This window comes from Micromonospora sp. AP08, assembly GCF_008085935.1.
In the GTDB taxonomy this organism is placed as follows: domain Bacteria; phylum Actinomycetota; class Actinomycetes; order Mycobacteriales; family Micromonosporaceae; genus Micromonospora; species Micromonospora chersina.
Window position 1 is genome coordinate 1 of sequence record NZ_VSEZ01000027.1, and the last position, 51804, is coordinate 51804.

Below are 51804 nucleotides of genomic sequence, written 5' to 3' on the forward strand. Positions count from 1 at the left end.
ACACGGCACCTCCCGGACCGTCCCGTGATCGGCGCCGTTCGGGTCCCACTCCCCCCGGTCCCGGCCCTCCTCACCCTTCTTGTCCTTGTCCTTGTGCTCCTCGCCGGCCTTCTTGCCGGCGTCGCCGGCGTTCTGGGGCGCCGCGCGGTTCTCCGCGACCCGCTGCGGTTCGCCGGACTTGTCGTCGCGAGCGGCGAGGCCACCGAGGGCCGCCAGGCCGACGACGCCGGTCAGCCCGGCCACGCCGGTGGCGACCCAGAGTGCCCGCCGCCTGCTCGTCGGCGGGGGCGTCGGCGCCCCGCCGTCGGAAGTCGTTACGTCGTTGGACATCAGAGCCTTCCGCCCTTTCGGTTCTTCCCAAAGGGGTCGCACCGGTCTCAGCCGCGCGACCAGCTACAAATCGGTTTGCAGCCTCTGATCGCCACCGTATGAGAAGGATCCTCGCGACGCGGACGTATCCGAAGAAATCGCGCATTTGGCTCACCTTGCCGCTGGGCGGTGCAGCCGGGCGGAGCGACACCAGGAGGACCGTGAGCAGCGCAAACGACGACGGGCCCGGCGTCGGCGTCGTTACCGCGAGAAACCTCGCAAGACGCCGGCGGCGGGCCCGTCGGGGCTCGTGCCGGTCGGATCAGCCGGGCAGGCGGGGGCCGGCCTCGCGCTGCTCGGCCAGCCAGGTCTCCACCTCGTCCGAGCGGCGCGGCAGCCCGGCCGAGAGGTTCACCGAACCGTCGGCGGTGACCAGGATGTCGTCCTCGATCCGCACGCCGATGCCCCGCAGCTCCTCGGGGACCAGCTCGTCCTCCGGCTGGAAGTAGAGCCCCGGCTCGACGGTGAGCACGTAGCCCTCGCCGAGCGGTCCGTCCCGGTAGGTCTCCTTGCGGGCGTTGGCGCAGTCGTGCACGTCGATGCCGAGCATGTGGCTGGTGCCGTGCAGCGTCCAGCGGCGGTAGACCGTCGACGCCGGGTCCATGGCCTCGTCGACGCTCACCGGCAGGAGGCCCAGGTCCTTCAGCGCCTCGGCGAGCACCCGCATGGCGGTCAGGTGCACGTCGCGGAACGCCACGCCCGGCTTGATCACGTCGATGCCGGCCTGCTGGGCGGCGTAGACGGCGTCGTAGACCTGGCGCTGGAGCGGGGTGAACCGGCCGTCGACCGGGAGCACCCGGGTCACGTCGGCCGTGTACAGGTTGCGGTTCTCCACGCCCATGTCCATGAGCAGCAGCTCGCCCGGGCGGGTGGCCCCGTGGTTGTGCACCCAGTGCAGGATCGTGGCGTGCTCGCCGGCGCCCACGATCGAGCCGTAGCCGACGTCGTTGCCGTCGTGCCGGGCGCGCAGCGCGAAGATCCCCTCCAGCAGCCGCTCGGAGACCGCCCGGTCGGCCGGGAGCGCCCGGGCCACGTCCTCGAAGCCGCGGACGGTGGCGTCGCACGCCTCCTCGAGCTGGGCGATCTCCCACTCGTCCTTGACCAGCTTCAGTTCCGAGATGGCGATGGCCAGCTCCCGGTCCCGGCCCGGCTGCCCCTCCTCCCGCGCGCCGTCGTACGGCCGCACCGCGGCGTCGACACGGGCGTCGAAACCGCGCAGCACCCGGGTGCGCCCCGGCGCCAGCTCGGCCAGCGCCGCGTCCAGCTCGGTCAGGTCGGCGGTGGGCAGGCCCAGCTCGGTCGACTTCTCCTTCAGCGTCGGCCGCCGGCCCACCCACAGCTCGCCGTGGCGGCTGCGGAAGAACTCGTCGGTCGCCCGGGACGAGCGGGGCCGCATGAACAGCGTGGCCTCGCCGCCCGGCCGGAGCACGAGCACGCTGTCCGGCTCCAGGTCACCCGTCAGGTACGCGAAGTCGCTGCCCGGCCGGAACCGGTGGTCGGTGTCGTTGGCGCGTACCTTCTCGGTGCCGGTCGGGATGACCAGCGTCTCGCCCGGGAACGCCTCGGCCAGCGCGGCCCGCCGCTTGGCGTGGTTGGGCACCTCCGGTCGGGGACCGACCGGCAGCTCCGTGTCCCGCCAGCCCTGCCGCATGAAGGACAGGAACGCCTCCGGGAAGTCCGGGTCGTGGGACTCGGTGCCGTCCGCCGGCTTGCCCTGCTGCGTCCGCTCCTCGGCCATGTCCGCCTCCTTGCGCCTCATCGCTGGTCCCGACGGTACCGCGCGCGCGGGAGCGGGGAGTGCCTGCGGTGCCGCGACGGCGGCTTCCGGCGCGTGGAAAGATGGCCCCCATGTGCGGACTCCTGGCCTTTTTCAGCGCGCGCGGTGACGCCGCCGCTCACCGCGACCACATCGCCGGAGCACTGGAGTGCCTGCACCACCGCGGCCCGGACGAGACCGGGGTCGAGGTGGTCGGCGACGCCTCCGGCCGGTACGCGGACGGAGTGTTCGCCCACAAGCGGCTGGCGATCATCGACGTGGCGCTCAGCCACGAGCCGCTGCCCTACGCGAACGGCCGCTACCTGCTCACCTTCAACGGCGAGATCTACAACTACATCGAGCTGCGGGACGAGCTGATCCGCGACTACGGCGCCCAGTTCGCCACCAACGGCGACGGCGAGGTGATCGTCGCCGGCTACCACTACTGGGGTGAGCAGGTGCTCACCAAGCTGCGCGGCATGTTCGCCTTCGTGATCTGGGACCGGCAGGAGCGGCGGGCCTTCGGCGCCCGGGACTACTTCGGCATCAAGCCGCTGCACTACCTGGAGACCCAGGACGGGCTCTACCTGGCCTCGGAGAAGAAGGCGCTGCTGCCCTTCGCGCACTCGGCGTACCAGGGCGACGCGGGCATCGACACCGCCAACCTGAGCCACTACCTGACCCTCCAGTACGTGCCGGAGCCGGGCACCCTGCACCGGGGGATCAACCGGATCGGGTCGGGGGAGTACCTGACCTGGACGCCGGGCGGCCGGATCGAGGTGCGCCGCTGGTACCGGCCGGTGTTCCGCCCGGCCCCGGTCTCCGACGAGCAGAAGCTCTACCACGAGATCCGGGAGACGCTGCGGGAGAGCGTCCGGATGCACATGCGCTCGGACGTGCCGGTCGGCTCGTTCCTCTCCAGCGGCATCGACTCCACCGCGGTGGTGGCCCTGGCCCGGGAGTTCAACCCGAACATCCTGACCTTCACGGTCGGCTACGACGTGCCGGGCTACTCCGAGATCGACGTGGCCCAGGACTCGGCGCGCCACCTCGACGTGACCACGATCCCGACCAAGATCGGGCCGCAGGACATGATCGAGGCCCTGCCGAAGATCGTCTGGCACCTGGACGACCCGGTGGCCGACCCGGCCCTGGTGCCGCTCTACTTCGTGGCGAAGAAGGCCGCCGAGCACGTCACCGTGGTGCTCTCCGGTGAGGGCGCGGACGAGTTCTTCGGCGGCTACACGATCTACCGGGAGCCGCTGTCGCTCAACGCGGTCAACAGCCTGCCGGGCGGCGTGCAGAAGGGCCTGCGGGCGGTCTCCAAGGCCATCCCGCAGGGCGTGAAGGGCAAGAGCTTCCTGGAGCGGGGCACCACCCCGATCGAGGAGCGCTACTACGGCAACGCCCGGATGTTCACCGAGGAGGAGAAGCAGCACCTGCTGCGCCGCTACGACCCCTCGGTCCGCTACACCGACGTCACGGCGCCGATCTACGCCGAGGCCACCGAACTGGACGACGTCACCAAGATGCAGTACGTCGACCTCTACACGTGGCTGCGCGGCGACATCCTGGTCAAGGCCGACCGGATCTCGATGGCGCACTCGCTGGAGGTCCGGGTGCCGTTCCTCGACCGCGAGGTGTTCAACGTCGCGGCGGGCATCCCGGTCGACCTGAAGCTGCCGCCCCGCTCCGAGGCCACCAAGTACGCGATGCGCCAGGCGCTGCAGGGCGTGGTGCCGCCGGCCATCGTCAACCGCAAGAAGCTGGGCTTCCCGACCCCGACCCGGGTCTGGCTGCGCGGCGAGATGTACGAGTGGGCCCGGCACGTGCTGGCCACCTCCGGCGCGGGCGACCTCATCGACCTGTCGTACGCCATGCGGCTGCTGGACGAGCACAAGCGGGAGGAGGCGGACCACTCCCGCAAGGTGTGGACCGTGCTGATCTTCTGCATCTGGCACGCCATCTTCGTGGCGAAGACCCTCGACCCGGGCATCCAGCGCAACCAGTCGGCCCTGCTCACCAAGCCGGTGGTCGGCAGCATGGTCCGCTGACGCGGGCGTGACGAAGGGCCCCCGGGGTACGCCCCGGGGGCCCTTCTCAGTCCGGGTTCACCGGCCGGTGCAGGTGACCGTGGGCAGGGTGTTGGTGCCGGAGACGTTCGCCGTGAAGCCGAACGTGGTGGTGCCCTCCGGTGGCACGCTCCCGTTGTAGGGGGCGTTGGTGACCGTCACAGCCGCGCCGCTGGTGCTGACCGAGCCGTTCCAGAGCTGGGTGATGGTCTGGCCGCTGGGCCAGGTCCAGTTCGCCGTCCAGCCGCTGTAGGTGCGGGTGCTGTGGTTCATGATCATGACCTCGCCCTGGAAGCCGCCCTGCCAGGCGCTGACCACCTTGTAGACCGCCATGCAGGCCCCGCCCGGCATGGTCGGGGTCGGCGTCGGGCTCGGCGAGGTCGGGGTGGGCGTCGGGCTGGTCGGGCCCGGCGTCGGCGTGGTGGGGTTCGGTGACGGCGTGCCGCCGTTGCCGATCCCGGTCACCTCGCCGTTGCCGCCGTCGAAGGTCACGTCGGAGCAGCCGAAGAAGTTCTCCTGGCTGTCCGAGCGGACCCAGCGGGAGTAGATGATGTGCCGGCCGCTCTTGTTGGCCGGCAGGGTGCCGGTGAAGTAGTAGTGCCCGTCGTTCGTGCCCGGCGAGCCGATCGCCGGCGGGTTGGTCACCTGGAGGAACGGCTGCTCCTCCAGGTCGCTCCAGGCCAGCGGCCGGGTCGGGCTCCAACTGTCCTTGGTCACGTAGAAGTAGAAGGTGCCCGGGTGGTGGGCCCAGTTGCTGTAGCGGAACTCCATCGACCGCCCGGCCGTCAGGTGGGTGACCGGCCAGTCGGTGCGGGCCAGGTCGTAGCCGCTGAAGTTCGCGTTGCCGCCGCTGCACAGCTTGCCGTCGGGAATGAACCCGACGGTCCGGCCGCCGGCATCCGAGCGCAGCACGCTGAACCAGTTGTAGAGCGAGTTGGCCCCGCTCTGGGCGACCGCCGCCGCGCAGGCGGGGTTGTTCGGCCGGATCTCCCCGGTCGCGGTGAGGCCGTCCTTCCAGCACAGGTAGGTCCGGGCGCCCGGCGTCATGGCCGCGCCGTGCGCGGCGGCCGGGTCGGGGCCGGTGACCAGGGCGAACGCGCCCAGGGCCAGGGTGGCGGCCGCGGTGAGCAGCGCGGCCGTACGGGATCGGTGCACGGGATCTCCTGACTCGCGGGGCGCGACCCGCACGGGCCGCCCCGCTGCGACGAGCGGATGCGACGATCGCGGTGCCACGCCCGGCGGTCGGAGTGCGGCCGGGGCCGTCGGGAGACGCGCACCGCCTGCGGTCCGTGCCACGGACCGGTGAGTGCCCTCGCGTCGGCTCGACCCGGCGGCCGGCGGCGCGGCAGCCCCCGCGCCCTCCCGGCAGGCGCAATCCCATCACGTCCGGGCATCCCGCGCAATAGCCGCCCGTCGATGCGGGAGTCACGTCGCGCCGGGCCTCGGCATACGACAGGATCAGGGGTACGACGGACGGAGGGAGCCAGGATGGGCTACGCGGTGGTGCTCGGCGAGGCGCTGGTCGATCTGCTCGACGCCGTGCACGAGGGGGAACCCGTCTACCGGCAGGCGATCGGCGGCGGGCCGCTCAACGTGGCCGTGGCGGTGGCCCGGCTCGGCGGGGACGTCCAGTTCGTCGGGTCGCTCGGCGACGACGCGCTCGCCGCGCGGATCCGCGCCTTCCTGCGCGCCGCCGGGGTGGGGCTGGACGGGGCGGTCACCGTGCCGGCGCCGACCGCGCTGGCCGTGGCCACCTTCGCCGGCCCGGAACCCGACTTCCGCTTCTACGGCGAACCCCGCTCGTACGCCCTCCTGACCGCCGACGACCTCGACGTGGCCCTGGTCGAGGGCGCGCAGGTGCTCTACTGCGGCTCGATCGTGCTGCTCGCCCCGCCCGTGCTGGCCGCCGCCCGCCGGGCCTGGTCGATCGCCGGGGCGCTGCGGGTGTTCGACCCGAACGTGCGGCCCACCCTGCTCACCGGGCCCGGCGCGCTGGACGACCTGCGCGGGGTGGTCGCCGAGTTCGCCGCGAGCGCCCACCTGGTCAAGCTGAGCGCCGCCGACGCGCGCCTGCTCTACCCGCACGAACCGGTCGAGGGCGTCGCCGCGTACCTGCGGGAACTCGGCGCGGCGACCGTGGTGGTCACCCTCGGCGCGGACGGCGCCCTGGTCGCCGCCGCCGGCGACGTGGTACGCGTCCCCGCGCCGAAGGTCGACGCGGTGGACGCCACGGGCGCGGGCGACTCGGTGATGGGCGCCCTGATCGCCGACCTGCTGCACCAAGGCGAGCCGACGGACCCGACCGGCTGGCGGGACCGGGTGGCCTTCGCCCTGCGGGTGGCCGGCCTGGTCTGCGAGTCACCCGGCGGGGCCACCGCCATGCCCAACCGGGTGGCGGTGGCCGAGCGCTTCCGTTGAGGTCAGCGCGGGCGGGCGAGGGTGAGCACGGCGGTGAGGGAGAGGGCGGCGGCGGCCGCCAGCACGACGGCCATGGGCACGGCGCTGCCCTCGCCGCCCAGACCGACCAGGGGTGCGGCCAGCGCGCCGACCACCGACTGGACGCCGCCCATGAGCGCGGCGGCCGTGCCGGCGTGCCGGGCGTGCGCGTCCAGTGCCAGCGCCGTGCTGTTCGGCGTCACCATGCCCAGCGAGCCGACGAAGGCGAACAGCGTCACCGCGACGACGGCGAGGCTGCCGGCCAGCGCCCCGGTGAGCACGCCGGCCGCGGCCACCCCGCCGACCACGAGCGCGGTGACCAGCAGCCGGCGCGGGCTGAACCGGTCGAGCAGGCGGGCGTTGACCTGCCCGGTGGCCACCAGGGCGAGCGCGTTGAGCCCGAAGACCAGGCTGAACGCCACCGCGGAGACGCCGAAGACGTCCTGGAACACGAACGACGACCCGGAGATGTACGCGAACAGCCCGGCGAACGCGAAGCCCTGGGTCAGCGCGTACCCGAGGTAGACGCGGTCGGCGGCCAGCGACCGCATGGTCCGGGCGGTGGCGGCCAGGCCGCCGGTGCTGCGGCGCTCGGCCGGCAACGTCTCCGGCAGGCGCCGGGCGACCGCGACGGACAGCAGCACCCCGATGGCGGCCAGGGTGAGGAAGACCGCCCGCCAGTCCCCGACGCGCAGCACCAGGCTGCCCACGCTCGGCGCGGCCACCGGCGCGACCCCGAAGACCAGGGTGAGGCGGGAGAAGTACTTCGCGGCCTCGCGGCCGGAGTAGAGGTCGCGGACCACGGCCCGGGCGACCACCACCCCCATGCCGCCGGCCAGGCCCTGGGCGAACCGCGCGGCGGCCAGCACCGGCGCGCTCGGCGCCGCCGCGCAGGCGAGCGCCAGGACGGTGTACGCCACGACGCCGATCAGCACCGGGCGGCGCCGTCCCCACCGGTCGCTGAGCGGGCCGGTGACGAACTGGCCGACGGCGAGGCCGATCAGGCAGGTGGTGAGGGAGAGCTGGATGCCGGCCTGATCGGCGCCCAGGTCGCGGGTCATCGCGGGGAACGCCGGGAGGTACATGTCCAGCGAGAGCGGGCCGATCGCGGTGAGCGTGCCGAGCAGCACCAGCAGCGCCGCGCCACCCCCGGCGGCGGGCGGGTGGACGGTCGGGCGCGCGGCGGTCCGCACGGTCTGGCTCACGAGGTTCCCCCTGGGTCGGTGATCGCCGGGTAACCTTAGCTCTGTACTCAGAACTATTGCGATGTGAAGAAGGTGACCCGTGGCGACTGAGGAGCCCGTCGCGCGGTTCGGCGCCGTCGTGGGGGAGCTGCACCGGCTGGTGCGCCGCAAGGTCGTCGCCCGGGCCAACCGGGACGCCCTGCCCGAGGCGCAGGTGGAACTGCTGCACCTGGTCCGCGCCGAGCCGGGGATCAGCGGCAAGGAGGTCGCACGCCGGCTGGGCACGGCACCGAACACGGTCAGCACCCTGGTCCGCGACCTCACCGACGCCGGGCTGCTCGCGCGCGACCGCGACCCGGACGATCGCCGGGTGGCGCGGCTCACCCTCACCGACGCCGCCCGCACCCGGATGGCCGAGCACGCGGCCCACCGCAGCGCCCTGCTCACCGAGGCGCTGGCCACCCTCGACCCGCCCGCCCGCGACGCGATCCTCGCCGCCGCCCCGCACCTCGACGCCCTGCTCGACGCCCTGCGCGCCCGCCCCTGACCCCGCCGCGGGCGGTCAGGCGGCGCCGTCGAGCTCGGCGTAGCCCCGGCGGGCCGCGATGAGACCCGGGCGGGCGCCGAACGGCGACTCGGCCGCCACCCGCTCGGGCGGCGCGCTGCCCGTGTGACCGGCCCGGATGAGCCAGGCCTGCTGGGCGAGCTGGGCGTGCTGGGCCCGCACGAACTCCACGTCGACCGGCGCGCCGTGCCCCGGCACCACCACCGTGGCCGGCGTGGTCAGGCGCAGCAGCGCGGCCACCGCGTCCGGCCACTGCACCGGGTACGACTCCTCGAAGGCCGGCGGCCCGCTCTGCTCCACGAGGTCGCCGGCGACCAGCACGTCCGCGTCCGGCACGTGCACCACCAGGTCGGCGTCGGTGTGCCCGTGCCCGGGGTGGTGCAGCACCACCCGTCGCCCGCCGATGTCCAGCACCGCCTCCCCCTGCACCGGGTGGGTCGGGGCCAGCAGCTCGGTCCGGGCCAGCTCGGCGGCCAGGTCCGGCTGCTCCGCGCGCATCTCCTCGGCCGCGGCCCGGCGCAGCTCGTCCGGGTGGTCGCGGAGCACCGCCGCGGCCTGGGCGTGCGCGTACACCGGACGGGGCGGGTCGGCGGCCAGCGTGGCGTTGCCGAAGCAGTGGTCGAAGTGATGGTGGGTGTTGACGATCGTCCACGGGTGCGGGGTGACCGCCCGAGCCGCCTCGGCCAGCTCCCGGGCCTGACCGGCGGTGGAGAGGGTGTCCACCAGCAGCGCGGCGCCGTCGCCCACCACCAGCGTCACGTTGACGTGCAGCAGCGGGTCGCGCAGCACGTGCACGCGGTCGGCCACCTCGACGAACCGGGCGGTCATGACGCCCGCACCGCGCGCTCGACGAAGCGTTGCCGGTCGACCAGCGCCCGCTCGACCCGCCCGGTGGCCACGACCTCGTTCCCGTCGGTCACGATCACCTCGAAGGTCAGCCGCCGGCCGTCGACCTTGACCAGCTCGGCCCGGGCCGCCACCGTCCGCCCGACCGGAGTGGCCGCGCGGTGCTCCAGCTCGGCCCGGGTGCCGACGGTCGTCGACCCGGACGGCAGCCGGGTCGCCGTGGCCGCCACCGTCGCCGCCTCGGCCAGCGCGAGCACCCGGGGCGTGCCGAGCACGGGCACGTCGCCCGAGCCCACCGCCTGCGCCGTGTCCGTGTCGGTGACGGTCAGCTCGACCCGGGCGGTCAGGCCCGGGGCGAGGGGCGGCTCCGGCTGCTCCTGCATGGGCCGAGCTTACGGCGTGTTTCATAACTGAGCGGCTGGTGCTGGGCGTTGTGAGCCATTGTTGTCGGTTGGCCCGTGGGGTTTCTGGGTCTGTGCAAGTGGTGGGCTGTTTGTCGGTGGTGTGTGGCATGGTGTGCTGCCGTGGCCCGTTTCACCACGTTCCGGTTTGGTCTGAACCCGACCGCCGAGCAGGAGAGTGTGTTGCGTCGGCATGCGGGTGCGGCCCGGTTCGGCTACAACCAGTGCCTGCGGCTGGTCAAGGACGCTTTGGACGGCAGGCGTGGTGGGGCGGTCGGCACGGTGCCGTGGTCGGGCTTCGACCTGATCAACGCGTTCAACGTGTGGAAACGCTCGGGTGACGCGGGCCGGGTGCTGGTCGCCGCCGGTGACGGGACCGTCACGGTGCAGGTGACCGGTCTGGCATGGCGGGGCGAGGTATGTCAGCAGGTCTTTGAAGAAGCCGCGGTCGATCTCGGCCGCGGTCTCTCGGCGTACACGGCATCGCGCACCGGCCAGCGGCGGGGTCGGCGGGTCGGTTTTCCGAGGTTCAAGTCCAAGAAACGCGCACCGTTGTCGTTTCGCATCCGCAGTAGGACTTCTGCCGCAGGCCGGGCGGGTATCCGGGTCGGTGAGCACGCGCCGCGTACCGTGACCCTGCCCGGCATCGGCGCCCTGGCGGTACGGCAGGACACCCGCCGGCTGCGGCGCATGTTGGCCAAGGGGCGGGCGAAGGTCGTGTCCGCGACGGTCAGCCACCGGGCCGGCCGGTGGGCGGTGTCACTGACCTGCGAAGCCGCCGACCTGCACGATGCCCGCCGCCACCAGCCCAACACCAGCGCCGCAGGGTGGGTGGGTGTCGACCGGGGCCTGTCGACGTTCATCGCCGCAGCGCTCGCCGACGGCACGCAGGTCCTGCGAGTCGACGGCTGGCCACGGCCCGCCCGGGCCGCGCTCGCGCGCCAGCGCCGCCTGTCCCGCAAGGTCACCCGCAAACAACGCGGCTCCCACAACCGCGCCAAGGCCGCAGCCCGGCTGGGCCGCCACCACGCCCGGGTGGCCGCGACCCGGCGCCGTTTCCTGCACCAGGTCTCCAACCAGCTGGTCAATACCCACGACCGGCTCGCCATCGAGACCCTCACCATCACCGGCATGCTCAGCAACCGGCGCCTGGCCTCGACGGTCGCCGACGCGGCATGGGGCGAACTGGCCCGCCAACTGGCCTACAAGCAGCAGTGGCGCGCCGGCCAACTTGCCCTGGTCGACCGCTGGTACCCGTCGACCAAGACCTGCTCCGCATGCCGGACCGTGGCCCCCACAATGCCTCTGCACCAGCGCACGTTCACCTGCCAGGCGTGCGGGCATCACGCCGACCGGGACCACAACGCCGCAGTCAACCTCGCCATCTGGGCCGAGCAGCACCACGCCCAGATCCGGGACCTCCCCGCAGGGGGCCCGGTCACCAACGCCGGCCGAGGGGAAGGCACTGGCCCGCGCACACGCGCAGGCGAAACCGGCCCCGATGACGCAGGAACCGCACCCACCCCACCCGGGGCAAGGCGCGGACGCCCGAGAAGGGCGCTGTCTCACAACTCCGCCGAGTTATGAAACAGGCCGTAGTGCAGCGGCCCGGGCGGCGTCCGCACCGCCACCCCGGCCCTCCCGGGGCCCGGACCGGGGGCGCGCTGCCCCGGCGGCGGGCGGTCGGCGTCGGCGGCCCCGTCGCCCGCCGTTAACCTTGTCCGCGATGGCCGTTCTGACTGACCCCCCGCCCCCCGCCCCCGCCGGACCCACCGCGTCCCCCGACGGCGGGCGCCGTCGCGTGGTGGCGATGGCGATCTGGGGGACCGCCTTCGTGGCCGCCTGGCTCGCCATCGGGCTGCCGACCGACCCGGCGTACGCGTTCCTCTGGATCTGGGCCGGCACCATCGCCTGGCAGTCGTCCCGCCCGTGGCGCAGCCACCTGCGCTTCGCCCGGGACTGGATCCCGGTGGTGCTGCTGCTGGCCGCGTACAACCTGTCCCGGGGGTTCGCCGACAACGGCGCCACGCCGCACGCCATGGAGTTGATCGTCGCCGACCGGTTCCTGACCGGCTGGGCCACCGGCGGCGAGGTGCCCACGATCTGGCTCCAGGAGCACCTCTACCGGCCCGACCAGGTGCACTGGTGGGACGTGGCGGTCAGCTGGATCTACTTCTCGCACTTCGTGGCGACGCTCGCCGCCGCCGCGGTGCTCTGGCTGCGTGACCGCGCGCGCTGGGGCGCGTACATGCGGCGGTGGGGCTTCCTCTGCGCGGCCGGGCTGGCGACCTACTTCCTCTACCCGGCCGCCCCGCCGTGGTGGGCGGCCCAGAACGGGCTGCTCACCGACGTCGCGCGGATCTCCACCCGCGGGTGGAAGGAGATCGGCATGCACGGCGCGGGCAACCTGCTCAACGCCGGGCAGATCGCCTCCAACCCGGTCGCCGCCATGCCGTCGCTGCACACCGCGTTCGCCCTGTTCGTGGTCCTGTTCTTCCTCCGCGGCACCCGGAAGCTCTGGTGGCCGCTGCTGCTGGCCTACCCGCTGGCCATGACCTTCACGCTGATCTACAGCGGCGAGCACTACCTGATCGACGTGCTCGTCGGCTGGGCGTACGTCGGGCTGACCTTCCTGGTGGTGGGGCTTGCCGAGCGCTGGTGGGCGGCCCGCCGGGCCCGCCGCGCCGCGCTCGCCCCGGCCGGGGCGACGACCGCCGCCGCCGAGCCGGCCCGGGCGGCCGACCCCGCGCCCGCCGGCCCGGCCACGCCTGCCGCCGGCCCGGCCGATTCCGCGCCCGCCGCCGACCCGGCCACGGTGCCGGTCGAGCGCTGACCGCCCGGTCGCCCGGCCCGGGTCAGCCCGGGCGGCGCCGGTCGGTCCGGCGGGCGGCGTGCGACCGCGCGGTCAGTTCCGCCGCCAGCTCCCACGCCTCGGCCAGGTCGCGGTCCAGCGCGGCCGCGCCCGACCCGCCGGCGGTGTCCGCGTGCACGGTGGCCAGCCGCAGCCGCCGCTGCGCCGGCCCCTGGGTCACCCGCACGCTCTGGATCCGGGCGTACGGGACCAGCGTCAACCGGCGGGTGAGCAGCCCGGACCGGGCTATGAAGACCTGCTCGTCGAGGCCGGCTCCGACCCGCGCCCGGCTCAGCGGGCGCAGCCAGCGGGCCCGTCGCGGCGGCAGCGTGGCGGGCAGCGCCGCGAGCCGTACGCCGGGCAGCACCTCCGCGACGACCAGTTCGGCGGTGGGCGCGTCGCCGACGGGCAGCAGCCGGTCCGGGCGGTTCCGGTCGTCCGGCTCGGCGCCCGAGTAGCCGGCCACCTCCAGCCGCAGCCGCAGCCAGCCCTTCATCCGCCAGAGCAGCGGCCAGGTCACCCCGACGGTCTGCACCCGGTGCAGCGGCACGGTCTGCACCCGGGTCTCCAGCAGCCCGTTGCGCACCCGGAGCGCGTCGCCGTCCCGGTCGAGCCGGAAGCCCCAGTCGTCGAGCACCCGGCGGACCGGTTGCAGCACCACGCCGGCCATCGCGGTCAGCGTGCTGGCCACCGCGATGAACGACCAGGACCCCTCGGAGAGGAACTGGGCCACCACGAACGCCAGGCCGAACGGCAGCAGGAACGCCTGCGGGGTGAGCAGTTGGCTGACCAGCAGGTCCTGGTTGCGTACGGCGTGCAGCCGGCGCCCGGCCGGGGCCGGCGCGGCCGGTGCGCCGGCGGCGGGCGGGGCGGCCTCGGGCGCGTGGCCGGTCACGGGGGCGCGGCCGGCCACGGCGAGCAGCCGGTGCCGCAGGGCGGTCGCCTCGGCCACGCTCAGGTACGCCAGCGGCGCCTCGGTCTTGCCCCCGCCCACCACCTCCAGCCGCAGCTCGGCCAGCCCGGTGAGCTGCGCGAGCAGCGGCCGGACCACCTCCACGGCCTGCAACCGCTCCAGCGGGATCGCCCGGGTACGCCGCCAGAGCAGCCCCTCGTGCACCCGCAGTTCGCGGCCCACCACGTGGTAGCCGGTGTTCCACCAGCTCACCACCGAGAGGACGGTGGCGCCGAGGACGAAGATCGCGACCAGCACGGCGAACCAGCCGAAGCCGACCCGGGACAGCGTCGACCAGGAGAGCCCGGCGATCACCACGACCAGGGACTTCGCGCCGTGCAGCGCCGGGCTCAGCGGGTGCAGCCGCTGCCTTGGCTCCTCCTCGGCCCGCGGTCCGTGACCGGGCGGCGGGGCCGGTGGGCCGTAGCCGGGTGGGGGCGCGGGGTGACCGTGGCCCGGTGGGGTATGGGCGTACGCGGGCGGCAGGGCGTACCCGGGCTGAGGTGGCCACGGGTGGCCGTTGCGGGGCGGCTCGGCACCGGCTGGCGGCGGTGTCGCGGCGGGTGGGTGCGGCGGCGGGGCGGCGCGCTCCGGCTCGGCCGGGCCGGAACTCACAGGCCCTCCGCCCGGTCCTCGCCCAGCGCGGTGAGCCGGTCCCGCAGCCGGGACGCCTCGGCCGGTCGCAGGCCCGGCACGCGGGCGTCGCTGGCCGCCGCGGCGGTGTGCAGCTGCACGGTGGCCAGGTCGAAGGCGCGTTCCAGCGGCCCCGCGCTCACGTCGACGAACTGCATCCGGGAGTACGGCACGATGGACAGCCGCCGCACCAGCAGCCCGTGCCGGACCAGCAGGTCGTCCGCCCGCTCGGCGTAGCCCCAGGCGCGCACGGCGCGGACGATGGTGACCGCCCGCCAGGCGGCCAGCAGCAGCGCCACGCCCATCGCGGCGCCGAACAGCCAGTGCCCGGCGAGCGCCCAGGCCACGCCGAGCACCACCAGCGCCACGCCGAGTCCGATGCCGAGCCGGATCAGCTCCACCCAGATCAGGTCGCGGGAGATCGGCTGCCACCGGACGGTGTCCGGCCAGGGCTCCAGGGGGCCGGTCGGGGCCGGCGGCCGGCCGGCGAGGTCGTCACCGTTCACCCGGGTGATCCGCTGCGCTCAATCACCCTTCGAGCGTAGGCGATCCGGGCACCGGTACGACCTCGCGCAGGAAGCCGCGCGCGTCGAGGAAGTCGCCCAGCGACCCGCGGTGCGCGGCGCAGGCCAGCCAGGTCTTGCGCCGCTCCGGCGGGTGCAGGCGGGGATTGTTCCAGCGCAGCTCCCAGATGGCGGGAGCGCGGCATCCCCGCGCCGAACAGATCAGCGGTTCGTCGGGGGGAGTGGGAGTGGTCACCGGGGCGAGTCTAGGGCCGCACGCCGGAAGCTTTAGCGCCGGGCGGCCACGGGGGGAGCCGCCCGGCGACGGGATGAATCGTACACGCGCCGGACCCCTGGTTGTCCACCCGTGTTCAGCGTTTTCCGGGCCGCGGGACGGCGCGGCGAAAATCGTCCCTCTCCCGCCCTCGGCTCTCAGCGAGGCATGACAGTCTTGATACGCACCATCCCGCGACGACGACCAAGCTGTGGAGGACCGGTGGCCCAGCCGACCACGCCCGACGCCCCGACCCCGACCGAGGCCGTGCCGGACGCGCCGCCCCCGGCGACCACCACGCCGGCGCAGGACGCCACGCTGCTGGAGCGGGCGCTGTTCGAGATCAAGCGGGTGATCGTCGGCCAGGACCGGATGGTCGAGCGGATGTTCGTGGCCCTGCTCGCCCGGGGCCACTGCCTGCTGGAGGGGGTGCCCGGCGTCGCCAAGACGCTCGCCGTGGAGACCCTGGCCAAGGTGGTCGGCGGGTCGTTCGCCCGGGTCCAGTTCACCCCCGACCTGGTGCCGGCCGACATCATGGGCACCCGGATCTACCGGCAGTCCAGCGAGAAGTTCGACGTCGAGCTGGGGCCGGTCTTCGTCAACTTCCTGCTCGCCGACGAGATCAACCGGGCCCCGGCGAAGGTGCAGTCGGCGCTGCTGGAGGTCATGAGCGAGCGCCAGGTGTCCATCGGCGGCGAGACCCACCGGGTGCCCGATCCGTTCCTGGTGATGGCCACCCAGAACCCGATCGAGCAGGAGGGCGTCTACCCGCTGCCGGAGGCGCAGCGGGACCGGTTCCTCATGAAGATCGTGGTGGGCTACCCGACCGACGCCGAGGAGCGCGAGATCGTCTACCGGATGGGTGTCGCGCCGCCCGAGCCGGCCCGGGTCTTCGACACCCCGGACCTCGTCGCGCTCCAGCACAAGGCCGACCAGGTCTTCGTGCACAACGCGCTTGTCGACTACGCGGTCCGGCTGGTCCTCGCCACCCGGGCCCCCGCCGAGCACGGCATGCCGGACGTCGCGCAGCTCATCCAGTACGGCGCGAGCCCGCGCGCCTCGCTCGGCCTGGTCCGGGCCACCCGGGCGCTGGCCCTGCTGCGCGGCCGGGACTACGCCCTGCCGCAGGACGTGCAGGACATCGCCCCGGACATCCTGCGGCACCGGCTGGTGCTCAGCTACGACGCGCTCGCCGACGACGTGCCGGCCGACCACATCGTGCACCGGGTGATGTCGACCATCCCGCTGCCCGCGGTCGCGCCCCGGCAGCAGGCCACGCCGCCGCCACCGGCCGTCCCGCACAACGGCTGGCCCGGGCAGCGGCCGTGACCCCACCCACCCGACTGCCGGCCAGCGGCGACCGTTCCGGCGCCGTCCTCGCCCGGTTGCAGCTCATGGTCACCCGAAAGCTGGACGGGCTGCTCCAGGGCGACTACGCGGGGCTGCTGCCCGGCCCGGGCAGCGAGGCGGGGGAGTCCCGCGAGTACCGGCCCGGCGACGACGTGCGTCGGATGGACTGGCCGGTCACGGCCCGCACCACCATGCCGCACGTCCGGCGTACGGTGGCCGACCGGGAGCTGGAGACCTGGCTGGCGGTGGACCTCTCGGCCAGCCTGGACTTCGGCACCGGGCGGTGGCTCAAGCGGGACGTGGTGGTGGCCGCCGCGGCCGCCCTGGCCCACCTGACCGTCCGGGGCGGCAACCGGATCGGCGCGGTGGTCGGCACGGGGGCGCCCGCTCCGGCCGGCCGGTGGCGGGGCGGCGCCGCGCCCGCCGGGCCGGGCTCGCTGCACCGGCTGCCCGCCCGCGCCGGGCGCAAGGAGGCGCAGGGGCTGCTGCGGGCCATCGCGGGCACCGAGATCCGGCCCGGCCGCAGCGACCTGGGCGTCCTCGTCGACATGCTCAACCGCCCGCCGCGCCGGCGGGGGGTCGCGGTGGTGATCTCCGACTTCCTCGCGCCGCCGCAGCAGTGGGGCCGGCCGCTCCGTAAGCTGCGGGTCCGGCACGACGTGCTGGCCGTCGAGGTCGTCGACCCGCGCGAGCTGGAACTGCCCGACGTGGGGGTGCTGCCGGTGGTCGACCCGGAGACGGGCGAGCTGCACGAGGTGCAGACCGCCGACCCGGGCCTGCGCCGCCGGTACGCCGAGGCGGCGGCCGCCCAGCGCGCGGCGATCGCCGCCGAGCTGCGCACCGCCGGCGCGGCCCACCTGCGACTGCGTACCGACCGAGACTGGCTGCTGGACATGGTGCGTTTCGTGGCCGCGCAGCGGCACGCCCGCACCCGAGGGACGACCCGATGATCCGTTTTCTGCAACCGTGGTGGCTGCTGGCCGTGCTGCCGGTGCTCGCCCTGGCCGCCGCGTACGTCTGGCGGCAGCTGCACCGCCGGCAGTACGCCATGCGGTTCACCAACGTGGACCTGCTGCGCACCCTGGCGCCGAAGGGGCTGGGCTGGCGGCGGCACGCGGCGGCCACCGCCTTCCTGCTCTGCCTGCTGGTGCTCGCCACCGGGCTGGCCCGGCCGGCGATCGACACCAAGGAGCCCCTCGAACGGGCGACCGTGATGCTCGCCATCGACGTGTCGCTGTCCATGCAGGCCGACGACGTGGCGCCGAACCGGCTGGAGGCCGCGCAGGAGGCGGCCAAGCAGTTCGTCGGCGAGCTGCCGGAGAGCTACAACCTCGGTTTGGTCTCGTTCGCCAAGTCGGCGAACGTGCTGGTCCCGCCGACCAAGGACCGGGGCGCCGTGACCACCGCCATCGACGGCCTGGTGCTGGCCGAGTCGACCGCCACCGGCGAGGCGGTCTTCACCTGCCTGGAGGCGATCCGCTCGGTGCCGGCGGACGGCGCTGCCGGCATCCCGCCGGCGCGGATCGTGCTGCTCTCCGACGGCTACCGCACCTCCGGCCGGTCGGTGGAGGAGGCGGCCGCGGCGGCGCAGGCGGCCAACGTGCCGGTCTCCACGATCGCGTTCGGCACCGACTCGGGGCAGGTGGACATCGGCGGCCAGCTCCAGCGGGTGCCGGTGGACCGGATGGCGCTGGCGCAGCTCGCCGAGACCACGCAGGGCTACTTCTACGAGGCGGCCTCGGTCAGCGAGCTGAAGCAGGTCTACCAGGACATGGGCAGCTCGATCGGGTTCCGGACCGAGCCGCGGGAGATCACCCAGTGGTACGCGGGCATCGCGCTGCTCCTCGCGCTCTGCGCGGGGGCGCTGAGCCTGCTCTGGTCGTCCCGCCTGATCTGAGGCGGGACGACCCGGGACGGGCCGGTGGTGGTCAGTGACCGCCGCCGGCCAGCACGAAGAGGACGGCCACCCAGACGGCGGCGAGGGTGAAGCCCAGCGGGGCGACGTAACGGCTCATGGGACTGCTCCGTGGCGACGGACGGTCCGGGCGGGGACGGACCGCGGGGGTGGATCAGGACGTACGCACACGAAGTCGTGACCGGGGTGCTCCGCCCGCGCCGCAGGCCGGGGTCGCCCCGGCGGACGGCCGAGGAGATCGGGGCGGTGCGGAGGGCGGGGAGCGGGGTCAGCCGCGCCGGCTGAGTCGTGGCTCAGCGGGGCTGACGGTCGGCCCGGCCACGACTGGGAGGATCGCTATCTCGCACAGCGATCACCTCCTGCGGTCGGCGGGGCTCGACGGCGGGCGAATCCACTGCCCGCAAACGTCGATCATCGTACACCCGGCGCGCCGGCGGCACGCACTCGGCCGACCGGTCCACGCACCCAGGTCCGACCGGGTCGGCGGGGTTCCCGGCGGGCCGCCCGCGTTAGCGCTTACCTACCGGTAACCCCTAGGCTCGCCACCGACTGGGAGATCAGCTGAGCAGAGGGGGAACCGTGGCCCGTACCGTGCTGGTGACCGGCGGAAACCGGGGAATCGGCCTGGCCATCGCGCAGGCCTTCGCCAAGCAGGGCGACCGGGTGGCGGTGACCCACCGCAGCGGCGAGGCCCCGGCGGGACTGTTCGGCGTGAAGTGTGACGTGACCGACGCCGAGTCGGTGGACGCCGCGTTCGCCGCGATCGAGGCCGAGCTGGGCCCGGTCGAGGTGCTGGTCGCCAACGCCGGCATCACCGACGACACGCTGCTCATGCGGATGTCCGAGGAGCAGTTCACCCGGGTGCTCGACACCAACCTGACCGGCGCGTTCCGGGTCGCCAAGCGGGCCTCGACGAAGATGCTCCGCGCCAAGTGGGGCCGGATGATCTTCATCTCCTCGGTGGTCGGCCTCTACGGCGGCGTCGGCCAGGTCAACTACGCGGCCAGCAAGGCCGGCCTGGTCGGGGTGGCCCGCTCGATCACCCGCGAGCTGGGCAGCCGCAACATCACCGCGAACGTGGTGGCGCCCGGCTTCATCGACACCGACATGACCGCGGCGCTGCCCGAGGAACGGCGCGCCGAGTACCGCAAGGCCATCCCGGCCGGCCGGTTCGCCGAGCCGGAGGAGGTGGCCGGGGTGGTCACCTGGCTCGCCTCGGACGCGGCCGGATACATCTCCGGCGCCGTCGTCCCGGTCGACGGCGGCCTGGGCATGGGCCACTGAGAAAGTACGGAGGAGATAGCACAATGTCCGGACTCCTGGCCGGTAAGCGGCTGCTGGTCACCGGCGTCATCACCGACGCCTCGATCGCCTTCTCGGTGGCGAAGCTCGCCCAGGAGAACGGCGCGCAGGTCGTGCTCACCGGCTACGGCCGGCTCTCCCTGGTCGAGCGGATCGCCAAGCGGCTGCCCGAGCCGGCGCCGGTGATCGAGCTGGACGTCACCAGCACCGAGCACCTGGCCGGCCTGGCCGACCGGGTACGCGAGCACGTCGACGGCCTCGACGGGGTGGTGCACTCCATCGGCTTCGCCCCGCAGAGCTGCCTCGGCGGCGGCTTCCTCGACGCGCCCTGGGAGGACGTGGCGACCGCGCTCCAGGTCTCCACCTACTCCTACAAGTCCCTGGCCATGGCGGCGCTGCCGCTGATGTCGGCGGGCGGCGCCGTGGTGGGCCTCACCTTCGACGCCACCAAGGCGTGGCCGGTCTACGACTGGATGGGCGTGGCCAAGGCCGGGCTGGAGTCCGCCTCCCGCTACCTGGCGCTGCACCTGGGCAAGCAGGGCATCCGCAGCAACCTGGTCGCCGCCGGGCCGCTGCGCACCATCGCCGCCAAGTCCATCCCCGGCTTCGACCAGTTCGAGGACGCCTGGACCGAGCGCGCCCCGCTGGGCTGGAACCTCACCGACCAGGAGCCGGCCGCCCGGGCCTGCCTGGCGCTGCTCTCCGACTGGTTCCCGGCCACCACCGGCGAGATCGTCCACGTCGACGGCGGCTACCACGCGATCGGCGCCTGACACCCGGGCACGAAACCTGCTCGACCCGGGGTGGTCGCCGGACCGGCACGGCCGTCGGGGGAGAATGACACCATGGCGTACGACGCGTTGGTGCTGGTCTCCTTCGGCGGCCCCGAGCGGCCCGAGGACGTGCTGCCCTTCCTGCAGAACGTGACCCGGGGGCGGGGCGTGCCGCCGGAGCGGCTCGCCGAGGTCGCCGAGCACTACCTGCACTTCGGCGGGGTGTCCCCGATCAACCAGCAGTGCCGTGACCTGCTCGCGGCGATCCGGGAGGACTTCGCCGCGCACGGCGTCGACCTGCCGGTCTACTGGGGCAACCGCAACTGGGACCCGATGCTCGCCGACACGGTGGCGCAGATGCGCGACGACGGCATCCAGCGCGCCCTCGCCTTCGTCACCAGCGCGTACGGCGGCTACTCGTCCTGCCGGCAGTACCAGGAGGACATCGCCGTGGCCCGGGCCGCCGTCGGCCCGGACGCCCCGCTGATCGAGAAGCTGCGCCAGTTCTGGGACCATCCGGGCTTCGTCGAGCCGCACGCCGACGCGGTCCGGGCCGCGCTGGCGCAGCTCGACCCGGCCCGGCGCGACAGCGCCCGGCTGGTGTTCACCGCGCACTCGGTGCCGGTGTCGGCGGCCGCCACCGCCGGCCCGCACGGCGGCCGGTACACCGCCCAGCTCGAGGAGGCCGCCCGGCTGGTGCACGCCGCCGCCGCGCCGGACCTGCCCTACGACCTGGTCTGGCAGAGCCGCTCCGGGCCGCCGCAGGTGCCGTGGCTGGAGCCGGACATCAACGACCACCTGGCCACGCTGCCCGGCCAGGGCGTGACCGGCGTGGTGGTCAGCCCGATCGGTTTCGTCTCCGACCACCTCGAGGTGGTCTGGGACCTGGACACCGAGGCGCTCGACACGGCCAAGCAGCTCGGCCTGGACTTCGTCCGCGCCGGCACGCCCGGCACCGACCCACGGTTCGTGGCGATGGTCCGTGAGCTGGTGCTGGAACGGCACGCCCCGGACGGCGAGCGATACTTCCGCCGCCTCGGCGAGCTGCCCACCTGGGACACCTGCCCGGCGCTGTGCTGCGTGCCCCCGGCCCGCCGGCCCTGAGCCGGACCACCTCCGACACCCCATGGGGACGACACATGCATGACCGCAAGCCGGTGCAGAGCTGGCTCACCGACATGGACGGCGTGCTGGTGCACGAGGGCCAGCCGGTGCCCGGCGCGCCCGAGTTCGTCAAGCGGCTGCGCGCCTCCGGCAAGCCGTTCCTGGTGCTCACCAACAACTCGATCTACACGCCGCGCGACCTCCAGGCCCGGCTGGCCCGGATGGGGCTGGACGTGCCGGAGGAGGCGATCTGGTCGTCGGCGCTGGCCACCGCCCAGTTCCTGGCCGACCAGCGGCCGGGCGGCACGGCGTACGTGATCGGCGAGGCCGGGCTCACCACGGCCCTGCACGCGGTGGGCTACGTGCTCAGCGACTTCGCCCCCGACTACGTGGTGCTGGGGGAGACCCGCACCTACAGCTTCGAGGCGATCACCAAGGCCATCCGGCTGATCAACGACGGCGCCCGGTTCATCTGCACCAACCCGGACGCGACCGGCCCGTCGGTGGAGGGCGCGCTGCCGGCGGCCGGCTCGGTGGCGGCGATGATCTCCAAGGCGACGGGGGTGGAGCCGTACTTCGTCGGCAAGCCGAACCCCATGATGATGCGCTCGGCGTTGAACACGATCGACGCGCACTCCGAGTCGACCGCGATGATCGGCGACCGGATGGACACCGACATCCTCTGCGGCCTGGAGGCGGGGCTGGAGACCATCCTGGTGCTCACCGGGATCAGCAGCCGCGCCGAGGCCGAGCGCTACCCCTACCGGCCGTCCCGGATCGTCGACTCGGTGGCCGACCTCATCGACGAGGTCTGAGCCCCCGGGCTCAGGGGCGCAGCGGGGCGTTGCAGGCGGCCACCAGGGCCTGCCGGCAGGCGGTGGTCAACGGCCGCAGCGCCGCGTCCCGCTGCTGCGCCTCGTAGGTGTTCACCGCCCCGCCCGGGGCGCTCTCCCCGGCCAGGGCGAGCACCCGGTCCAGCACGGCCGCGCGGGCGAACAGCCGGCGCGACCGCGGGTCGAAGCCGGGCGGCAGGTCGGTCCCGCCGTCCGGCCGGCGCAGCGCGGCGAGCGCGCCGGCCAGTTCGGGCCGCCACTGGGCCACGTCGAGCCGGGTCAGCGCGGCCGTCGTCTCGGCCAGCGCGACGGCCAGTTCGGCCTCCGCCTCGGCGGCGCCGGGCGTGGTCAGGGACGCCTTCGGCGCGTCGGCCGGCAGCGGGTGGACCCGCCAGAGCACGGTCTCCCAGGTCATCCCCGAGCCGGAGGTGTGGGTGCGCACCTCCGGGACGAACCCGAGCCCGCTGGCCACCACGGCCTCCCCGGCCAGCAGCGCCGCCCCGGCGAAGGCGCCGGGACCGGGCAGCCCCCGCGGGTCGCCCGGTGCGGGCAGCACCAGGCGGATCTCGTCCGGGGAGAGCTTGGCCAGGCTGGGCAGCGCCTCCCGCAGGGACACGTCGGTCCAGGTGCCGGGGGCGTCGGCGACCAGGTGCTCCTCGTCGCCGGCGATCTCGTCGGCGACCTCGTCGAAGGGCACCAGGCCGGCGCGCCAGGCGCGAACCCAGGCGACGAACCGGCTCGACCGGCGCGGAGCCAGCGTGGCCGCGCCCGTTGCGGGGGAGGACATGCCGAAAGGGTACGTGCTCGCCGCCGTCGCTGTCTCGGCTGCCGCTCCGGCGGCGTGACCTGCCCCCAACTACCCCCTTCGCCCCTTTCTGTGTCGCCGGTGGGACGCCTGGTCGGCGCGTCGCCGGGCGACACGCCGGGCCGGTGGCTAGCGTGATCGACATGGCGGGGCGATACGACGGCGACGTGCTGGCGGGCGACTGGCGGCGGCGGAAGGTGATCCCCGAGGTCGACGCCGAACCCGACCTGGTGGTCGAGGACGCCGACTCCGGGTTCTGCGGCGCGGTCGTCGGCTTCGAGTCCGGCGCGGTGGTGCTGGAGGACCGGCACGGCCGGCGGCGCAACTTCCCGCTGCTGCCCGCCGCGTTCCTGCTCGACGGCTCGCCGGTGACCCTGCGCCGCCCGGCCCGCGCCCCGGCGCCCGCCGCCCGGCGGCGTACCGCCTCCGGCTCGATCGCGGTCGACAACGTCCGGGCGCAGGTCGCCAAGGCCAGCCGGATCTGGGTCGAGGGCGTGCACGACGCGGCCCTGGTCGAGCGGATCTGGGGCGACGACCTGCGGATCGAGGGCGTGGTGGTGGAGCCGCTCGACGGCATCGACGCGCTCGCCACCGAGGTACGCGCCTTCGCCCCGGGCCCCGGCCGCCGGCTCGGCGTGCTGGTCGACCACCTGGTGCCCGGCTCCAAGGAGAGCCGGATCGTCGCGCAGGTCACCTCGCCGCACGTGCTGGTCACCGGGCACCCGTACGTCGACGTGTGGCAGGCCGTGAAGCCGCGGGCGCTGGGCATCCCGGCGTGGCCCGTGGTGCCGCCGGGGCGGCCCTGGAAGGAGGGGGTCTGCGCGGCCCTCGGGGTGGCGGAGCCGGCGGACATGTGGCGGCACATCCTGTCCCGGGTGGACAGTTACGCGGACGTGGAGACGCCGTTGATCAACGCGGTGGAGCGGATGATCGATTTCGTCACTGCGCCTGTTTAGTGGCTGCGGTTCAGGCCCGGCCCGTCGTGTGCCCGGTGCGTCGGTCGGTTCCGGCAGTCGGTCGGGTGGGGACCTTGGGGGCGCTACGAACTTGATGACGTGGACGGATCACGGGGTGAGCCAGCCGTGTCGTCGCGTTTGTCGGCGCGCCGCGGCGCGGCGCGGGTCGGGGGCGGTCCGGCGATCCATCTGCGCCATCAAGTTTGTAGCGACGCGGGAGTTGGTCAGGGTTCCTGGTCGGGGCTTCGCGTGAAGACGAAGGTGGCGATGTCGAGGGCCACCGCTCGCCCCGCCTCGTCGCGGATGACCGTGAGGAGTTCCCCGTCCTGGGAGCCGGAGCGGCCGCGCCAGCGGTCCGGGGCCTCCGGGGTGAAGCGGAGCAGCGGACGACCGACCTGGCCGCCCACCAGGTCGCCGGCCGGGTCGATGCGGAACTCGTACTCGATGCCCATCCACCACCAGCGGCCGGTCAGCTCGGCCAGGTCGGCGGGCGGCGCCTCGGCGGGGCGCCACGGGGCGGGCGCGGCCGGTTCGGCGTCCAGCACCAGGGTGAGGATGTCGCGGGCCAGGCCGACGACGTGGTGGCCGGCGCGCAGCCCGTACGAGTTGGCGAAGTCGACCACGGCGGTGCGGGTGGGCCGGTGCACGGCCAGGCCGGCGACGTAGCCGGGCATCGAGCCGCCGTGGCCCACGTACACCCGCTCGCCGACCCGGTACAGCTCCACGCCGAGGCCGTGGCCGCCGGTCCAGGCGTCCAGGTCGCTGATCACCACGGGCGCGCACATCTCGGTGAGCGTGGCCGGGGCGAGCAGGTCCGGGGCCGGGTCGGCCAGGAAGGCCGCCCAGCGGGCCAGGTCCTCGACGGTCGACCAGAGCTGCCCGGCCGGCGCCATCGCCCCGGTGTCGGTGCGCGGCTCCTCCCGCAGCGTGTCGTGCCAGGGGTGCACCACGTAGCCGCGGGCGTACGGCTCGGTCGGGTGGTAAGTGGTGCGGCGCATGCCGAGCGGTTCGAGCAGCCGCTCCCGGAGCAGGGCGGCCCAGGGCGTGCCGGTGATCCGTTCCAGCACCCCGCCGAGCAGCCCGTACGCCAGGTTCGAGTAGTGGTAGACGTGGTGCGGCGGGTGGGCGATCTTCGCCGGGGTGAGCCCGGCGAGCAGGGTCTCCAGGTCGGCGCCCGCGGCCCGCTCCCACCACTGCCCGTCCGGCTCCCGCTGGAGGCCGCTGGCGTGCCCGAGCAGTTGCCGCAGGGTGAGCGCGCCGACCGGGGTGCCGGGCAGGTGCTTGTCCAGCGGGTCGTCGAGGGCCAGCCGCCCGGCGTCGCGCTGCTGCATGACCAGCACGGCCGTCATGGTCTTGCTGATCGAGCCGATCCGGTACTGGAGGTCCGCGTCGGGGCGGGGCTGCTCGCCGGCGAGGGCGACGTGCGCCAGGGCGCCGTCGCGGACCACCCCGAGGGCGAGCGAGGGGCCGCGCCCCTCCGCCTGGGCCCGGGCGACCAGCAGGTCGACCTGTCGGGCGGTCTCGGGCAACAGGGCCATGGCGTCCTCCTCGGCGGTCGTCGGCGCGCTGCCGAGCTTAGGTGATCATGCGGGGCAGTGTGGCGTGCGTCGGCGTGTCACGATTCAGGGGTGGACGCCGTGTTCTGGATCGTGCTGGGTGTGCTGCTGGCGGTCGCCGAGATCTTCACGACGACGCTCTTCCTGATCATGTTCGCGGCCGGGGCGTTCGCGGCCGCCGGCGCCGCGGCGCTCGGCGCGCCGGTCGCGCTCCAGGCACTGGTCTTCGCGGTGGTGTCCGCGCTGTCGGTGGCCCTGGTCCGGCCGGTGATCAAGCGGCACGCCATGCCGGCGCTGGAGAGCGGCGACCAGCCGTTCGGGGTCGAGGCGATCGAGGGGTCCAGCGCCATGGTGCTGGAGCCGGTGGACGCCGAGCGGGGACTGGTCAAGATCGACGGTGAGCTGTGGACGGCCCGGTCGTACGACGCGACGCGCAGCTACGCGGTGGGCGAGCGGGTGCAGGTGATAAAGGTCCGGGGCGCGACCGCCCTGGTCTGGCAGGACGAGATTTCCACCCCGGGCGGGCTGCCCGAAGGGAAAAGGTGAAGTTATGGAGTTTGCAGCGATCCTGTTGATCGCCGTCGCCGTGATCGTCGTGGTGACGCTGGTGAAGGCGGTGCGGATCGTGCCGCAGCAGCGCCAGGACGTGGTGGAGCGGCTGGGCAAGTACAAGCGGACCCTGAACCCGGGGCTGAACCTGCTGGTGCCGTACATCGACGCGGTGCGCACCAAGGTCGACATGCGGGAGCAGGTGGTCAGCTTCCCGCCGCAGCCGGTGATCACCTCGGACAACCTCGTCGTCTCGATCGACACGGTGCTCTACTTCAAGGTGGTCGACTCGGTCCGCGCCACCTACGAGATCTCCAACTTCCTCCAGGCCATCGAGCAGCTCACCGTCACCACGCTGCGCAACGTGATCGGCTCGCTGGACCTGGAGCGGGCGCTCACCAGCCGCGAGGAGATCAACCGGCACCTCTCCGGGGTGCTGGACGAGACCACCGGCCGGTGGGGCATCAAGGTGACCCGGGTCGAGATCAAGGCGATCGAGCCGCCGCCGAGCATCCGCGACTCGATGGAGAAGCAGATGCGCGCCGAGCGGGACCGCCGCGCCGCCATCCTCAACGCCGAGGGACACAAGCAGTCGCAGATCCTCACGGCCGAGGGCGAGAAGCAGGCCGCCGTGCTGCGCGCCGACGGTGACCGGCAGGCCCGCATCCTCCAGGCGGAGGGCCAGGCGAAGGCGATCCGCACCGTCTTCGACGCGATCCACCAGGCCAACCCGAGCCAGAAGGTGCTCGCCTACCAGTACCTCCAGGCCCTGCCGCAGATCGCCAACGGCACCGCCAACAAGGTCTGGATCGTCCCGACCGAGCTGACCAAGGCCCTGGAGGGCATGGGCGGCGCGCTGGGCGGGCTGGCCAACATGGTCGGCGACGTGCCGTCGCCGGAGGCTACCCAGAGCGCCGGCGAGGTCGAGCGGGAGGCCGCCGAGGCCGCACAGGCCGCCGCCACGGCGGCCCAGGAGATCCACGACGAGGTACGCGTGGCCGAGGCGCAGGCCACCGGCGGCAACGCCCCGCAGGGGCTGCCGGCGCCCGAGCCGGTCTCCCCGCAGAGCCTGCTCAACGACCCGTCGGACCAGCGCGAACGGGGCTGACGGGCACGCCGCCGGCAAATCCGAGAATCACTCATACGGCGCCCCGGCGCCTGCCACGATCGGTCTGAGGACGGGTGGTGAGCAGGACCGGGGCGCCGTCGCGCGTCCCGCACGCGGAGCGAGGTGACGCATGAAGGATCCGGCCAACCGGCTGTTCTCCAGGACCCCGGTCCCGGGCGCGCACGACCCGGCCGGGCCGCTCGGCACCCGGCGTACCGGGGGCGGGTTCGGGGTGCTGCCGTTCGTGTCCGAGCCCGGTCCGGCCGCCCCGGCCACCGACGCGAGCTGGGCCTGGTCGGTCCGCCGGTTCGCCCGCGCGGCGGTCTGGCTGCTGCCCGCGTACGCGGTCCTCTACGGCCTGGTGGCCATGGCCAGCGACGGCGGGGTGGGCAACGACCCGTACCCGGCCGACGGCCAGCAGGCCTACCTGATCGGCTGGGTGGCCGCGGTCTGGCTCGGGCTGCTCGCCCTGCTGGCGCTCGCCGGCCTCCTCGCCGCCACCCGGTGCCGGCGGATCGCCCTCGTCGGCCTGCTGGCCAGCATCGGCGGGATGGTGCTCATGCTGCCCTTCGCCGGGCTGGCGGAGCAGGCGCCGGTCTTCGGCACCACGGCGCGCACCATCGTCCTGGTCGGCGCCACCTTCTACAGCCTGGGCTGGTTCCTCACCGGCTGGTCGGTCGCCCGGTCCGGCATGTTCTCCTACGGCGACGGGATCATGCTGATGATCGCCGCCCCGCTGCTGGGCCTGGGCGGCGCGCTGATCGGCTCGCTCCAGACCTTCGGCGCGCTCTTCGTGCTGGTCGCCGGCATCGGCATCGGCTACCGCTCCGGTCGCCTCGTCCCCGCGGTGATCGCCCAGGACGCCCTGGCCGCCAGCATGACGGCCACCCCCGCCCCACCCCCCACCGGCCCCCGCCCCACCTGAGACCCCGTCGGGGTTGATCATGAAGTTGGCGGCACGCCCGGAGATCCACATCGCCGTCAACCTCATGATCAACGGCTTCCCGGCAAGCTCCGCTGTAGCTGAGGGGTTGCCGTGAGGTAACTGACAGTTGCCTGGCGGGGTGGTCGTTACGCGGTATTCGCGGTAATCCTGGAGTCCATGCCGTCTCCCCGGTCGCCGCTGTCGCGGCTCTTCACCGTGCTGCTCGCCGGCGTCCTCGCCGGGCTCGTCCTCGCGGTCGCCGCGCTCCCCAGCGGCCTGCTCGGCGGGCTCGCCGCGAAGGCCAGCCTGGGCGCGTACGCGGAGCTGCCCGACGCGCTGCGCACCCCGGCGCAGCCGCAGCGCTCCTACCTCTACGCCAACGACGGCAAGACCCTCATCACCACGTTCTACGACGTCAACCGCTCCGACGTGCCGCTCGCCGAGATCGCCCCGGTGATGCGGCAGGCGATCATCGCCGCCGAGGACCGCCGCTTCTACTCGCACGGCGGGGCCGACCTGCGCGGCATCGCCCGCGCCCTGGTCGCCAACGTCAAGGGCGGCGGCACGGAGCAGGGCGGCTCGACGCTCACCATGCAGTACGTCCGCAACGTGCTCAAGACCGACCCCACCCGCACGGCGGAGGAGCGGCAGGCCGCCACCGAGCAGACCGTCGGGCGCAAGCTCCAGGAGATCCGGTACGCGAACGCGCTGGAGAAGACGCTCAGCAAGGACGAGATCCTCAACCGCTACCTCAACATCGCGTACTTCGGCTCCGGCGCGTACGGCGTCGCCGCGGCGAGCCAGCGCTACTTCGGCAAGGCCCCGGCCGACCTGACCCTGGGCGAGGCGGCGCTGCTCGCCGGCCTGGTCCAGTCCCCGGACGAGTACAGCCCGATCGACGGCGACAAGGACCAGGCGCTCGCCCGCCGGGGGTACGTGCTCGACTCGATGGCCGAGACCGGCGCGATCACCGCCCAGCAGGCGGCCGCCGCCAAGGCGGAGCCGCTCACCCTGCACCCGACCGCCCAGCCCAACGGCTGCACCTCGGTCGCCCAGGGGCACGACGACTGGGGCTTCTTCTGCGACTACCTGCGCCAGTGGTGGCTCGCCCAGCCGGCCTTCGGCAACACCGTCAAGGAGCGCGAGCAGGCGCTGCGCCGAGGCGGCTACAGCGTGGTCACCACGCTCGACCCGAAGATCCAGCAGACCGCCCAGAAGCAGGCCACCAGCGTCTACGGCTACGGCAACAAGCGGGCCCTGCCGATCGCCGCGGTCGAGCCGGGCAGCGGCCGGGTGCTCGCCATGGCGGTCAACCGGCACTACAGCCTCGCCGACAACCCGGCCGGGCAGGCCAACCACCCGAACACCGTCAACCCGCTGATCTCCGGCGGCGCCAGCGTCGACGGCTACCAGGCCGGCTCCACGTTCAAGATGTTCACCATGCTCGCCGCGCTGGAGGCTGGCAAGACGCTGTCCACCGGCTTCGACGCCCCGGCCAAGCTGCCCACCCGCTACGGCTCCGACGCCGAGGGCAACTGCGACGGCAAGTGGTGCCCGGCCAACGCCAACCCGGAGTGGATGGACGGCTACCGGATGATGTGGGACGGCTTCGGTCGCTCCGTGAACACCTACTTCGTCTGGCTGGCCGAGCAGGTCGGCGAGGACAAGGTGGTGGAGATGGCGCAGCGGCTCGGCATCACCTTCCGGGCCGACTCCGACGCCGCCTTCGCCAAGGACGACGCGGAGAACTGGGGCGCGTTCACCCTCGGCGTGGCCGCCACCACCCCGCTCGACCTGGCCAACGCGTACGCCACCGTGGCCGCCGAGGGGACGTACTGCACGCCGCTGCCGGTGGTCTCGGTGACCGCGGCCAACGGCGAGAAGGTCGACGTCGGCCAGCCCTCCTGCCGGAGGGTGCTGGACGCCGACGTGGCCCGGGCGGCCACCGACGCGGCCCGCTGCCCGGTCGGCCAGCAGTCGGCGTACGGGCAGTGCAACGGCGGCACCGCCACCTCCGTCAACCGGATCGTCGACCGCCCGGTGGCCGGCAAGACCGGCAGCTCCGAGCAGAACGCCACCGAGGCCTTCGTCGGGTTCACCCCGCAGGTCGCCGTGGCGGGCATCGCGGCCAACCCCGACGACTCGACCGACCTGGTCGGCTCGGCGGTGCAGGGAAAGGTGATCGACGCGGTCGCCCGGGTGATCAGGACGGCGGTGGACGGCAAGCCCGTGAAGGACTTCACCGCGCCGAGCCGTGAGCTGGCCGGTGACCCGCAGCGCCCGCAGCCCCGGCCCACCCCGCAGCCCGAGCAGCGCCAGCAGCAGCGCGACAACCTGCCCTCGGACCTGCTCCGCTGGCTCCAGGGCCGCGGCCGCGGCTGACCCCGATCCGCGGTGGCACCCCGCCATCCCGGGGGTGACAGCGCGCGTGACCTCGGCCGGGCGGTGTCACCCCGCCACGAGGGGTGACACGGCGCGGTCCAGGGCGGCGGCAACCTCGTCGGGGTCGGCGTCGCCGTCGAGCACCACGAACGAGCCGAAGTCGGGCAGCGCACGGTAGGCGGCGTCCAGCGCGCGCAGGTGCGCCAACTCCTCGGTGTCGATGCCCCGGGCGGCGACCCGCCGCTGCGCGACCTCCGGCGAGGTGGCCAGGAAGCAGACCATCGTCGGGCGCGGGAAGATCGCGTAAACGGCCCGGACCGCCCGCCGGCCCCGGTCGCCGCGCGCGGCCATGATGACGTCCTGGCACCAGGTCCACCGGTCCAGCAGCGCCGTGCGCCCGGTCAGCCGCGCCACCAGAACGGTGCGGGCCATCGCCAGCGCGCGGACCGTCGCCTCCAGCGCCGGATAGAGGGTACGGCCGAACAGCGCCGGCCCGTCCGCCCGGCCGAGCGCCCGCGCCAGCCGATTCCACAGCGGCCGCCCACCGGCGTTCTCGAAGTAGGTCGCCGGGACGCCCCGGGCCGTCAGCCGGCGGGCGAGGGCCCGGGCCTGGGTGCTCTTGCCGGAGCCGTCGACACCGACCAGGGCGATCATCACGGAGCGGGCCACGAATCCGGACGCTAGCCGCCCCGGGCAAGTCTCCCGAAAAAAGTTCCGTGCCGGCTGTCGGATCGGGCCGGCCGGCTCCGACCCACCGGTGAGCGCGCCCGCCGGGGGCGCCGCCGGAAGCGGAGGACACCATGCGCAAGCTCGTCTACTGGGTGCACCAGTCGGTCGACGGCTTCATCGAGGGGCCGAACGGGGAGTTCGACTGGGCGGCCATGGGGCCGGAGCTGTCCGCGTACTCCCTGGAGCTGACCGACCGGGCCGACACCTTCCTCTACGGCCGCAAGGTCTGGGGGTTGATGTCCTGGTACTGGCCCCGGGCGGAGCAGGCCTCCCCGGACCCGCACGACCTGGCGTTCGCCCCGATCTGGGCCCGCACCCCGAAGATCGTCATCTCGCGCACCCTGGAGAGCGCCGAGTACGGCGCCCGGGTGATCGGCCGCGACCTGGCCGCCGAGGTCGCGGAGCTGAAGGCGCAGCCGGGCAAGGACCTGCTGCTCACCGGTGGCTCCGGCGCGGCGGCGGCGCTGACCGAGCTGGGGCTGGTCGACGAGTACCAGGTGGTGGTGCACCCGGTCGTGCTGGGCGGCGGCACCCCGGTCTTTCCCGGCAAGGACCGCCTCGACCTGCGGCTGACCGGGACCCGCGGCTTCGACGGCCGGTCGGTGCTGCTGCGCTACGAGCGGGCGTGACGCCTCAGCGCCCGCGGCGGCGGGGACGGTACGTGGCGACGACCGACGGCAGCCCGCGCCGGAGGATCTCGGTCCGGTCGCTGTCCCCGCGCAGCACCGCGGCGGCCGTCTTGCGGGCCTGCTCGACGGTGAAGTGCGGCGGCAGCATCAGTTCCGCCGGGTCGACGACCGCGTTCACCACCACCGGCCGGTCGGCGCTGAGCGCCCGCTGCCACAGGTCGGGCACCTGGTCGGGGGAGTCGACCAGCACGCCGTCGAGCCCCAGCACCTCGGCCCACCGCTGGTACGCCACGTCCGGCAGGTCCTGGCTCGCCGGGAACATCGGCGTCCCCTCGCCGGAACGCTGCTCCCAGCTCACGAAGGACAGGTCGCGGTTGTTGAGCACCAGCACCACGAACCGCGGGTCGGCCCACTCCCGCCAGTACTTCGCCACGGTGATCAGCTCGTTGACACCGTTCATCTGCATGGCGCCGTCGCCGATGAGCGCGACCAACGGGCGGTCCGGGTGGGCGAACTTCGCGGCGATCGCGTACGGCATGGCCCCGCCCATCGAGAGCAGGGTGCCGGAGAGGCTGGCCAGCATGCCGGGACGGACCCGGACGTGGCGGGCGTACCAGGCGGTCGCGGTGCCGCAGTCCACGGCGAGCATCGCGTCGTCGGGCAGGACGTCGTCCAGGGTGGCGAAGAGCAGCTGCGGGTTCACCGGGTCCGCGGGCTGCTCAGCCAGTTCCCGCTGGGCCCGCCGCCACTTCCCGGTGGCGTCGGCCAGGGTGGCCCGCCAGGCGGTCGGCACCGGTCCGGTGCCCAACTCCCGCAACAGCGCCCGCAGGGTCGGCGCGGCGTCCCCGGTCAGGTTCACCTCGGTCGGGTAACGCAACCCCATCCGGGTGCCGTCCAGGTCGATCTGCACGGCCCTCGCCTTGCCCTGCGGCGGGTAGAACTCCGAGTACGGCATGTTGCTGCCCACGATCAGCAGCCGGTCGCACTCCCGCATGAGCTGCCAGCTCGGGCGGCTGCCGAGCAGGCCGATGGCGCCGGTCACCCACGGCTGCCGGTGGTCGACGGCGGCGAAGCCGAGCAGGGCCGTGGCCACCCCGGCGCCGAGCCGGTCGGCGACCCGGCGGACCTCGTCCTCCGCGCCGAGGGCGCCCTGACCGACCAGCATGGCGACCTTCTCGCCGCCGCGCAGCACCTCGGCCGCCCGGCGTACCTCCTCCTCCGGCGGCACGGTCGGCATGCTGCTCGGCGCCGCGCTGGTGTGGTAGTAGCCGTGCGCGTGCGGCGGCTCCGGCACCGCCGGCTCGTCCTGCACGTCGGAGGGGAGCACCAGGGCGGTGACCGTACGCCGGGCCAGCGCGGTCCGGCAGGCCCGGTCGACCAGGTGCCGCGCCTGGGACGGGTCGTCGAGCTGGGCGAGGAACGCCGACGCCACGTCCTTGTACAGGGCGAGCAGGTCGACCTCCTGGTAGTAGCCGCCGCCCTCGGCGGGCAGCGCGGTGTGTCCGAGCAGGGCCACCACCGGCTGGTGGTCGAGCTTGGCGTCGTACAGGCCGTTGAGCACGTGGATCGCGCCGGGGCCGCTGGTTACCAGCACACAGCCGAGCGGGCCGCCGCCGTACTTGACGTGGGCGCTGGCCGCGAAGCCAGCCGTCTCCTCGTGCCGGACCTGGATGAACTGCGTCCGGTCGGCGGCCCGTTGCAGCGCGGAGGTCATCCCGTTGATGCCGTCACCGGGATAGCCGTAGTACCGGCGCACGCCCCACTCGGCCAGCCGGGCCACGATGAAGTCGGCGACCGTGGCGTTGCGGGGCAGCCGGCCGTCGCCGCTGGGGTCCGCGCTCATCGTGGTGGTCCCTCCGTCGCTGTCCCCTTTCCCGGGCTCCGTTCCCCTCCCCGGCGTGCGGAAACCCGGGCCGCGCCGGGCCGGCCGGACCGACCAGGCAGAATCGTCCGGTGCCCGTCCACGAGATCACCGACCCCGACGACGACCGGATCGCCGACTACCGCGCGCTGACCGACGTGGAGCTGCGGACCCGCTGGGAGCCCCCGCACGGGCTGTTCATCGCCGAGGGCGAGCTGGTGCTGCGGCGGGCGCTGCGGGCCGGCTACCCGGCCCGGTCGTACCTGGTCGACGCCAAGCGGGTGGACCAGCTCGCCGACCTCGACACCGGCGACACCCCGGTCTACGCGGCCACCCCCGAGGTGCTCCAGCGGGCCACCGGCTTCCACGTGCACCGGGGCGTGCTCGCCTCGTTCCGCCGCAAGCCGCTGCCGTCCGCCGCCGAGGTGCTGGCCACCGCCCGGCGGGTGGTGATCCTGGAGGACGTCAACAACCACACCAACCTGGGCGCGATCTTCCGGGCCGTGGCGGCGCTCGGCGTGGACGCCGTGCTGCTCTCGCCGACCTGCGCCGACCCGCTGTACCGGCGCAGCGTCCGGGTCAGCATGGGCGAGGTGTTCGCCATCCCGTACGCGAAGCTGGAGCCCTGGCCCGACGCGCTCGGCCAGGTCCGGGCGGCGGGCTTCACGGTGCTGGCCATGACGCCCGCGCCGGACGCGGTGCCGATCCAGCGGCTGGACGCCGGGCAGCGGGCCCGGGCGGCCCTGCTCATGGGGGCCGAGGGCGCCGGCCTGACCCGGGCGGCCATGGAGGCCAGCGACGTCCGGGTGGTGATCCCCATGCGGCGCGGGGTGGACTCGCTCAACGTGGCCGCCGCCACCGCGGTGGCCTGCTGGGAGCTGGGCCGCGACGACCCGCTGTTCGGCAGCGGGTAGCTCTGCGGCCGCTGTTGTTTGCATGACCATGCGACATGGCGCATAATCTTCCTCGTGTCCAAGGTTCTCACCTCCCTGCCCGCCGGCGAACGTGTCGGCATCGCCTTCTCCGGCGGCCTCGACACCTCGGTCGCGGTCGCGTGGATGCGCGACAAGGGCGCCGTCCCCTGCGCCTACACCGCCGACATCGGCCAGTACGACGAGCCCGACATCGCCTCGGTGCCCGGTCGCGCGCTCAGCTACGGCGCCGAGGTCGCCCGACTGGTCGACTGCCGCGCCGCCCTGGTCGAGGAGGGCCTGGCGGCGTTGACCTGCGGGGCCTTCCACATCCGCTCGGGCGGGCGGGCGTACTTCAACACCACCCCGCTGGGCCGGGCCGTGACCGGGACCCTGCTGGTGCGGGCGATGATCTCCGACGACGTCCAGATCTGGGGCGACGGCTCGACCTTCAAGGGCAACGACATCGAGCGGTTCTACCGGTACGGCCTGCTGGCCAACCCGCAGCTGCGCATCTACAAGCCGTGGCTCGACACCGACTTCGTCACCGAACTGGGTGGGCGTAAGGAGATGTCGGAGTGGCTGCTCGCACGCGCCCTGCCATACCGGGACAGCACCGAGAAGGCATACTCCACCGACGCCAACATCTGGGGCGCCACGCACGAGGCGAAGACCCTCGAGCACCTCGACACCGGCATCGAGACGGTCAACCCGATCATGGGAGTCCGGTTCTGGGACCCCTTGGTGGAGATCCCGACCGAGGACGTCACGATCGGCTTCGACCAGGGTCGCCCGGTGACGATCAACGGTAAGGAGTTCGGCAGCCCTGTCGACCTGGTGCTGGAGGCCAACGCCATCGGCGGCCGGCACGGCCTGGGCATGTCGGACCAGATCGAGAATCGGATCATCGAGGCCAAGAGCCGGGGCATCTACGAGGCGCCTGGCATGGCGCTGCTGCATGCCGCGTACGAACGGCTGGTCAACGCCATCCACAACGAGGACACCCTGGCGAACTACCACAACGAGGGCCGCCGCCTCGGTCGGCTGATGTACGAGGGGCGATGGCTGGACCCGCAGGCGCTGATGCTGCGCGAGTCGTTGCAGCGCTGGGTCGGCACGGCGGTCACCGGCGAGGTGACGTTGCGGCTGCGCCGGGGCGAGGACTACTCGATCCTGGACACCACCGGCCCGGCGTTCAGCTACCACCCTGACAAGCTGTCGATGGAGCGTACCGAGGACTCGGCGTTCGGCCCGTCGGACCGGATCGGCCAGCTCACCATGCGCAACCTGGACATCGCCGACTCGCGGGCGAAGCTGGAGCAGTACGCCACCCTCGGCATGGTAGGCGGCGCGACCCCCCAGCGGATGGTCGGCGCCGCGCAGGCAGCCTCGACCGGTCTCATCGGTGCGATGCCAGAGGGCGGCGCGGAGGCCATCGCCTCCCGGGGCGTCCCCTCCGCCGAGGACGAGGCACTCGACCGCGCCGCGATGGAGTTCGGCGTCGACTGAGCGACGCCTCGGGAAGGGATCAGTAAGCGCCGCAGGGTTCGAAAGTGGCGTGCCGGGAGCTGGGCCGCGACGACCCGCTCAGACGCCGGGGGCGGCCTGGGCGGGCGCACGCTCGGAATCGGCGGTGACGCAGGGTAGCGTGTCGCCCGTGTTCCCTACCGTCCGTGAGGTGCTCGCTCTGGTGCCGGTGCGCCACGGCGCCCCGCGCCTCGTCGCGGGGGACGCGGGCCTGGACCGGCCGGTGCGGTGGGTGCACGTGGCCGAGGTGCCCGACATCGCCACCCTGCTCGGCGGAGGCGAGCTGGTGCTCACCACGGGCATCGGGCTGCCCGCCGACGACGCCGGCCTGCGCGCGTTCATCGGCGACCTGGCCGACGTCGGGGTCTCCGGGCTCGTGGTGGAGCTGGGCCGCCGCTACGTCAGCGGGGTGCCCCGGGTCATGGCGGCCGCCGCCGAGCGCCGCGGGCTGCCCCTGGTCGAGCTGCGCCGGGCCACCCCGTTCGTGCGGATCACCGAGGCGGTGCACGCGCTGATCGTGGACGCCCAGCTCACCGAGCTGCGCGCCACCGAGGAGATCCACCAGCGGTTCACCGAACTCTCCGTGGAGGGCGCCGAGCCGGCCGAGGTGGTCCGGCAGGCGGCCGAGCTGGCCGGCTGCCCGGTGGTGCTGGAGAACCTGTCCCGGCAGGTGCTCGCGTACGACCCGGCGGGGGAGAGCGCCGAGCTGCTGCTGGACGGCTGGGAGCAGCACTCCCGGCGGATCCGGCCGGCCGGGCGCACCGCGTACGACCCGGACAGCGGATGGCTGGTGACCACCGTCGGCGCCCGCGGCCAGGACTGGGGACGGCTGCTGCTGCGCTGGCCGGCCGACGCCGGCACCGCCACACCGGTCGACGCCGCGACGCCGACGGGCGCGACCCCGCCCACCCGGCTGACCATCCTGATCGAGCGGGCCGCCTCCACCCTCGCCCTGGGCCGGCTGATCCGGCGCGACGCCGAGGGGCTGGAACGGCAGATCCACCGCACCCTGCTCACCGCCCTGATCGACCACTCCCGCCCGGTGGACGAGGTGGCGCTGCGCGCCAAGGCCCTCGGTGTGACCCTGGACCGCCGGCACCTCGTCGGCGTGGTGGTCCGGCACCGGGCCGACGATCCGGCCGAGGGCGGCGGGCCGGGCCCCGACGCCGGCCCGGAGGCCGGCCCGGCCCGGCTGCGCGACCTCGCCGAGGCGGTCGGCCAGGCGTTGCGGGATGCCAAGCTCACCGCGCTGACCAGCGCCGTCGATGACCAGGCGGTCGGGGCGCTGCTCGCGCTGCCCGATCCGGCCGCCGAGGAGAAGGCGCTCGCCGCGTTCGCCGCCGCGCTGCGCCGGGTACGCCTCGACGCCGACCCGGCCCGCCCTCCGGCGCCGCGCCCCGCCCGTCCCGTCGACCCGGCCGCCCGTACCGTGGCGGGCGGCGCGCTGCGGGCCGCGGATCCGGCGTCCCGTCCGCGCCCGGCCGGGCCGGCCGTGATCGTGGCGGCCGGTTCCGGGGTGGGCAGCCTGCGGGAGGCGCGCCGCTCGCTGGTCGAGGCGCGGCAGGTCGCCGAGGCGGCCCGCCGGGACCGCCGGGACCTGCCCTACTTCCGGCTGCCGCACGTCGGGCTGGCCGGCCTGCTGCACCTGCTCCGGGACGAGCCGCGCCTGCAGACCTTCGTCGAGCGGGAACTCGGCGGGCTGCTCGCGTACGACGCGCAGCACCCGAGGGAGCAACTGCTCGGCACCCTCCGGGCGTACCTGGAGCAGGGCCGGAACAAGTCCGCGGCGGCCGCCGCCGCCCACCTGTCGAGGCCGGCCTTCTACGAGCGGCTGGCCCGCATCGGCCGCATCCTCGACGTCGACCTCGACTCGGTGGAGCAGTGCCTGTCCCTCCACGTGGCCCTACTGGCCCTGGACGCCGTCCGCACCCCCTGAACCCCCTGCCCGCCCCCGGTCCCGCCCCCTGACTTCGTCGATCATGAAGTTGGCGGCGACATCTCGGGCGGTCGGCGCCGCTAACTTCATGATCAACGGGGTGGGCCGAGGCGGGCCAGGCGGGACCAGTGGGTCAGGTCAGGGCCGTCAGGGCCTTGGCGTACTGGTTGGGGACGTACGTCGGGCCGCCGGGGGTGAAGACGTCGGAGGTGGCGGCGGCGGACCACGCCGTTGGCGGGACCGCTTCCACCAGGGCGCGGATCACCGGCGCGTCGCGCCACTGCTCCTGCTGGGCGAGCAGGCTCAGCGCGACCACCGACTCCTCCACCTCGCCGACGCACTCGAACGGCTTGTGCCCGTCCACCCCGAGCAGCTCCCGGTAACCGGGGATCTGGGACTCGTCGGCCAGCAGGTCGCCGCCGAAGATCGCGGTCAGCCGCTCCCGGGGCATGAACGGGGCCATGGCCAGGAAGACGAACCGGCACTTCGGGCAGTCCCGGCACCAGCGCTCGCTCGCGTCGCGCAGCTTGAACGCGGCGTTGCAGCTCGTCACCACGGCGTCGTAGCGGTCGGTGTCGGCGAAGAGCCGGGCGATGTGCAGCTCGGACAGCGACCGCAGCAGCGAGAAGTACGGCTCGGTGAGGCCTGCGTGCTCGGCCAGCGCCGCCCGCAACAGCCCCTCCGCCTCGACGCCCTTGGACCACTGGTGGTTGATCTCGTGGCCGTGCCAGATCAGGTTCGGGTCGGACGCCGAGCGCTCGTTGGACATCACCACCGGCCCGAGCCCGTGCAGCACGGCCGTGGCGACCGCGATCAGCGAGTTGATCGCGGTGACCGGGATGTGCCCGTTCAGCGCGCCGGCCGCGTTGAGGTCGAACAGCACCGGGTCGATCCGCCGGCGGGCGGCGAGCGGCACCAGGTCGGACGCCTCGTTGACCGAGACGATGACGTGGTTCGGGTTGACCGAGAAGGGCACCGGGTCGAAGCCGGCCCGGCGCAGCGCCTCCAGCGTGACGATGGAGTCCTTGCCGCCGCCGACCGCCGACAGCGGGCGCCGGTCGGAGTTGTCCAGCGGCGTGGCCGCCTCCACCGAACCGGCCGGCACCTCCGGGCGCAGCTCCAGCACGTGGGGGAGCTGGTTGCGGTACGCGTACTCGGCGAGGCCCTTGGTGTAGACGGCGGTCACGAGGTCGGCGGCGGCCGCGCCCAGCGGCGCCGGCAGCACCAGCCGGGGCGGCGCGGCAGCCTTGTAGTAGCTGACCCCGGCGACCACGTGCAGCAGTTCGAGGACCCGGGCCAGGGTGGCCGCGGTCTCGTCGGACACCGGCTCCGCCGGCAGGGGAAGGGTGACCACCTCGGTGAACCGCTGCTCGCCGTGGGGGCCGGTCAGGGCGTAGTCGAACAACACCTCACCGGTGGCGAAGTCGATCGAGTAGGACGGGAAGGTGAAGGCGTCCATCCGCCGCAGCTGCTCGTTAGGCACACGCCATACTACAGCGTGTCTCGAAAGTCCGTTGGGTCATGAGACACCGCCCTTCTCGGGCGTCCCTGCCGTCACGGGTGTCCGTGGCGGTGGGGTTCCTCCGTCGTCAGGGCTGGTTGCACCGGCGCTTGGGCGCTGGTCAGAGCCGGTCCCTCGGGAGGCGTTGGTGACCGGGCCTCGTGCTTCGGGGTCCCGGGTCTGGGCATGGTGTTGCTCGGCCCAGACGGCGAGGTTGACCGCCGCGTTGACGTCCCGGTCCGCCGTATGCCCGCACTCGTCGCAGCGGAAGACGCGTACGGACAGGGGTAGGGCGGGGCCGATGATGCGGCAGGCACTGCACATTCTGGTGGACGGGTACCAGCGGGGTGCCCGGGTGACCTGCCCGCCCCGCCAACGTTGTTTGTAGCCGATGATGCGGGCCAGTTCAGCCCAACCCGCATCGGAGATGGCGGCGGCCAGACGCCGGTTGCGCAGCAGACCGGCGGTGTACAGGTCTTCCAGAGCCAGCCGGTCGTGGGTCTTGACCAGCTGGTTGGCGACCTTGTGCAGAAAGTGGCGACGCACATGCGCGACACGATGGTGGGCACGAGCTAGTCGGGTGACAGCCTCGGCCCGATTGCGTGAGCCTCGCTGTTTGCGAGTGACCTGGCGGGATAGCCGCCGTAGCCGAGGCAGGGCGGCCCGCAGCGGGCGCGGTGGATCGGTGACGCGCAGCCGCTGTCGGCCGGTGGTGTCGGCGGCCACCACGAGGGCAGTGAGGCCGCGGTCGATGCCTACCCAACCACTGCCGTCAGCGTCGGGGCGTGGCGGGTGCTGGCGGGCGGGATGCAGGTCCGCCGCCTCCACTGTCACGGTGACGGTCCATCGGCCGGCGCGGCAGGAGACGGTGGCATACCGGATGTGGGCTCGGCCCATGCGAATCATCCGCCGTAGTCGGCGGGTGTCCTCCCGTACCCTCAGGACTCCGATCCGCGGCAGACAGATACTCCGAGGACCCGCCATCGGATCCCCCACCCGGATGCTCGCCCGACCCGCCTTGGTCTTGCAGCGGATCCGGAACGACGGCTGGGTGCGGCTCTTGCGTTTGAATGCCGGGAACCCCACTCGACGACCCGGCCGCTTCCCCGATCGCGAGTCGGCCCAGGCGGTCAGGGCGCGGCCCAGGTCGACAGCGGCTTCCTCACACACCTGCTGACACACCTGTGCGCGCCACGACAATCCCGTCGCCACGATCTCGGCCGAACCCGCCGAGTCGACTACAAAGCGGCGGCCCGCCTGCGCCGAGACCTTCCACGAGTTGAACGCGTTGATCAGGTCGAAACCCGACCACGGCACCCCCACCGACCCGCCCCGGTGCCTCGCATCCAGGGCGTCCTTCACCAGAGCCAGGCACTGGTTGAACGCGACGAGCCGCCCCCGTATGACGGACCAACACCATCACCTGCGACGGTGACGGGTCAGCTGTGAACCGGAACGCGGTAAATCTCCCCACAGCCCCACAGCGTGCCTGTCACCTACGACACAACAGTCCGCGTCGCGGCAGGATGGGGCGGAAATTCCGGCCCTGACGAACGGCCGGTGCCGGGAGGGGCGACAGCGGGCGCCCAGGCGTTCGAACGCCCGTGAACCTCAGCCTGTATAGGCTGCAATCGCCCTCATCCTTCATGAGGGGGAGGATGCCAACGAGGAGAGCTTGTGCGCCTGTCTGATCTGCGCGGACGTCATGTCGCCGTCTGGGGAGCCGGTCGGGAGGGCCGGGCAGCGGTGACCGCGATCGCCGCGCACGGCCCGGCCGACCTGGTGGTCGTCGACGACAGCGCGAACTTCCTCACCCTGCCCTGGGAGGGCCCGCTCGCCGCGGCCGCGCCGCTGGTGACCGGGGAGGACGGCTTCGCCCGGCTGGCCGCCGCGGACGTGGTGGTCCGCTCGCCCGGGGTGCCGAACACCCACCCGTGGATGGTGGAGCTGCGCCGCCGGGCCGTCCCGGTCACGCAGGGCAGCGCGCTCTGGATGGCCGATCACGCGGACCGGACCGTCGGGGTGACCGGCAGCAAGGGCAAGAGCACCACCTCCAGCCTGATCAGCCACCTGCTCACCGCCATGGACCGGCCGAACGTCTTCGGCGGCAACATCGGCGTGCCGCTGCTCGACCTGCCCGAGGCGGAGCTGTACGTGCTGGAGCTCTCCAGCTACCAGTGCGCCGACCTGACCGACTCGCCGCGGGTGGCCGTGGTGACCGCGCTGTTCCCCGAGCACCTGGACGCGCACGGCGGCGAGCGGGAGTACTACCGGGACAAGCTCAACCTGCTGGCGCACGGCCCGCACACCGTGGTGGTCAACGGCGCCGACCCGCGGCTGGCGCTCGAACTGGGGGACCGGGCGGCGGTCCGGGCCGGCTCGCCGGACACCACCCACGTGGCCACCGGCCCGGACGGCGCCCCCTGGTTCCACCTGCGGGACACCCCGCTCTTCCCGCGCGCCGTGCTGCCCCTGGTCGGGCGGCACAACGAGGGCAACCTCTGCGTCGCCCTCGCGGTGCTCGACGCGCTCGGCGTCGACGTGGTGGCCCGCAAGGACAGCCTCGCCATCGCGGTGGCCGGGTTCCAGGGCCTCGCCCACCGGCTCACCGAGATCGCCGACCCGTCCGGGCTCACCTTCGTCGACGACACGCTGGCCACCAGCCCGTACGCGGCCATGCACGCGATCGACGCGTACGAGGGGCGGCCGTTGACCGTCATCGTCGGCGGGACGGATCGGGGGCTGGACTACACCCCGCTCCGCGACCACCTCGCCGAGCGGGAGATCACCGTGATCGGCATCCCGGACAGCGGCGCCCGGATCGTGGAGGCGCTGGCGGGGCTGCCGGCGGTGCGCACCGAACTCGCCGAGGACCTGGTGGCTGCCGTGGGGCTGGCCCGCAAGCTCACCCCGGCCGGCGGCGTGGTGCTGCTCTCCCCGGCCGCGCCCAGCTACGGCCGGTTCCGCAACTTCGAGCACCGTTCCGAGGTCTTCGCGCAGGCGGTCGCCGACACCGCCCGCTGACTCAGCCCGCCGGCCCCGGCGCGCGCCGGTCAGCCGGCCGCCAGCACCCCGTGCAGGGCGCGCATCGAGCGGACCGCCGAGCGGATCTCCTGGAGGTAGCGCCCCGCCGTGAGGGTGGGTTCCGGCACCCGGACCGTCGTGGCCAGCGCCGGGTCCACGCCGACCGTGTCGATCCCGCACCCGAACGGCACGGCGAGCGTACGCAGCGCGTCGCAGTGCTGGAACGGCACGTAGATGGGGGCGGTCACCATGAGCACCGGATCCCCCGCCCGCAGCCGGACGTGCCCGGCCCAGAACCGCTGGGTGTCGGCGGTGTGCGCCCGGCGGCGGTCCGGCTCGCCGGACGGGGCGGCGAGCACCCGGACCGGAGGCAGCCCGGCGGGCCGGTAGGTGCGCGAGGACCAGGCCCGGTGCGGGTGGTCCGCGCTCTCGCCGATCTCCTCGCTCGGCGCGTCCACCCCGAACGCCACGCGCACCCCGGCGTCCAGGGCGTCCACCTCCGTGGCGCAGCCGTGCACCCCGAGGTCGGCGAGCATCCGCGACTCGACCGGGGAGAGGGCCCGGAAGCTGCCCAGCACCGCCACCTCGCCGTCGACCCCGGCGACCGTCCGGGCCAGGTGCGCGGCGTAGGCGGTGCGCCGCAGGCAGGCGTGCGCCAGGCCGCCCAGGACCAGCAGGTGCGCGTAGCGGGGCAGGGTCGGCGGGACGGCCCGGACCAGGCCCAGCGCCGCTGCCGCGTCGAGCACCAGCCCGACCGTGGCCGGGTCGAACGCCGGCTCCCGGGCGTCGGGGCGTTCCCGCCCACCGCGGAAGTCCCAGTGCCGGGCGGAGAAGTCGTCCAGCCCGGCCAGCACCGCGCCCAGGTCGCCGGCCGGCCAGTCGCCGCCGAAGTGCCCGACCAGGGCCCGCATGGGCGGCGAGTCCACCCAGGCCCGTACCCCCGCCGTGAGTTCCGCCCGGGTCGTCCCCACCGCACCGGCCGGCAGCGCCACCTCCGTCGTCCGCACCCGGCGGATGCTACCGGCGGTGGGCGGACGCCGACCGACCGTTGTGGATCGTGGCTACCGTGCGGGAGGTCGTCGTCGTCGGCGCGCTGCTGCGGATGGAGTGGCCGATGAGCGGTCTGGCCAGCGGAAGGGTGGGCGACAGCCGGATTTCGCTCCGGAAACCGCAACGAGGCGGTTGACGTGGTGTCAGGCGGGCGGACCTCCTGCGCTACACAGTGACAGTTGTCCCTGCCTCCGCGTGGTGAGAGCGTGCGGGGGACCAACCGCCGCTGAAGGGTGCGCCGATGACCTCCGACGACCTGCTGGCCCGGCACCGGGCCGTGCTCCCGTCCTGGATGCCGCTCTACTACGCCGAACCGCTGGAGCTGGTCGCCGGCTCCGGCCGCCGGGTGACCGACGCGGCCGGACGCAGCTACCTGGACTTCTTCGGCGGCGTGCTGACCAACATGATCGGCTACGACATCCCGGAGATCCGCGAGGCGGTCGAACGGCAGCTGCGCACCGGCATCGTGCACAGCTCGACGCTCTACCTGATCCGGCAGCAGGTCGAGCTGGCCGAGAAGATCGCCCGGCTCTCCGGCATCCCGGACGCCCGCGTCTTCTTCACCAACTCCGGCACCGAGGCCAACGAGGCGGCCCTGCTCGTCGCCACCAACTACCGCCGCTCGCACCAGATCCTCGCGGTGCGCAACAGCTACCACGGCCGGTCGTACGCGGCCATGGGCGTCACCGGCAACCGGGGCTGGTCGGCCAGCGCGCTCAACCCGCTCCAGGTGGCCTGGCTGCACTCCGGCGAGCGGCTGCGCGGGCTGCTGGCCCGGCTCGACGAGGGCGACCGGATCGACGCCGCCGTGGAGGACCTGCGCGAGGTGCTCGCCACCCAGACCGCCGGCGATGTGGCCTGCCTGATCGCCGAGCCGATCCAGGGCGTCGGCGGCTTCGTGCACGGCCCGGACGGGCTCTTCGCCGCCTGGAAGAAGGTGCTCGACGAGCACGGCATCCTGCTCGTCTCCGACGAGGTGCAGACCGGCTGGGGCCGCACGGGCGAGCACTTCTGGGGCTACCAGGCGCACGGGATCACCCCGGACCTGCTCACCTTCGCCAAGGGCATCGGCAACGGCTTCGCCCTGGCCGGTGTGGTCGGCCGGGCCGACGTGCTGGAGTCGGTGCCGGCGATCAGCTTCTCCACCTTCGGCGGCAACCCGGTCTCCACGGCGGCCGGCAACGCGGTCCTCGACTACCTGCTCGACCACGACCTCCAGGCGAACGCGGCAAGGGTGGGCGCGATCCTCGCCGACGGCCTGCGGGCCGCCACCGCCGACCTCGACTGCGTCGCCGAGGTCCGCGGCAAGGGCCTCATGCTCGGCGTCGAGTTCGTCCGCCCCGGCACCACCGAACCGGACCCGTCGCTCACCACCCGGGTCTTCGAGGCCTGCCGGGAGGGCGGCCTGCTGGTCGGCAAGGGTGGCCTGCTCGGCAACGTGGTGCGGATGGGACCACCGCTGACCCTGACCGAGGACGAGGCCCGCGAGGGCCTGGCCATCCTGGTCGAGGCCATCCGTTCCTCCGTCGCCGCGGAGGTGGCGGCATGACCCTCATCGGGCATTTCGTCGACGGGAAGCGGGTCAGCGGGGACTCCGAGCGGCGCGGGGACGTCTTCGACCCGGCCACCGGGCGGCGTACCGGGCAGGTGGCGCTGGCTTCCGCCGCCGACGTGGCGGGCGCCGTCGAGGCCGCCGAGCGGGCCGCCCGGTCCTGGCGGGACGCCTCGCTGGCCAAGCGCACCGCCGTCATGTTCGCCTTCCGCGAGCTGGTCAACGCCCGGCGCGACCGGCTCGCCGAGGTGATCACCGCCGAGCACGGCAAGGTGCTCGCGGACGCCGCCGGCGAGGTGCAGCGCGGCCTCGAGGTGATCGAGTACGCCTGCGGCATCCCCTCGGCGCTGCGCGGCGGCTTCAGCGAGAACGTCTCCACCGAGGTCGACTCGTACAGCCTGCGGCAGCCGCTGGGCGTGGTGGCGGTGATCTCCCCGTTCAACTTCCCGGTGATGGTGCCGCTCTGGTTCGTGCCGGTCGCGATCGCCTGCGGCAACGCGGTGGTGCTCAAGCCCAGCGAGAAGGACCCGAGCGCGGCGCTGCTGCTGGCCGAGTGGTTCACCGAGGCCGGGCTGCCGGACGGTGTGCTGAACGTGGTCAACGGCGACAAGGAGGCGGTCGACGCGCTGCTCGATCACCCCGGCGTCAAGGCGGTGTCGTTCGTCGGCTCCACGCCGGTGGCCCGGTACGTGCACCAGCGCGGCTCGCTGGCCGGCAAGCGGGTGCAGGCGCTGGGCGGGGCGAAGAACCACATGGTGGTGCTCCCCGACGCCGACCTGGACCTGGCCGCCGACGCGGCGGTCAACGCCGGCTTCGGCTCGGCGGGGGAGCGCTGCATGGCGATCTCCGCGCTGGTCGCGGTGGAGCCGGTCGCCGACGCCCTGGTCGCCCGGATCGCCGAGCGGATGGGCCGGCTGCGCACCGGGGACGGCCGGCGGGGCTGCGACATGGGCCCGCTGGTCACCGCCGCGCACGCCGAGCGGGTGCGCTCCTACGTGGAGTCCGGCATCGCGGCCGGCGCCGTGCCGGTGGTGGACGGGCGCGAGGTGACCCCGGACGGGGACGCCGACGGGTTCTGGCTCGGCCCGACGCTCTTCGACCACGTCACCCCGGAGATGTCGATCTACACCGACGAGATCTTCGGCCCGGTGCTCAGCGTGGTCCGGGTCGGCTCGTACGACGAGGCGGTCGAGTTGGTCAACGCCAACCCGTACGGCAACGGCACGGCGATCTTCACCAACGACGGCGGGGCCGCCCGGCGCTACCAGCACGAGGTCGAGGTCGGCATGGTCGGCGTCAACGTGCCGATCCCGGTGCCGATGGCCTACTACTCGTTCGGCGGCTGGAAGGCGTCCCTCTTCGGCGACCTGCACGCGCACGGCGCCGACGGGGTCGCCTTCTTCACCCGGGGCAAGGTGGTCACCAGCCGCTGGCTCGACCCGCGCCACGGCGGGGTCAACCTCGGGTTCCCCACCCAGACCTGAGCAGCCGCAGCACCCCCGCCCCGGCCAGGTAGGCCACCAGCGCCGGGGCGGGCAGCCCCAGCGGCTCGGGCGCGGCCTTGCGGGTGAGGCTGTTCAGCAGCAGCCCGGTGACGAGTCCGGCGTACCCGAGGACGGCCAGCGCGGTCCGCAGCCGGCGGGCGCCCTCGCGGGCCGGACCGGTGTCGGGCGGGCGGCGGGTGCGGGCCTCGATCGGGCCGAAGACGGCGACCAGCGCGGCCAGCACCACGGCGAGGGCGAGCAGCCAGGGAATCCGCCAGGCGTACCAGGCCGCCGTGCCGACCGGGGGAGTGGGCAGCACGCCGAGCGCGTCCAGCAGCCCGACGAGCAGCACCGCGGCGGTCAGGTGCCAGAGGAAGACGGTGAGCACCACGGCGTTCACCGCGATCACCGCCTGCCATGGGCGGGGGCGCCGCAGCCAGCGCTGCGCCGGCTCGCGCAGCAGCAGGATCAGGCCGAGCTGCGCGGTGGCCGCGGCGAGCAGCGCCAGGCTCGGCGGGGCCGCGTTGTCCAGGCGCTCGCCGGGCACGTTGAGCAGCACCACCGGGTACGGCCCGACGACGGTGAGCAGCAGCAGCGCGGCCAGCCCGCCGCCGAGCAGGGCCGCCCCGGCCCGGCGGGAGAGCGGCAGCCGGCGCCGGCGCAGACCGCGTGGCCCGGCGTCGACCGATCCCGCCGGCTGGCCCTCGGGCCGTCCGCCCGGGTTGCGGGCGTCGTACCAGGCGAAGCCGAGCTGGTGCACGGCCAGCCAGCCGAACAGGTAGTTGCCGGTGGCCAGCCCGGCCGGGCCGAGCAGCCGGCCCAGGTCGCCGAGCGCGACCAGGGCGACCAGCACCACCGGCACGGCGAGCCCGAAGCGGCGGTGCAGCGCGTACATGGGTGGCGTCAGCGGCACCACGACGAGGTAGGCCACCAGGAACCAGAGCGGGATGGTGGCGAACCAGACCACCGTGCGGACCTGTGTGGGGTCGGCGCCGCGCAGTGTGGCCACCGCGGCGCCGGCCGCCAGCACCACGAGCAGCGCGGTGGTGGGCCGGGCCAGCCGGGCGCTCCGGTCGACCAGCCAGCCGGTGGCGGTTCCTCCCCGGGCACGCCGGGCGGCCAGCGAGGCGGCGTTGGCGTAGCCGCCGACCAGGAAGAACACCGGCATCACCTGGGCCACCCAGGTCAGCGGCCAGGCCCAGGGCAGGTCGCCGAGGGCGGAGTGGCCGGCGGGGCGGCCGGCCCGGTCGTACCCGATGACGGTGACGCCCCAGTGGCCGAGCACGACCATGGTGATGGCGAGCGCCCGGAGCAGGTCGACGTAGCGCTCCCGAGTGGCCGGCGTGCGCTCGGCGAGCTGCCGCAGGCGGCGCATGGGCCCAGGCTATGCCAGCGGCCACCGGCCGGTACGGATAACGGTTCGGTCCTGAGGTCTTGTGGTCCGGGGCCCACTGCCGTAGAAATTCTTCAGCAACATCAACTCAACTGAAGACAAGCGACAGATGGCACCCCCGAGCCTCGATGTGTACCCGGACCGAGGAGATGCGATGAACAGGCGTGAGATCCTCCGGCGGACCGCTGCCGCCGGTCTGCTGGCCACCCCCGCCGCCGGCCTGCTCGCCGGCTGCGCCACCTCCGGTGGTGACGATGACAAGGGCGACTCCGGCGCGTACAAGGGCACCAAGAGCGAGAAGAACCCGCTCGGTGTCAAGGAGGACGCCCCGCTCGAGGTGGTGATCTTCAACGGCGGCTTCGGCGAGGAGTACGCCAAGTCCCACGAGGCCATGTACAAGGAGCAGTACCCGAAGGCGAAGATCAACCACTCGGCCACCCAGGAGATCAGCAAGACCCTCCAGCCGCGCTTCGTCGACGGCACCCCGCCGGACGTGGTGAACAACTCCGGCGCCGGGCAGATCGACTTCAACGGCCTGGTCTCGCAGAACGCCCTGGCCGACCTCGGCGACCTGCTCGCCGCGCCCAGCCTCGACATCCCCGGCAAGACGGTCAAGGACACCCTGCTCCCCGGCGCCGTCGAGGTCGGCTCGTACGACGGCAAGTTCCTCGTGATGAACTACACCTACACGGTGTACGGCATCTGGCACTCCACCAAGCTCTTCGCCGACCGGGGCTGGCAGTACGCCAAGACCTGGGACGAGCACATCGCGCTCTGCAAGCAGATCAAGGCCGCCGGCATCGCCCCCTGGACGTACGCCGGCATCCACCCGCGCTACATGAGCTGGCCGCTGATCTCCACGGCGATCAAGCTGGGCGGCCCGTCGGTGGCGCTGGCCATCGACAACCTGGAGCCGAACGCCTGGAAGTCCGACGCCATGAAGAGCGCCGCGGACGCCTGGCACCAGATCGTCAAGGACAAGTACATCCTGGAGGGTTCGCCCGGCCTGGACCACAAGCAGTCGCAGACCGCCTGGTGCCAGGGCAAGGCCGCCTTCATCTCCTGCGGCTCCTGGCTGGAGAGCGAGCAGAAGGACGTCACCCCGGCCGGCTTCAACATGACCGTCCAGCCGACCCCGAGCCTCGGCAGCGGCGACAAGCTGCCGTTCGAGGCGGTCCGGGGCACCGCGGGCGAGCCGTTCATGGTCCCGGCCAAGGCCAAGAACGTGGCCGGCGGGCTGGAGTACTTCCGGACCATGCTGTCCAAGAAGGGCGCCCAGGACTTCACCAAGAAGGTCGCCAGCCTCACCGTGGTGGCCGGCGCCACCGAGGGCGTCGAGCTGCCGTTCGGGCTGAACACCGTGGTCAAGGCGCTGGAGGCGTCCGGGTCCAACGGCTTCAACTGGGTCTACAACAACTACTACCGCAAGCTCGAGCGCAACCTGGTCGACGCCGCCTGCGGCGAGTTCTTCAGCGGCCGGATCGGGCCGGCCGAGTTCCTCGACCAGTGCCAGAAGGGTGCCGACTCGATCGCCCAGGACAGCTCCATCAAGAAGTACAAGCGCGCCGCGTGACGTGCCCGGTGGGGGTGGGTCCGCCCACCCCCACCGGTCGAACCAGGGAGGGGTCGCCAGGTGCGACATGGCAGATACCCGCTGATCGTCAGCTTCCTGCTGCCGCCGCTGGTGCTGTACGGCGTCTTCGTGCTCTCGCCGTACCTTCAGGCCTTTCAGATCTCGACCACCGACTGGCTGGGCTACTCCGCGCAGGCCGACCCGGTGGGCATGGCGAACTTCCGCACCCTGCTGCACGACGGTTACGTCTGGAACGCGTTGGAGAACAACGCGGTCCTGCTGCTCGTGGTGCCGGTGCTGACCATCGCGCTCGGCCTGTTCTTCGCCACCATGCTCACCATGGGCGGCCGCAAGGGCCGGGCCGGCGTGACCGGCGTCCGCGGCACGGCGGTCTACCGGCTGGTCTACTTCTTCCCGCAGGTGCTCTCGGTGGTGATCATCGCGCTGCTCTGGAAGGAGATCTACAACCCGCGCAGCGGCCTGCTCAACGGCGCGCTGCACGCGCTCGGCCTGCCCACCCCGGCCTGGCTGGGTGATCCCCGGTTCGCCTTCTGGTGCGTGCTGGCCGTGATGGTGTGGAGCAACGTCGGCTTCTACGTGGTGCTCTTCGGCGCCGCCATGCAGGCCATCCCGCGCGACATCTACGAGGCCGTGATGCTCGACGGGGCGTCCCGGGCCGTGATGCTGCGGAAGATCACCATCCCGCTGCTCTGGGACACCGTCCAGGTGGCCTGGATCTACCTGGCCATCGCCGCGCTGGACGGGTTCATCCTGGTCCAGCTCATGACCAACGGCGGCCCGAACTTTTCCTCCGACGTGATCGGCAACCGGATGTACGACACCGCGTTCGGCAGCGAGACCAAGTTCGGTTACGCCTCGGCGATGGGCGTGGTGATGTTCTTCCTGACCCTCTCGGTGGCGGTGCTGGCGCTGCGGGCCGCCCGGCGCGATCGGATCGAGTACTCATGACCAGTGTGGACTCCGGCACCCGGCCGGCCCCGGCGACGCCCGCCGAGCCGACGACCGGCCGGCCGCCGCGCCGGGAACTGGGCGTGGCGAACGTCTTCTCGCACAGCTTCCTGCTGCTCTGGGCGGCCATGACCGTGCTGCCGCTGGCCTGGATGGTGCTCAGCTCGCTGAAGAGCAACGGCGAGATCCTCGCCGACCCGTGGGGGCTGCCCGAGGCGCTGCACCTGGACAACTGGGCGCGGGCCTGGACCAAGGCGCACATCGGGCGCTACTTCCTCAACAGCGCCGTGGTGGTGGCCGGCTCGCTGACCCTCACCATGCTCCTCGGCGCCGCCGCCGCGTACGTCTTCGCGCGCTACGACTTCCGCGGCCGGCAGGTGGTCTACTACCTGTTCGTCGGCGGGATGATGTTCCCGGTCTTCCTCGCCCTCGTGCCGCTCTTCTTCGTGGTCCGCAACGCCGGCCTGTTCGGCACCTGGACCGGCCTCATCCTGGTCTACACCGCCTACTCGCTGCCGTTCACGGTGTTCTTCCTGACCGCGTTCTTCCGCACCCTGCCGACCGCGATCGCCGAGGCGGCGCTGATCGACGGCTGCGGCCACTTCCGGCTGTTCTTCCGGGTGATGCTGCCGATGGCGCGTCCGGGACTGATCAGCGTCGCCATCTTCAACTTCCTCAACCACTGGAACCAGTTCCTGCTGCCGCAGGTGCTCATGCAGGGCGACGAGTCGAAGTGGATGCTCGCCCAGGGGCTCAACGCGCTGGCCGTCAACCAGGGCTACGCCGGCGACTACGCCCAGCTGTTCGCCGGCCTGACCATCGCGGTGCTGCCGGTGCTGGTGGTCTACGTGACCTTCCAGCGGCAGATCCAGGCGGGCCTCACCGTGGGGCAGCTCAAGTGAGGTGTTGGTTGCCACAGGCAACGGGGCAGCGGGACCGCTGAGGGCTCCCTTATCGTGGGCCGGCACCTTCACCGATCGACAGGAATCACATGTTTGAACTTTTCTACGAGCTCCTGCTGATTCTCGGCGGCATCGCGATGGTCGCCATCGGCATCGCCATCAAGGAGCAGAGCACGGGCTCTCGGATCCTGAACGTCGTCGTGGGCCTGGCCTTCTTCGGCTACGGCTTCTACCTGATGTTCCTCGCTCCCGTGGGTAGCGAGTACCGGATCTTCATCTACGTCTTCATCCTGCCGATCCTGCTGATCGTGCGCGCGGTGAAGGCCCGCAAGGAGGCCCGCGAGCAGGCCGCGGCGCACCGGT

At 73.4% G+C, this 51804-nt stretch carries 43 protein-coding genes and 2 pseudogenes; 28 read left to right on the forward strand and 17 right to left on the reverse strand.

From position 1 onward, the window contains the following. Positions 1-330 (reverse strand): annotated as a pseudogene (locus tag FXF50_RS27910) (hypothetical protein); the annotation flags it as partial. A gap of 301 nt (positions 331-631) precedes the next feature. Continuing rightward, the gene (locus tag FXF50_RS27915; protein ID WP_148431909.1) at positions 632-2107 is read right to left on the reverse strand and encodes an aminopeptidase P family protein; all 1476 of its coding nucleotides are present in this window, start codon (positions 2105-2107) and stop codon (positions 632-634) included. Positions 2108-2217: 110 nt separating this feature from the next. Here FXF50_RS27915 and asnB point away from each other — a divergent pair, with 110 nt between their 5' ends. Then, positions 2218-4179, forward strand: coding sequence for an asparagine synthase (glutamine-hydrolyzing) (gene asnB, locus FXF50_RS27920; protein ID WP_148431910.1), 1962 nt, complete (start codon positions 2218-2220; stop codon positions 4177-4179). Between the two features lie 57 nt (positions 4180-4236). Here the strand turns inward: asnB and FXF50_RS27925 are convergent, their stop codons facing one another. Further along, on the reverse strand, positions 4237-5352 hold the full coding sequence (locus tag FXF50_RS27925; RefSeq protein WP_148431911.1) for a lytic polysaccharide monooxygenase: 1116 nt from the start codon (positions 5350-5352) through the stop codon (positions 4237-4239). 333 nt (positions 5353-5685) lie between these two features. Here FXF50_RS27925 and FXF50_RS27930 point away from each other — a divergent pair, with 333 nt between their 5' ends. Then, positions 5686-6615 carry a carbohydrate kinase gene (locus FXF50_RS27930; protein WP_148431912.1) on the forward strand — a complete coding sequence of 310 codons (930 nt, stop codon included), beginning with the start codon at positions 5686-5688 and terminating at the stop codon, positions 6613-6615. Positions 6616-6617: 2 nt separating this feature from the next. Here FXF50_RS27930 and FXF50_RS27935 read toward each other — a convergent pair whose 3' ends face one another. Beyond that, positions 6618-7838 (reverse strand): multidrug effflux MFS transporter, encoded by a 1221-nt coding sequence (locus FXF50_RS27935; protein WP_148431913.1) that lies wholly within the window; start codon positions 7836-7838, stop codon positions 6618-6620. Between the two features lie 79 nt (positions 7839-7917). Here FXF50_RS27935 and FXF50_RS27940 point away from each other — a divergent pair, with 79 nt between their 5' ends. Next, positions 7918-8364 (forward strand): MarR family winged helix-turn-helix transcriptional regulator, encoded by a 447-nt coding sequence (locus FXF50_RS27940; RefSeq protein ID WP_148431914.1) that lies wholly within the window; start codon positions 7918-7920, stop codon positions 8362-8364. A gap of 15 nt (positions 8365-8379) precedes the next feature. On the opposite strand, the gene FXF50_RS27945 is transcribed toward FXF50_RS27940, so the two are convergent. Both FXF50_RS27945 and FXF50_RS27950 read right to left on the reverse strand, forming a co-directional pair. Next, positions 8380-9210, reverse strand: coding sequence for an MBL fold metallo-hydrolase (locus FXF50_RS27945; RefSeq protein ID WP_148431915.1), 831 nt, complete (start codon positions 9208-9210; stop codon positions 8380-8382). Further along, a complete protein-coding gene (locus tag FXF50_RS27950) occupies positions 9207-9611 on the reverse strand; it encodes a thioesterase family protein (protein ID WP_148431916.1) in 405 nt (134 codons plus the stop codon). Before FXF50_RS27950 ends, FXF50_RS27945 begins: the two co-directional genes overlap by 4 nt. A 141-nt stretch (positions 9612-9752) precedes the next feature. Here FXF50_RS27950 and FXF50_RS27955 point away from each other — a divergent pair, with 141 nt between their 5' ends. After that, positions 9753-11216 (forward strand): RNA-guided endonuclease TnpB family protein, encoded by a 1464-nt coding sequence (locus FXF50_RS27955; RefSeq protein ID WP_148431917.1) that lies wholly within the window; start codon positions 9753-9755, stop codon positions 11214-11216. A gap of 139 nt (positions 11217-11355) precedes the next feature. After that, positions 11356-12462, forward strand: a complete 1107-nt coding sequence (locus tag FXF50_RS27960; RefSeq protein ID WP_148431918.1) for a phosphatase PAP2 family protein — start codon at positions 11356-11358, stop codon at positions 12460-12462. Between the two features lie 22 nt (positions 12463-12484). Here the strand turns inward: FXF50_RS27960 and FXF50_RS27965 are convergent, their stop codons facing one another. The 3 genes from FXF50_RS27965 to FXF50_RS27975 all read right to left on the reverse strand — a co-directional run bounded on the left by FXF50_RS27965 (position 12485) and on the right by FXF50_RS27975 (position 14824). Then, positions 12485-13918, reverse strand: a complete 1434-nt coding sequence (locus FXF50_RS27965) for a PH domain-containing protein (RefSeq protein ID WP_148431946.1) — start codon at positions 13916-13918, stop codon at positions 12485-12487. Positions 13919-14043: 125 nt separating this feature from the next. Beyond that, positions 14044-14571 carry a PH domain-containing protein gene (locus tag FXF50_RS27970; protein WP_148431919.1) on the reverse strand — a complete coding sequence of 176 codons (528 nt, stop codon included), beginning with the start codon at positions 14569-14571 and terminating at the stop codon, positions 14044-14046. A 22-nt stretch (positions 14572-14593) separates the two neighbouring features. Beyond that, complete coding sequence (locus FXF50_RS27975) at positions 14594-14824, reverse strand: hypothetical protein (RefSeq protein ID WP_148431920.1); 231 nt, start codon at positions 14822-14824, stop codon at positions 14594-14596. A 240-nt stretch (positions 14825-15064) separates the two neighbouring features. Between FXF50_RS27975 and FXF50_RS27980 the strand changes: the two genes are divergently transcribed. The 7 genes from FXF50_RS27980 to FXF50_RS28010 all read left to right on the forward strand — a co-directional run bounded on the left by FXF50_RS27980 (position 15065) and on the right by FXF50_RS28010 (position 22101). Next, positions 15065-16171, forward strand: coding sequence for a MoxR family ATPase (locus tag FXF50_RS27980; protein ID WP_148431921.1), 1107 nt, complete (start codon positions 15065-15067; stop codon positions 16169-16171). Next, positions 16150-17142 carry a DUF58 domain-containing protein gene (locus tag FXF50_RS27985; protein WP_187399858.1) on the forward strand — a complete coding sequence of 331 codons (993 nt, stop codon included), beginning with the start codon at positions 16150-16152 and terminating at the stop codon, positions 17140-17142. Before FXF50_RS27980 ends, FXF50_RS27985 begins: the two co-directional genes overlap by 22 nt. After that, positions 17139-18089: a VWA domain-containing protein gene (locus tag FXF50_RS27990; protein ID WP_148431923.1), complete on the forward strand. Its 951-nt coding sequence runs from the start codon at positions 17139-17141 to the stop codon at positions 18087-18089. The genes FXF50_RS27985 and FXF50_RS27990 overlap by 4 nt, the downstream gene beginning before the upstream one ends. Before the next feature lie 597 nt (positions 18090-18686). Continuing rightward, positions 18687-19391 (forward strand): beta-ketoacyl-ACP reductase, encoded by a 705-nt coding sequence (fabG, locus tag FXF50_RS27995; RefSeq protein ID WP_148431924.1) that lies wholly within the window; start codon positions 18687-18689, stop codon positions 19389-19391. 23 nt (positions 19392-19414) lie between these two features. Then, a complete protein-coding gene (gene fabI / locus FXF50_RS28000) occupies positions 19415-20182 on the forward strand; it encodes an enoyl-ACP reductase FabI (protein ID WP_091320911.1) in 768 nt (255 codons plus the stop codon). Between the two features lie 72 nt (positions 20183-20254). Continuing rightward, the gene (locus FXF50_RS28005; protein ID WP_148431925.1) at positions 20255-21286 is read left to right on the forward strand and encodes a ferrochelatase; all 1032 of its coding nucleotides are present in this window, start codon (positions 20255-20257) and stop codon (positions 21284-21286) included. Continuing rightward, a complete protein-coding gene (locus tag FXF50_RS28010; RefSeq protein ID WP_187399859.1) occupies positions 21235-22101 on the forward strand; it encodes an HAD-IIA family hydrolase in 867 nt (288 codons plus the stop codon). The genes FXF50_RS28005 and FXF50_RS28010 overlap by 52 nt, the downstream gene beginning before the upstream one ends. A 10-nt stretch (positions 22102-22111) precedes the next feature. Here the strand turns inward: FXF50_RS28010 and FXF50_RS28015 are convergent, their stop codons facing one another. After that, positions 22112-22906, reverse strand: a complete 795-nt coding sequence (locus FXF50_RS28015) for a hypothetical protein (RefSeq protein WP_148431926.1) — start codon at positions 22904-22906, stop codon at positions 22112-22114. Between the two features lie 161 nt (positions 22907-23067). Here FXF50_RS28015 and FXF50_RS28020 point away from each other — a divergent pair, with 161 nt between their 5' ends. Then, a complete protein-coding gene (locus FXF50_RS28020; protein WP_148431927.1) occupies positions 23068-23880 on the forward strand; it encodes a DUF3097 domain-containing protein in 813 nt (270 codons plus the stop codon). Between the two features lie 224 nt (positions 23881-24104). Here the strand turns inward: FXF50_RS28020 and FXF50_RS28025 are convergent, their stop codons facing one another. Beyond that, on the reverse strand, positions 24105-25418 hold the full coding sequence (locus tag FXF50_RS28025; RefSeq protein ID WP_148431928.1) for a serine hydrolase: 1314 nt from the start codon (positions 25416-25418) through the stop codon (positions 24105-24107). A 90-nt stretch (positions 25419-25508) separates the two neighbouring features. Here FXF50_RS28025 and FXF50_RS28030 point away from each other — a divergent pair, with 90 nt between their 5' ends. The 4 genes from FXF50_RS28030 (at position 25509) to FXF50_RS28045 (ending at position 30400) form a co-directional block, all read left to right on the forward strand. Then, a complete protein-coding gene (locus FXF50_RS28030) occupies positions 25509-25982 on the forward strand; it encodes an NfeD family protein (protein ID WP_148431929.1) in 474 nt (157 codons plus the stop codon). Between the two features lie 4 nt (positions 25983-25986). After that, positions 25987-27093, forward strand: coding sequence for an SPFH domain-containing protein (locus tag FXF50_RS28035; RefSeq protein WP_091320922.1), 1107 nt, complete (start codon positions 25987-25989; stop codon positions 27091-27093). 130 nt (positions 27094-27223) lie between these two features. Continuing rightward, on the forward strand, positions 27224-28018 hold the full coding sequence (locus FXF50_RS28040) for a hypothetical protein (protein ID WP_148431930.1): 795 nt from the start codon (positions 27224-27226) through the stop codon (positions 28016-28018). A 177-nt stretch (positions 28019-28195) separates the two neighbouring features. Beyond that, the gene (locus FXF50_RS28045) at positions 28196-30400 is read left to right on the forward strand and encodes a transglycosylase domain-containing protein (RefSeq protein ID WP_148431931.1); all 2205 of its coding nucleotides are present in this window, start codon (positions 28196-28198) and stop codon (positions 30398-30400) included. 66 nt (positions 30401-30466) lie between these two features. On the opposite strand, the gene FXF50_RS28050 is transcribed toward FXF50_RS28045, so the two are convergent. After that, positions 30467-31069, reverse strand: a complete 603-nt coding sequence (locus tag FXF50_RS28050) for a dTMP kinase (protein WP_148431932.1) — start codon at positions 31067-31069, stop codon at positions 30467-30469. A gap of 131 nt (positions 31070-31200) precedes the next feature. On the opposite strand from FXF50_RS28050, the gene FXF50_RS28055 reads away from it, so the two are divergent. Then, complete coding sequence (locus FXF50_RS28055; protein WP_148431933.1) at positions 31201-31758, forward strand: dihydrofolate reductase family protein; 558 nt, start codon at positions 31201-31203, stop codon at positions 31756-31758. Positions 31759-31762: 4 nt separating this feature from the next. Here the strand turns inward: FXF50_RS28055 and FXF50_RS28060 are convergent, their stop codons facing one another. Then, positions 31763-33601, reverse strand: a complete 1839-nt coding sequence (locus tag FXF50_RS28060) for a thiamine pyrophosphate-requiring protein (RefSeq protein ID WP_148431934.1) — start codon at positions 33599-33601, stop codon at positions 31763-31765. Between the two features lie 110 nt (positions 33602-33711). Here FXF50_RS28060 and FXF50_RS28065 point away from each other — a divergent pair, with 110 nt between their 5' ends. The 3 genes from FXF50_RS28065 (at position 33712) to FXF50_RS28075 (ending at position 37993) form a co-directional block, all read left to right on the forward strand. Next, positions 33712-34533 carry an RNA methyltransferase gene (locus FXF50_RS28065; protein WP_148431935.1) on the forward strand — a complete coding sequence of 274 codons (822 nt, stop codon included), beginning with the start codon at positions 33712-33714 and terminating at the stop codon, positions 34531-34533. Between the two features lie 54 nt (positions 34534-34587). Further along, complete coding sequence (argG, locus tag FXF50_RS28070) at positions 34588-36039, forward strand: argininosuccinate synthase (RefSeq protein WP_148431936.1); 1452 nt, start codon at positions 34588-34590, stop codon at positions 36037-36039. A 139-nt stretch (positions 36040-36178) separates the two neighbouring features. Continuing rightward, entirely contained in the window at positions 36179-37993 is a 1815-nt protein-coding gene (locus FXF50_RS28075; RefSeq protein WP_148431947.1) for a PucR family transcriptional regulator, read from the forward strand. A 133-nt stretch (positions 37994-38126) separates the two neighbouring features. Here FXF50_RS28075 and FXF50_RS28080 read toward each other — a convergent pair whose 3' ends face one another. After that, a complete protein-coding gene (locus FXF50_RS28080; RefSeq protein ID WP_148431937.1) occupies positions 38127-39476 on the reverse strand; it encodes a hypothetical protein in 1350 nt (449 codons plus the stop codon). 36 nt (positions 39477-39512) lie between these two features. Further along, positions 39513-40856 carry an RNA-guided endonuclease TnpB family protein gene (locus tag FXF50_RS28085; protein ID WP_148431938.1) on the reverse strand — a complete coding sequence of 448 codons (1344 nt, stop codon included), beginning with the start codon at positions 40854-40856 and terminating at the stop codon, positions 39513-39515. 315 nt (positions 40857-41171) lie between these two features. On the opposite strand from FXF50_RS28085, the gene murD reads away from it, so the two are divergent. Continuing rightward, positions 41172-42518 carry a UDP-N-acetylmuramoyl-L-alanine--D-glutamate ligase gene (gene murD, locus FXF50_RS28090; RefSeq protein ID WP_148431939.1) on the forward strand — a complete coding sequence of 449 codons (1347 nt, stop codon included), beginning with the start codon at positions 41172-41174 and terminating at the stop codon, positions 42516-42518. Positions 42519-42547: 29 nt separating this feature from the next. On the opposite strand, the gene FXF50_RS28095 is transcribed toward murD, so the two are convergent. Further along, positions 42548-43525: a hypothetical protein gene (locus FXF50_RS28095; protein ID WP_255510228.1), complete on the reverse strand. Its 978-nt coding sequence runs from the start codon at positions 43523-43525 to the stop codon at positions 42548-42550. A gap of 284 nt (positions 43526-43809) precedes the next feature. Between FXF50_RS28095 and FXF50_RS28100 the strand changes: the two genes are divergently transcribed. Both FXF50_RS28100 and FXF50_RS28105 read left to right on the forward strand, forming a co-directional pair. Beyond that, a complete protein-coding gene (locus FXF50_RS28100; RefSeq protein ID WP_148431940.1) occupies positions 43810-45117 on the forward strand; it encodes an aspartate aminotransferase family protein in 1308 nt (435 codons plus the stop codon). Further along, entirely contained in the window at positions 45114-46604 is a 1491-nt protein-coding gene (locus tag FXF50_RS28105; protein ID WP_148431941.1) for a CoA-acylating methylmalonate-semialdehyde dehydrogenase, read from the forward strand. The genes FXF50_RS28100 and FXF50_RS28105 overlap by 4 nt, the downstream gene beginning before the upstream one ends. Here FXF50_RS28105 and FXF50_RS28110 read toward each other — a convergent pair. After that, entirely contained in the window at positions 46576-47979 is a 1404-nt protein-coding gene (locus FXF50_RS28110; RefSeq protein ID WP_148431942.1) for an acyltransferase, read from the reverse strand. The two genes, FXF50_RS28105 and FXF50_RS28110, sit on opposite strands and share 29 nt — an antisense overlap. Before the next feature lie 172 nt (positions 47980-48151). Between FXF50_RS28110 and ngcE the strand changes: the two genes are divergently transcribed. The 4 genes and pseudogenes from ngcE to FXF50_RS28130 all read left to right on the forward strand — a co-directional run. Next, positions 48152-49570 (forward strand): N-acetylglucosamine/diacetylchitobiose ABC transporter substrate-binding protein, encoded by a 1419-nt coding sequence (ngcE, locus tag FXF50_RS28115; RefSeq protein ID WP_148431943.1) that lies wholly within the window; start codon positions 48152-48154, stop codon positions 49568-49570. Between the two features lie 60 nt (positions 49571-49630). Next, positions 49631-50539 carry a carbohydrate ABC transporter permease gene (locus FXF50_RS28120; protein WP_148431944.1) on the forward strand — a complete coding sequence of 303 codons (909 nt, stop codon included), beginning with the start codon at positions 49631-49633 and terminating at the stop codon, positions 50537-50539. Next, positions 50536-51441 (forward strand): carbohydrate ABC transporter permease, encoded by a 906-nt coding sequence (locus tag FXF50_RS28125; RefSeq protein ID WP_148431945.1) that lies wholly within the window; start codon positions 50536-50538, stop codon positions 51439-51441. Before FXF50_RS28120 ends, FXF50_RS28125 begins: the two co-directional genes overlap by 4 nt. A gap of 89 nt (positions 51442-51530) precedes the next feature. Next, positions 51531-51804 (forward strand): annotated as a pseudogene (locus FXF50_RS28130) (hypothetical protein); the annotation flags it as partial.

Bases quoted from the DNA above. Each gene is read 5' to 3' on its own strand.
- FXF50_RS28045 (WP_148431931.1), top strand. From the start codon at position 28,196: ATGCCGTCTCCCCGGTCGCCGCTGTCGCGGCTCTTCACCGTGCTGCTC.
- FXF50_RS28060 (WP_148431934.1), bottom strand. From the start codon at position 33,601: ATGAGCGCGGACCCCAGCGGCGACGGCCGGCTGCCCCGCAACGCCACG.
- FXF50_RS28025 (WP_148431928.1), bottom strand. From the start codon at position 25,418: ATGGCCCTGTTGCCCGAGACCGCCCGACAGGTCGACCTGCTGGTCGCC.
- FXF50_RS28105 (WP_148431941.1), top strand. From the start codon at position 45,114: ATGACCCTCATCGGGCATTTCGTCGACGGGAAGCGGGTCAGCGGGGAC.
- FXF50_RS28020 (WP_148431927.1), top strand. From the start codon at position 23,068: ATGGCGGGGCGATACGACGGCGACGTGCTGGCGGGCGACTGGCGGCGG.
- FXF50_RS28125 (WP_148431945.1), top strand. From the start codon at position 50,536: ATGACCAGTGTGGACTCCGGCACCCGGCCGGCCCCGGCGACGCCCGCC.
- FXF50_RS27950 (WP_148431916.1), bottom strand. From the start codon at position 9,611: ATGCAGGAGCAGCCGGAGCCGCCCCTCGCCCCGGGCCTGACCGCCCGG.
- FXF50_RS27990 (WP_148431923.1), top strand. From the start codon at position 17,139: ATGATCCGTTTTCTGCAACCGTGGTGGCTGCTGGCCGTGCTGCCGGTG.
- FXF50_RS27960 (WP_148431918.1), top strand. From the start codon at position 11,356: ATGGCCGTTCTGACTGACCCCCCGCCCCCCGCCCCCGCCGGACCCACC.
- FXF50_RS27930 (WP_148431912.1), top strand. From the start codon at position 5,686: ATGGGCTACGCGGTGGTGCTCGGCGAGGCGCTGGTCGATCTGCTCGAC.
- FXF50_RS28110 (WP_148431942.1), bottom strand. From the start codon at position 47,979: ATGCGCCGCCTGCGGCAGCTCGCCGAGCGCACGCCGGCCACTCGGGAG.
- asnB (WP_148431910.1), top strand. From the start codon at position 2,218: ATGTGCGGACTCCTGGCCTTTTTCAGCGCGCGCGGTGACGCCGCCGCT.
- ngcE (WP_148431943.1), top strand. From the start codon at position 48,152: ATGAACAGGCGTGAGATCCTCCGGCGGACCGCTGCCGCCGGTCTGCTG.
- FXF50_RS27915 (WP_148431909.1), bottom strand. From the start codon at position 2,107: ATGGCCGAGGAGCGGACGCAGCAGGGCAAGCCGGCGGACGGCACCGAG.
- FXF50_RS28005 (WP_148431925.1), top strand. From the start codon at position 20,255: ATGGCGTACGACGCGTTGGTGCTGGTCTCCTTCGGCGGCCCCGAGCGG.
- FXF50_RS28100 (WP_148431940.1), top strand. From the start codon at position 43,810: ATGACCTCCGACGACCTGCTGGCCCGGCACCGGGCCGTGCTCCCGTCC.
- fabI (WP_091320911.1), top strand. From the start codon at position 19,415: ATGTCCGGACTCCTGGCCGGTAAGCGGCTGCTGGTCACCGGCGTCATC.
- FXF50_RS28040 (WP_148431930.1), top strand. From the start codon at position 27,224: ATGAAGGATCCGGCCAACCGGCTGTTCTCCAGGACCCCGGTCCCGGGC.
- FXF50_RS28035 (WP_091320922.1), top strand. From the start codon at position 25,987: ATGGAGTTTGCAGCGATCCTGTTGATCGCCGTCGCCGTGATCGTCGTG.
- FXF50_RS28055 (WP_148431933.1), top strand. From the start codon at position 31,201: ATGCGCAAGCTCGTCTACTGGGTGCACCAGTCGGTCGACGGCTTCATC.
- FXF50_RS27945 (WP_148431915.1), bottom strand. From the start codon at position 9,210: ATGACCGCCCGGTTCGTCGAGGTGGCCGACCGCGTGCACGTGCTGCGC.
- FXF50_RS28015 (WP_148431926.1), bottom strand. From the start codon at position 22,906: ATGTCCTCCCCCGCAACGGGCGCGGCCACGCTGGCTCCGCGCCGGTCG.